General features: G+C 65.1%; 49 protein-coding genes and 1 tRNA gene (2 of these 50 cut by a window edge). 22 read left to right on the top strand and 28 right to left on the bottom strand.

The window, feature by feature from the left end:
* Nucleotides 1–488, top strand: partial view of a 4-hydroxy-3-methylbut-2-enyl diphosphate reductase gene (locus AC5RVV_RS05440; protein WP_494000363.1) — the 3' end only. 598 nt of this gene lie to the left of the window's left edge; only the last 488 of its 1,086 coding nucleotides appear in the window; its start codon lies off the left edge, out of view; its stop codon occupies nucleotides 486–488.
* Between the two features lie 113 nt (nucleotides 489–601).
* Here AC5RVV_RS05440 and AC5RVV_RS05435 read toward each other — a convergent pair whose 3' ends face one another.
* A complete protein-coding gene (locus tag AC5RVV_RS05435) occupies nucleotides 602–1,813 on the bottom strand; it encodes a DNA recombination protein RmuC (protein WP_494000362.1) in 1,212 nt (403 codons plus the stop codon).
* Between the two features lie 78 nt (nucleotides 1,814–1,891).
* On the opposite strand from AC5RVV_RS05435, the gene ychF reads away from it, so the two are divergent.
* Nucleotides 1,892–2,977: a redox-regulated ATPase YchF gene (gene ychF / locus AC5RVV_RS05430; RefSeq protein ID WP_494000361.1), complete on the top strand. Its 1,086-nt coding sequence runs from the start codon at nucleotides 1,892–1,894 to the stop codon at nucleotides 2,975–2,977.
* Nucleotides 2,970–3,326, top strand: a complete 357-nt coding sequence (locus AC5RVV_RS05425) for a zinc ribbon domain-containing protein YjdM (RefSeq protein WP_494000360.1) — start codon at nucleotides 2,970–2,972, stop codon at nucleotides 3,324–3,326. Before ychF ends, AC5RVV_RS05425 begins: the two co-directional genes overlap by 8 nt.
* A 172-nt stretch (nucleotides 3,327–3,498) precedes the next feature.
* Here AC5RVV_RS05425 and mftD read toward each other — a convergent pair whose 3' ends face one another.
* The gene (gene mftD, locus AC5RVV_RS05420; protein WP_494000359.1) at nucleotides 3,499–4,695 is read right to left on the bottom strand and encodes a pre-mycofactocin synthase MftD; all 1,197 of its coding nucleotides are present in this window, start codon (nucleotides 4,693–4,695) and stop codon (nucleotides 3,499–3,501) included.
* 164 nt (nucleotides 4,696–4,859) lie between these two features.
* On the opposite strand from mftD, the gene AC5RVV_RS05415 reads away from it, so the two are divergent.
* Nucleotides 4,860–5,534: an acyl-CoA-like ligand-binding transcription factor gene (locus AC5RVV_RS05415; RefSeq protein ID WP_494000358.1), complete on the top strand. Its 675-nt coding sequence runs from the start codon at nucleotides 4,860–4,862 to the stop codon at nucleotides 5,532–5,534.
* A 478-nt stretch (nucleotides 5,535–6,012) separates the two neighbouring features.
* On the opposite strand, the gene AC5RVV_RS05410 is transcribed toward AC5RVV_RS05415, so the two are convergent.
* Together AC5RVV_RS05410 and AC5RVV_RS05405 are read right to left on the bottom strand one after the other, a co-directional pair.
* A complete protein-coding gene (locus AC5RVV_RS05410) occupies nucleotides 6,013–6,552 on the bottom strand; it encodes an NUDIX hydrolase (protein ID WP_494000357.1) in 540 nt (179 codons plus the stop codon).
* A complete protein-coding gene (locus tag AC5RVV_RS05405; RefSeq protein ID WP_494000356.1) occupies nucleotides 6,549–8,147 on the bottom strand; it encodes a hypothetical protein in 1,599 nt (532 codons plus the stop codon). Before AC5RVV_RS05405 ends, AC5RVV_RS05410 begins: the two co-directional genes overlap by 4 nt.
* Before the next feature lie 1,648 nt (nucleotides 8,148–9,795).
* Between AC5RVV_RS05405 and AC5RVV_RS05400 the strand changes: the two genes are divergently transcribed.
* Nucleotides 9,796–11,037, top strand: coding sequence for an AI-2E family transporter (locus AC5RVV_RS05400; protein WP_494000355.1), 1,242 nt, complete (start codon nucleotides 9,796–9,798; stop codon nucleotides 11,035–11,037).
* A 600-nt stretch (nucleotides 11,038–11,637) separates the two neighbouring features.
* On the opposite strand, the gene AC5RVV_RS05395 is transcribed toward AC5RVV_RS05400, so the two are convergent.
* The 6 genes from AC5RVV_RS05395 to AC5RVV_RS05370 all read right to left on the bottom strand — a co-directional run bounded on the left by AC5RVV_RS05395 (nucleotide 11,638) and on the right by AC5RVV_RS05370 (nucleotide 17,061).
* Complete coding sequence (locus AC5RVV_RS05395; RefSeq protein WP_494000354.1) at nucleotides 11,638–12,588, bottom strand: 3-hydroxyacyl-CoA dehydrogenase NAD-binding domain-containing protein; 951 nt, start codon at nucleotides 12,586–12,588, stop codon at nucleotides 11,638–11,640.
* Between the two features lie 51 nt (nucleotides 12,589–12,639).
* Entirely contained in the window at nucleotides 12,640–13,881 is a 1,242-nt protein-coding gene (locus AC5RVV_RS05390) for an MFS transporter (protein ID WP_494000353.1), read from the bottom strand.
* Entirely contained in the window at nucleotides 13,881–14,642 is a 762-nt protein-coding gene (gene fabG / locus AC5RVV_RS05385) for a 3-oxoacyl-ACP reductase FabG (RefSeq protein WP_494000352.1), read from the bottom strand. Before fabG ends, AC5RVV_RS05390 begins: the two co-directional genes overlap by 1 nt.
* A gap of 383 nt (nucleotides 14,643–15,025) precedes the next feature.
* Nucleotides 15,026–15,793 (bottom strand): SCO1664 family protein, encoded by a 768-nt coding sequence (locus AC5RVV_RS05380; protein ID WP_494000351.1) that lies wholly within the window; start codon nucleotides 15,791–15,793, stop codon nucleotides 15,026–15,028.
* Nucleotides 15,793–16,344: a DUF3090 domain-containing protein gene (locus AC5RVV_RS05375; RefSeq protein WP_494000350.1), complete on the bottom strand. Its 552-nt coding sequence runs from the start codon at nucleotides 16,342–16,344 to the stop codon at nucleotides 15,793–15,795. Before AC5RVV_RS05375 ends, AC5RVV_RS05380 begins: the two co-directional genes overlap by 1 nt.
* 24 nt (nucleotides 16,345–16,368) lie before the next feature.
* A complete protein-coding gene (locus AC5RVV_RS05370) occupies nucleotides 16,369–17,061 on the bottom strand; it encodes an MSMEG_4193 family putative phosphomutase (RefSeq protein WP_494000349.1) in 693 nt (230 codons plus the stop codon).
* 261 nt (nucleotides 17,062–17,322) lie between these two features.
* Between AC5RVV_RS05370 and AC5RVV_RS05365 the strand changes: the two genes are divergently transcribed.
* A complete protein-coding gene (locus AC5RVV_RS05365) occupies nucleotides 17,323–17,982 on the top strand; it encodes a Type 1 glutamine amidotransferase-like domain-containing protein (RefSeq protein ID WP_494000348.1) in 660 nt (219 codons plus the stop codon).
* A gap of 84 nt (nucleotides 17,983–18,066) precedes the next feature.
* Here AC5RVV_RS05365 and AC5RVV_RS05360 read toward each other — a convergent pair whose 3' ends face one another.
* From AC5RVV_RS05360 to torT, 10 genes are all read right to left on the bottom strand, one after another.
* Nucleotides 18,067–19,392, bottom strand: a complete 1,326-nt coding sequence (locus AC5RVV_RS05360) for an aminotransferase family protein (RefSeq protein WP_494000347.1) — start codon at nucleotides 19,390–19,392, stop codon at nucleotides 18,067–18,069.
* A 178-nt stretch (nucleotides 19,393–19,570) separates the two neighbouring features.
* Nucleotides 19,571–19,783 carry a biotin/lipoyl-binding carrier protein gene (locus AC5RVV_RS05355; protein WP_494000346.1) on the bottom strand — a complete coding sequence of 71 codons (213 nt, stop codon included), beginning with the start codon at nucleotides 19,781–19,783 and terminating at the stop codon, nucleotides 19,571–19,573.
* 29 nt (nucleotides 19,784–19,812) lie between these two features.
* Entirely contained in the window at nucleotides 19,813–20,445 is a 633-nt protein-coding gene (locus AC5RVV_RS05350) for a GntR family transcriptional regulator (protein ID WP_494000345.1), read from the bottom strand.
* An 88-nt stretch (nucleotides 20,446–20,533) separates the two neighbouring features.
* Entirely contained in the window at nucleotides 20,534–21,316 is a 783-nt protein-coding gene (locus AC5RVV_RS05345) for a LamB/YcsF family protein (RefSeq protein WP_494000344.1), read from the bottom strand.
* Nucleotides 21,316–22,284, bottom strand: a complete 969-nt coding sequence (locus tag AC5RVV_RS05340) for a 5-oxoprolinase/urea amidolyase family protein (RefSeq protein WP_494000343.1) — start codon at nucleotides 22,282–22,284, stop codon at nucleotides 21,316–21,318. Before AC5RVV_RS05340 ends, AC5RVV_RS05345 begins: the two co-directional genes overlap by 1 nt.
* Before the next feature lie 10 nt (nucleotides 22,285–22,294).
* Nucleotides 22,295–23,311 (bottom strand): carboxyltransferase domain-containing protein, encoded by a 1,017-nt coding sequence (locus AC5RVV_RS05335; RefSeq protein WP_494000342.1) that lies wholly within the window; start codon nucleotides 23,309–23,311, stop codon nucleotides 22,295–22,297.
* Nucleotides 23,308–24,714, bottom strand: a complete 1,407-nt coding sequence (locus AC5RVV_RS05330; protein WP_494000341.1) for an acetyl-CoA carboxylase biotin carboxylase subunit — start codon at nucleotides 24,712–24,714, stop codon at nucleotides 23,308–23,310. Before AC5RVV_RS05330 ends, AC5RVV_RS05335 begins: the two co-directional genes overlap by 4 nt.
* Nucleotides 24,711–25,772, bottom strand: coding sequence for an ABC transporter permease (locus AC5RVV_RS05325; RefSeq protein WP_494000340.1), 1,062 nt, complete (start codon nucleotides 25,770–25,772; stop codon nucleotides 24,711–24,713). Before AC5RVV_RS05325 ends, AC5RVV_RS05330 begins: the two co-directional genes overlap by 4 nt.
* Before the next feature lie 8 nt (nucleotides 25,773–25,780).
* Nucleotides 25,781–27,295, bottom strand: a complete 1,515-nt coding sequence (locus tag AC5RVV_RS05320) for a sugar ABC transporter ATP-binding protein (RefSeq protein WP_494000339.1) — start codon at nucleotides 27,293–27,295, stop codon at nucleotides 25,781–25,783.
* Nucleotides 27,296–27,371: 76 nt separating this feature from the next.
* Complete coding sequence (torT, locus tag AC5RVV_RS05315) at nucleotides 27,372–28,517, bottom strand: TMAO reductase system periplasmic protein TorT (RefSeq protein ID WP_494000338.1); 1,146 nt, start codon at nucleotides 28,515–28,517, stop codon at nucleotides 27,372–27,374.
* A gap of 402 nt (nucleotides 28,518–28,919) precedes the next feature.
* Here torT and AC5RVV_RS05310 point away from each other — a divergent pair, with 402 nt between their 5' ends.
* Nucleotides 28,920–29,573 (top strand): GntR family transcriptional regulator, encoded by a 654-nt coding sequence (locus AC5RVV_RS05310; RefSeq protein WP_494001283.1) that lies wholly within the window; start codon nucleotides 28,920–28,922, stop codon nucleotides 29,571–29,573.
* Between the two features lie 102 nt (nucleotides 29,574–29,675).
* On the opposite strand, the gene AC5RVV_RS05305 is transcribed toward AC5RVV_RS05310, so the two are convergent.
* The 3 genes from AC5RVV_RS05305 to AC5RVV_RS05295 all read right to left on the bottom strand — a co-directional run bounded on the left by AC5RVV_RS05305 (nucleotide 29,676) and on the right by AC5RVV_RS05295 (nucleotide 35,523).
* Nucleotides 29,676–31,166: an NAD-dependent succinate-semialdehyde dehydrogenase gene (locus AC5RVV_RS05305; RefSeq protein ID WP_494000337.1), complete on the bottom strand. Its 1,491-nt coding sequence runs from the start codon at nucleotides 31,164–31,166 to the stop codon at nucleotides 29,676–29,678.
* 62 nt (nucleotides 31,167–31,228) lie between these two features.
* Complete coding sequence (locus AC5RVV_RS05300; protein WP_494000336.1) at nucleotides 31,229–34,135, bottom strand: FAD-binding and (Fe-S)-binding domain-containing protein; 2,907 nt, start codon at nucleotides 34,133–34,135, stop codon at nucleotides 31,229–31,231.
* Between the two features lie 116 nt (nucleotides 34,136–34,251).
* Nucleotides 34,252–35,523, bottom strand: coding sequence for an aspartate aminotransferase family protein (locus AC5RVV_RS05295; protein WP_494000335.1), 1,272 nt, complete (start codon nucleotides 35,521–35,523; stop codon nucleotides 34,252–34,254).
* A gap of 157 nt (nucleotides 35,524–35,680) precedes the next feature.
* Between AC5RVV_RS05295 and AC5RVV_RS05290 the strand changes: the two genes are divergently transcribed.
* Nucleotides 35,681–36,295 carry a biotin transporter BioY gene (locus AC5RVV_RS05290; RefSeq protein ID WP_494000334.1) on the top strand — a complete coding sequence of 205 codons (615 nt, stop codon included), beginning with the start codon at nucleotides 35,681–35,683 and terminating at the stop codon, nucleotides 36,293–36,295.
* Nucleotides 36,296–36,432: 137 nt separating this feature from the next.
* Here AC5RVV_RS05290 and AC5RVV_RS05285 read toward each other — a convergent pair whose 3' ends face one another.
* The gene (locus AC5RVV_RS05285; RefSeq protein WP_494000333.1) at nucleotides 36,433–37,230 is read right to left on the bottom strand and encodes a CPBP family intramembrane glutamic endopeptidase; all 798 of its coding nucleotides are present in this window, start codon (nucleotides 37,228–37,230) and stop codon (nucleotides 36,433–36,435) included.
* Between the two features lie 333 nt (nucleotides 37,231–37,563).
* Entirely contained in the window at nucleotides 37,564–38,004 is a 441-nt protein-coding gene (arfB, locus tag AC5RVV_RS05280) for an alternative ribosome rescue aminoacyl-tRNA hydrolase ArfB (RefSeq protein ID WP_494000332.1), read from the bottom strand.
* Nucleotides 38,005–38,088: 84 nt separating this feature from the next.
* On the opposite strand from arfB, the gene AC5RVV_RS05275 reads away from it, so the two are divergent.
* From AC5RVV_RS05275 to AC5RVV_RS05260, 4 genes are all read left to right on the top strand, one after another.
* The gene (locus AC5RVV_RS05275) at nucleotides 38,089–38,526 is read left to right on the top strand and encodes a VOC family protein (protein WP_494000331.1); all 438 of its coding nucleotides are present in this window, start codon (nucleotides 38,089–38,091) and stop codon (nucleotides 38,524–38,526) included.
* A gap of 76 nt (nucleotides 38,527–38,602) precedes the next feature.
* Entirely contained in the window at nucleotides 38,603–39,166 is a 564-nt protein-coding gene (locus AC5RVV_RS05270) for a dihydrofolate reductase family protein (RefSeq protein WP_494000330.1), read from the top strand.
* Nucleotides 39,167–39,168: 2 nt separating this feature from the next.
* Nucleotides 39,169–39,294 (top strand): hypothetical protein, encoded by a 126-nt coding sequence (locus AC5RVV_RS05265; protein ID WP_494000329.1) that lies wholly within the window; start codon nucleotides 39,169–39,171, stop codon nucleotides 39,292–39,294.
* Nucleotides 39,295–39,575: 281 nt separating this feature from the next.
* Nucleotides 39,576–39,863, top strand: coding sequence for a hypothetical protein (locus AC5RVV_RS05260; RefSeq protein ID WP_494000328.1), 288 nt, complete (start codon nucleotides 39,576–39,578; stop codon nucleotides 39,861–39,863).
* A gap of 26 nt (nucleotides 39,864–39,889) precedes the next feature.
* Here the strand turns inward: AC5RVV_RS05260 and AC5RVV_RS05255 are convergent, their stop codons facing one another.
* Nucleotides 39,890–41,347: an amino acid permease gene (locus tag AC5RVV_RS05255; RefSeq protein ID WP_494000327.1), complete on the bottom strand. Its 1,458-nt coding sequence runs from the start codon at nucleotides 41,345–41,347 to the stop codon at nucleotides 39,890–39,892.
* A gap of 341 nt (nucleotides 41,348–41,688) precedes the next feature.
* Here AC5RVV_RS05255 and fdh point away from each other — a divergent pair, with 341 nt between their 5' ends.
* The 3 genes from fdh to nrfD are packed head-to-tail and all read left to right on the top strand — an operon-like array spanning nucleotide 41,689 to nucleotide 47,065.
* Nucleotides 41,689–44,991 carry a formate dehydrogenase gene (gene fdh / locus AC5RVV_RS05250; protein ID WP_494000326.1) on the top strand — a complete coding sequence of 1,101 codons (3,303 nt, stop codon included), beginning with the start codon at nucleotides 41,689–41,691 and terminating at the stop codon, nucleotides 44,989–44,991.
* Entirely contained in the window at nucleotides 44,988–45,986 is a 999-nt protein-coding gene (locus AC5RVV_RS05245; protein ID WP_494000325.1) for a 4Fe-4S dicluster domain-containing protein, read from the top strand. Before fdh ends, AC5RVV_RS05245 begins: the two co-directional genes overlap by 4 nt.
* Nucleotides 45,983–47,065, top strand: a complete 1,083-nt coding sequence (gene nrfD, locus AC5RVV_RS05240; RefSeq protein ID WP_494000324.1) for an NrfD/PsrC family molybdoenzyme membrane anchor subunit — start codon at nucleotides 45,983–45,985, stop codon at nucleotides 47,063–47,065. Before AC5RVV_RS05245 ends, nrfD begins: the two co-directional genes overlap by 4 nt.
* A 17-nt stretch (nucleotides 47,066–47,082) precedes the next feature.
* On the opposite strand, the gene selD is transcribed toward nrfD, so the two are convergent.
* Nucleotides 47,083–48,096, bottom strand: a complete 1,014-nt coding sequence (gene selD / locus AC5RVV_RS05235) for a selenide, water dikinase SelD (RefSeq protein ID WP_494000323.1) — start codon at nucleotides 48,094–48,096, stop codon at nucleotides 47,083–47,085.
* A 42-nt stretch (nucleotides 48,097–48,138) separates the two neighbouring features.
* Between selD and AC5RVV_RS05230 the strand changes: the two genes are divergently transcribed.
* From AC5RVV_RS05230 to AC5RVV_RS05205, 6 genes are all read left to right on the top strand, one after another.
* Nucleotides 48,139–48,233 (top strand) — tRNA-Sec (locus AC5RVV_RS05230).
* Between the two features lie 34 nt (nucleotides 48,234–48,267).
* The gene (gene selA / locus AC5RVV_RS05225) at nucleotides 48,268–49,599 is read left to right on the top strand and encodes an L-seryl-tRNA(Sec) selenium transferase (RefSeq protein WP_494000322.1); all 1,332 of its coding nucleotides are present in this window, start codon (nucleotides 48,268–48,270) and stop codon (nucleotides 49,597–49,599) included.
* 1 nt (nucleotide 49,600) lies between these two features.
* Nucleotides 49,601–51,406 (top strand): selenocysteine-specific translation elongation factor, encoded by a 1,806-nt coding sequence (gene selB / locus AC5RVV_RS05220; RefSeq protein ID WP_494000321.1) that lies wholly within the window; start codon nucleotides 49,601–49,603, stop codon nucleotides 51,404–51,406.
* 381 nt (nucleotides 51,407–51,787) lie between these two features.
* Nucleotides 51,788–53,575, top strand: coding sequence for an ABC transporter family substrate-binding protein (locus AC5RVV_RS05215; RefSeq protein WP_494000320.1), 1,788 nt, complete (start codon nucleotides 51,788–51,790; stop codon nucleotides 53,573–53,575).
* Nucleotides 53,576–53,787: 212 nt separating this feature from the next.
* Complete coding sequence (locus tag AC5RVV_RS05210; RefSeq protein WP_494000319.1) at nucleotides 53,788–55,329, top strand: ABC transporter permease; 1,542 nt, start codon at nucleotides 53,788–53,790, stop codon at nucleotides 55,327–55,329.
* Nucleotides 55,326–56,354: an ABC transporter permease gene (locus AC5RVV_RS05205; RefSeq protein ID WP_494000318.1), complete on the top strand. Its 1,029-nt coding sequence runs from the start codon at nucleotides 55,326–55,328 to the stop codon at nucleotides 56,352–56,354. Before AC5RVV_RS05210 ends, AC5RVV_RS05205 begins: the two co-directional genes overlap by 4 nt.
* A gap of 40 nt (nucleotides 56,355–56,394) precedes the next feature.
* Here the strand turns inward: AC5RVV_RS05205 and AC5RVV_RS05200 are convergent, their stop codons facing one another.
* Complete coding sequence (locus tag AC5RVV_RS05200) at nucleotides 56,395–57,018, bottom strand: PH domain-containing protein (protein ID WP_494000317.1); 624 nt, start codon at nucleotides 57,016–57,018, stop codon at nucleotides 56,395–56,397.
* An 80-nt stretch (nucleotides 57,019–57,098) separates the two neighbouring features.
* Between AC5RVV_RS05200 and AC5RVV_RS05195 the strand changes: the two genes are divergently transcribed.
* Nucleotides 57,099–57,538, top strand: the 5' end (the start) of a protein-coding gene (locus tag AC5RVV_RS05195) for an ABC transporter ATP-binding protein (protein ID WP_494000316.1). Its footprint extends 1,381 nt past the window's final position; 440 of the gene's 1,821 nt are visible here — the first part of the coding sequence; its start codon is at nucleotides 57,099–57,101; the stop codon falls past the right edge of the window.

Raw genomic sequence — 57,538 nt, 5'->3', positions numbered from 1 at the left:
TCGACGAGACGATGGAAATCGTCTCGATCCTGCGGGACCGCTTCCCGGCTCTGCAGGATCCGCCGAGCGACGACATCTGCTACGCCACCTCCAACCGCCAGGCCGCGATCAAGAAGATCGCACCCCAAGCGGACCTGGTCATTGTGGTCGGCTCCGAAAACTCATCCAACTCCGTGCGGCTGGTCGAGGTCGCCCTCGAGTACGGCGCCAAGGCGGCCTACCGCGTGGACTTCGCCAACGAGGTAGACGAGTCCTGGTTCGAGGGCGTGGCCACCGTCGGCGTGACCTCCGGAGCCTCCGTGCCCGAGGTCCTGGTGCGCGAGGTGCTGCGCCTGTTGGGCGACTACGGCTACGGCGACGTGGAAGAAGTGGTTACCGCCGAAGAGGACATCCTTTTCTCGCTGCCGAAGGAACTGCGCGCCACGCTCAAGGAACGCGGCGACGAATCGCGCGGCCTCGGCGGCCGCGTCACCCGCCCGGGACGCTAGCGCCCCGGCCACCGGCGGCGCCCGGGAGCCGAGCCCGGGGCCCGGCATCCTGTGCCGGGTCAGTTGAACCGGCGCCGGCCGCAGCGTCCCTGGCCCTGGCGCTGCCCGCCCTGTTACGCGGCCGGGTCCCGGCCTTCGATCAATTCGGGGGCCGAGAGCAGCCGGGGCGTGTTCTCCAGGGCCGCCGGGGCGGCGGGCTCCTCCAGGGATGTGCCGTCGAAGGCGTAGATCTTCCGCGCGGTCGGCAACACCCTTGATTCCAAGGTCCCCACAAACGAGTTGTAGCGCTCGACCGAGCTCTTGAGCGACGAGCCCAGCTTGGTGACATGGTCGCCCAGCGTTCCGAGCCGCTCGTAGAGCTGCCGCGACAGGTCGAAGATCTCGCGTGCGTTGTCCTTGAGCACTTCCTGCCGCCAGGCAAAGGCCACCGACTTCAGCGTGGCCAGCAGCGAGACGGGGGAGACCAGCGCAACGCTGCGGGAGAAGGCGTGGTCGAGCAGGCCGGGATCGGCATGCAGGGCGGCGGAGAGCACTGCCTCCGAGGGCAGGAAACAGAGCACCAACTCCGGGGACGCCTGCAGGCTCTCCCAATACTTCCGCCCCGCCAGGGCATCCACGTGGGCGCGCACCGCCTTGGCATGGGCGTTCAGCAGATCCACCCGTTGCTGCTGTTCGGCAGCCGATGCGGCCGCCGGAATTTCCTGGGCCTGCAGGTAGGCGCGCAGCGGGACCTTGGCATCCGCGACGATGGACTTTCCACCCGGCAGCCGGATGATCATGTCCGGACGGCCGGTCCGGTCCGCCCCGGCGAGGTGCACCTGCTCGTCAAAGTCCACCCGGGCGAGCATTCCGGCAGCTTCCACCACCCGACGCAACTGCACCTCGCCCCACTGCCCGCGGGCGGAATTGGACTGCAGCGCGGAGGCGAGCGTCTGCGTGGAACGCATCAGCGCCTCGTCGCTGCGCTGGGCTGCACGCAATTGTTCGGCCAACTGGCCGAACTGCTCCACCCGGTCCCGTTCCAGCAGGCTGACCTGCTGCTGGACGAGCTTGAGCTTCTCACCGACCGGGATCAGGGCGCGCAGCACGGTGTTCTCCTGCTCGTCCTGGGCGTAGAGCTGTGCGTTCTGCTCGGCGAGCATCCGGCGCTCCGCCTCCACCCCGGCGAGGCGGGCCGAGAGCTCTGCCAGCCGGTCGCCGTCGTCCTTCGCGGCGTCCTGCAGATCCGCCAGCCGGCGGCGGAGAAGGACGGCCACGGCCGCGGCGCCGGCGGCGGCGCCCACGAACAGGGCCAGAAGGGCGAGAAGTACATGCGATGCATCCATACCTTCACCATGCCAGCCGCCCCGGACAAAATACGGCACGCGGGTCGATGTGTCCGGGCCACGGTATCCTTGACTACCGTGGCTCTAACTATTGGCATCGTCGGACTGCCCAACGTCGGCAAATCAACCCTCTTCAACGCACTGACCCGCAACAGCGTGCTCGCGGCAAACTACCCGTTCGCCACCATCGAGCCGAACGTCGGTGTGGTTTCGCTGCCGGATCCGCGGCTGGAGAAGCTGGCGGAGATCTTCGGCTCGCAGCGGATCCTGCCCGCGACCGTGTCCTTCGTGGACATTGCCGGCATCGTCAAGGGCGCTTCCGAGGGTGAGGGGCTGGGCAACCAGTTCCTGGCGAACATCCGCGAAGCGCAGGCGATCGCCCAGGTCATCCGTGTGTTCGACGACCCCGACGTGGTCCACGTGGACGGCAAGGTCGACCCGCGTTCGGACATGGAAACCATCAACACCGAGCTGATCCTGGCCGACCTGCAGACCTTGGAGAAGGCCCTCCCGCGGGTGGAGAAGGAAGTCAAGATCAAGAAGCGCGACGCCGCGGAGCTGGCCGCCCTGCAGGCAGCGCAGAAAGTCCTGGAGCGCGGCGACACCGTCTTTTCCTCCGTCGAGAGCGACAAGCTGGACATGGAGAACCTCCGGGAACTGAGCCTGCTGACCGCCAAGCCGTTCATCTATGTGTTCAACGTGGACGACGCCGTGCTCGGCAGCCCCGAGCGGCAGGCCGAGCTGCGCGGGCTGGTGGCACCCGCCGACTGCGTGTTCCTGGATGCCAAGCTGGAAGCGGACCTCGTGGAGCTGGACGAGGAAGAGGCCCGCGAGATGCTGGAGATGAACGGCCAGGACGAGTCCGGGCTGGACCAGCTGGCGCGGGTGGGGTTCCACACGCTGGGCTTGCAGACCTATCTGACGGCCGGGCCGAAGGAAGCGCGCGCCTGGACCATCAACCGCGGCGACACCGCTCCGCAGGCTGCCGGCGTGATCCATTCGGACTTCCAGCGCGGCTTCATCAAGGCCGAGGTGGTTTCCTTCGCCGATCTGGTGGAGGCGGGGTCCATGGCCGAGGCTAAAGCCCGCGGCAAGGTGCGGATCGAAGGCAAAGACTACGTGATGGTCGACGGCGACGTGGTTGAATTCCGCTTCAATGTCTGACGGTCTGCCGGCTTGCCCGGAGTGCCACGAGGCGTTCACCTACGAGCAGGGCCCCTTGCTGGTGTGCCCGATGTGCGGCCATGAATGGCCGAAAGACTCGGCCGAGACCACGCCCGAGACCGCTTCGATCAAGGATGCCGTTGGCAATGTGCTCGCCGATGGTGACACAGTCACGATCGTCAAGGACCTCAAGGTCAAGGGCGCCGGTGGCGGTGTGGTGAAGGTCGGCACGAAGGTGCGCGGCATACGACTCATTGAGGACGGGGTGGGCGATCACGACATTGATGCGACTGTTCCCGGGTTTGGGCGGATGCAACTAAAGTCCAGTGTGGTGAAGAAAGTCCTCTGACCTGCGCCCATTCCCAATAGACATGGGTTTAGTCGGTTGTGTCTGCAACCGCTTAGGAGACGCTTCCCAGATTTCGGTCTGGGAAGCGTCTCCTTGGTTTAGTCCACCAGATCTCTCAACCTACTTACGCAGCAGCGCATTACTTCGACTCGTTCACACTAGTAGACGCACTCTAAACGAGAGTTGCAACTCGCTCGAATGCAGACTTCTCCAGGATGAATCCATCCGGGATTACCAAGTCATCCTTGCTGATTTGGTCGATGCTATCGTGTCCCAACCCAAGCATGAACTTCTCCATGCTGGTCCGTAAGGCGGTGATCACTTCGGTGACCCCCCGCTCTCCGTCGGCGGACAGCCCAAACAGCCAAGCTCGTCCGGCGAGGACCACGTCCGCGCCGAGCGCCAGCGCCTTGACGATGTCACCACCCCGTCGGATTCCACCGTCGTAAGACACTTGAGCCTGCCCGTTGACCGCTGAGACGATCGCGGGGAGTGCGCGCAGCGCCGACGGCGTCGTGTCGAGGTTGTTTCCGCCGTGGTTGGATACCCCGATTGCTGTCGCACCGGCGTCGATCGCGCGGAGAGCGTCGTCCGGGTGCCATATTCCCTTGATCATGAACGGTCCGCCCCAAGCCTCCTTCACCCACGCAACGTCATCCCAGCTCGGGAGCGGGGTATCAAGCCATTGCATAAATGCGTCCATCATTGTGGGGGCATCGCCGATCCCGTCGCCGAAGTTCGGCACGGTAAGGTCGGGGATTTGGCCACGCTGCAGGTAGCTGCTGAGCCACCTGGGCCGGGAGAGTGCTACCGGGGCGAATCTGATCATCTCGGGCAGGTTGAGATTCCCTGGCATGGCCGGGGATCCCCAGTCTCGGGCCTGAATGGGAAGAGCGTCCATCGTCAGGATCAGGGCCTTCGCGCCCGATGCCTTCGCCCGTCCGATCCGCACGGCAATGTCATCACGTGTGCCGGTCCAGTACAGCTGATAGATCGCGTTCGGGTTCTCGGCGATGACATCTTCGAATCGGCTCGAGGCGAAGTTACTGTGCCCGAGGGTGAGGCCGGCCTTTCTGGTCGCCCTGGCCACGGGGACCTCCCCGTCGACGTGCATCGCCTGCGCCCCCGCAGGACTCATGATCAGCGGGAGCGACATATCGATGCCCATGAAATTGGTGCTGTAGTCCCGACTCTTAACCTCAACCCCTACACGCGGGATCACGCCGATGCTGTCGAAGGCTTGGAGGTTCTGGTCCAAAGTGGCACCGCGCTCGTTGCCGGCGAGTAGTGCAGAGAATACTGCGCGCGGCAACCGTTTCTTGGCTCGCTGTCTCGCGTCTTCTACGGTCTCTATTGGCTTCCTAGCCATAATGTCTCCCCGATCCTTAGGTTTGGCCGCTATGCCTGAAGGGGCCGCTGTCACTGCCCGGCTCGCACCATGCCATGCTGTAAATGGAACGTTTGTAAGGTGTACGTGACGTCCGACACTACCCTAATGGTACTCAGTACCAAAAGGGGGGGCATTCCAGATGAGTGGGAGAAGTGGGCTTGGCGAGACAAGGCGGAAATCGGCGTGGCGGGCGGCCGTATGCCTCATCTGCAGCGGAAGTTGAGGAATTTGCTATAGGGCTGTTCCTCGAGAAGGGATTCGATCAGACTACAATGGCCGAGATTGCCGCGGCCTGCGGCGTGGGTCGTACGACTCTCTTTCGCTACTTCCCGTCAAAGGCCGACATCCTGTGGGTTGGCTTCGATGACCACCTCGTACGTCTAGGCGAACTCCTGCGCTGCCAATCCGAGAACCACCCGGTCCTTGCGGCGGTAGAGGCTGCGGTTCTGCAGGCGTTAGAGGAAGCTGCAGATGAACGGCAACTATGGCGGAGGCGTTTCAAGGTACTTGAGCAAACTCGGTCCCTTCGCCCTAGCGTGTCGATTCGATGGTTCGACTGGGGGCGAACTGTTGCCGAGTTCGTCGGAGAGCGCACAGGTACCCATCCAGAGAGTGTCATTCCCGCGAGCATCGGCGGCGCTATCCAAGGGGCTTTCTTGGCGACCTTGCGGTCATGGGGTCGAGATGAAGGGTTCAATGGGGACGTCGTCGCACGTATGGGAGAGGCTCTTGACCCTGTATGTGAAGCACTCAGTCCTCTCATTGGCGAAGGGCGAGCCGAGAGCTCCCAGTGTCAGAAACGCCCTGAAGTTATGTGATGTTCAGCGGAGAAATCCTCGAGAGCTCCCCAGCGCGTTCAAGCTGAAGGTTCAAGGCAGATAGAAGAGCTCCCTCTAACCCGGCTCCAAGAGCTTCCTGTTTTCGGCGAACATAGGCCCTTGCAAGGTATTGAGCAGGGACTTTACATTACGACGGAGGAGCGGAGACGAACTCCGTGGGGAGCGAGCAGAAACATTAGCCACATGAAGACTGCAGTGGCCAATGGCTATCTGTCTATCGAAGGCCTGAAGCTGCTTACGGCTGGCAGGGTCCGTGTCAGTCACATTGATCGTCTGCACGCCAAGACTTTTATCGTCGGCAACCGTGGTTTTCTAGGGTCGGCCAACCTCCGGAGCGGGTCTTGGTAGCTCAAAGGCGGCCAACCTTGAACTAGGTGTGGATCTGGAATGCGTCCAGGTCGAAGCTGTCAGGCACAGCATGAGCTCATGGGGTTACACGGGGGCGACGTACGGCTTCCTAGGCGGGAGCCGCAGTACTAAGCTCGCCTTTCGCCCAAGCGAGCGCGAGCGCGGCGATGCTGATGCCGTCACGGACCTGGTCGTTGGCTATCTCATGGCCGATTTGATCCAGTTCGATCCACCGCAGTGTCGAATACTCTGCGGCGGCCCGGTCGGCATGAGGATCGACACGGACGAGAACGACGTTCACCGCGTCACCGCTCAGGCCGCTTTCCGCCCAAATCTGACCGAGCAGACGGGACTCGAGCGCCACCAGACCGGTCTCTTCGAGAAGTTCTCGTTCAGCTGTCGCCTCCGGGGATCCGTCCACGGTGTCGGCCTGACCGCGTGGCAGTTCCCAGAGAGACCGCGCAATTGCGGGCCGCTCCACATCGATGAATAGAACCCGCGCTCCGTCAACTACAACTGCAACTGCCCCGTCGCCCTCGGAGTTCGACAGAATTCGGTGACGGGTCCAGCCCTCTTCGTCGCGCGCCTGCACGAAGAGCCGCGTCCCCGGCGTCGTCCAGACGTTGCGCCAGCGAGGGGTCGCTCTCATGCCTGGAACCGAAGAGTGGATTGCAGTTGTGATCCGGACATGCGGCGGAGGGTACCAAGATCTGACCAAGGCGCGGCGAGGAGTGCAGCGGCAACGAACGCGATGACCCCCCAGACTGGACCGGAAAGGGCGAGGAGCCCGTAGTCGTAAAGCACAACCGAGAGCCCACCGATGGTGACGACGGTGCAGCGCAGCATCGTTGACCGGATCCGCCGGGATCGTGACGTCGTGTCACCGGCGATCTCGTCGATGGCGATCACGAGATCGATGAGTGATCGCCGACCCGGTTTGCGCAACAACTCACTCGAGCCCACGGCCTCGAAGGCCTGAAGCCGTGAGTACTCGGAGGGGGTGAAGGCCGCCAGACGGCTGACAACGTCGCCGCCGATAGGCAAAGTGTTCGCGGCTGGGGCCGCTGCCCGCGACCTGCGTCGAAGGCGGGCGCGCATCCGGGCCCGCAGATTTTCCTTGGGTCGACGAAGTCCCCAGGCGAGCTCGGCAGCCGCAGCGCCGTCGCCATGGATGCCCGAGGGCGACGGCAGCGCGTTGTAGATGGTGAGCAGCCTTAGCTTGTCCCGATCGCAGATGGCCCGGTTGTAGGCGAGCGTCCACCAGCCGAGTGCTGAGCTGCGGTGGCCAGCTAACTCGGGATCCCGCAGCGGCTCCGGCAATTGCAGCGGCTTCAGCAACTCCACCCGCTCGCCGTCGAGCCACCGAGTCACAAGGGATCGGGTCGTCACGTGAGCCCGCTGGCAGGGTTCGGACTCGCCCGAATGTACAACTCCGCAGGCAGCGGCCTTGCGCCGGTCAGCATCGTTCGCGTACTCCAAACCCATCAGTGCGGCGACGAGCTCGTTCACCTCCGGGAGGTCACCGGAATTCGGGGGAAGCTCGGAATCGAGCTCAGGACCAAGCGGGTTCGGCCCCAAACCGGAGCTGCTGCGAACCTGGACGCGTCCATCCCGCATCGCCTCAACCCACGCCCGCCGACCGTTCTCACGCACTGCTTTCGCCACTTCAATATCCTGGGCGGCCCAGAGGGCCTGTGGCACAACGACCGGGTCCGAATCGTACCAGGCATCCGCGACCATACCGCCGGAGGAAGAATGCGACGGACGCTGGCTCACATCCAAAGCATGTTCGTACGCCCCGCCGGTCAGAGCTATGAGCGGCGTCGACACCCGGTGCGGGTCGTCACGGATCGCCGCATGATTCGCCTCGATTGCCGTGGCTAGTGCATCGTCAACACCCCAGCTCCTCCTTCCGTCAGCGAGCAGCCATGGGCCCGGCGCCGGCGTCGCGGTGGGTGTCGATGGCAGCAGCTGCACTTCGATCGGCAGGGGCGCTCCCGGCTCCAGTCCGAGGTGCCAGGCGAGCCGGTCTGGAGACATCGCGACGAAAAAGGTTCCTTCAAGGAGCTGGTTGCGATCGACGACGACGGTGCCGCCGAACAGCAGTGCGGTTCGCAGCACCCCGACAAGCACCCGCTTCGCCTCGGTCGGCCCGACCTGCAACCACAATTTTGTCTGCTCGACCGGGTCGAGGTTGAAGACGCTGATCCGGGTAGACACGCCAGTCTGCTCCGCCAAATTCAACACTGGTCCTCTCTCGCGTTGGGGGAAATCCCTACGGCTGCGTGAATAATATCGGCCGACGGGCACCCAATCGGGGAGGCTGGTGACATGGTGACTGCCGAGTCCTGTGGACGATTATCGACGACGTCTTGTGCTCGAATTTAGATTGAATGTCTAGAGCGGTGCGTTGGGGCGGTCAGTTCCTGCGTGTTGGTGGAAACACGGCATGAGACTTCGATATAGTCGGCGAGCTGCCATGCGTCAGGTGAGGTTTCACCCGGCCGGGAGCCTCGCCCAGGGACCAGTGGAATACTCTTCCCGAAGCCACCGAGAGAATACGTGCACTTTCTTTCGGACAAAACCGGCCGCTCTCGAACAACCAGGATGCTCGGAGTCGGCGTGTCCATGACCACGCGGACGTTCCTCGCCCATGTCGGGCCCGCGTTACCGGCGACCAGTTGAAGCAGCGAGCATTCGCCCTTGATCGTGCGCCAATGCGCGCCGCGAGCTTGCTCGACCGAACGGACACTCTCACTGCTCCGGAAACCCGTCCGGTGTTTACTGCTGCGGATGTCGAACCATCTGGCAAGGTTCGGGCGGCGGAGCAGATGGCGGGAGCAAAGCGAGGAGTGCAGAAGGCCTTACTGCGAACGTATCTTCGTTACCGGGTGGGTGATCGAGATCGAACTCAGTGAAGTATTACCCATCCTTCCAGTTCCGCGACGGGAAGGTCATTGACGCATTGCGGAGATCAACCAGGCTCTAGCAGAACCATGCGGTGCAGGTCGCTGGTGCACTGATGGACTGGTGGCAAGGTCGGCACCCGGACTTGCCTTCGGCAGTGGACGTACTGAACAGTCGCCGTTGAATCTGCTGGACTCGGTTTTCGAGGCGGAGTTCTCGGCCACGGTCGCGGCGTCCGAGGCTATGAGAAGTTTCGTTGCACCCGAGCCGCGGAACACCTATTGTCGATGAGCTGCAATGGGCATGTGAACCTCTGAGCGCTAGAAGTTATTCGGCTACGGAACGTGGTTGAATTTAGATTCAATGTGTAGTTCCTGATCTCCCTCGAACCTTTTGCGATAGCCGCTAAGAACACGTGTTCTTAGCGGCCAGGCGCAGCAGTCGAGGCGAAGGCTGCTCGGCATGCCGCAATTGTCCTCGGTGTCATCTTGGTTTCCTGTGCTGTAGGGCGTGCCCGCACGCTTTCGCGATGGCTATGCAGGCGGACGGGACCATAGCCGGCCGAAGGAGGTACCCCTCCCTCCTCCTCAGGTTTAGGCTCGGGGCATGGCGACATGGAAGCCGGACCCCCTGTGGTGGCCCTTTGCGATCTGTCTACTCGGGCTGACAGTGGCGAATCTGATTCTGATCCTCGTATCCGCCCCCGTCTGGGCGCGGCTAATCCCCGCATGGCTGTACATCCTTTTCTTTATTGTCGCCATGTCGGTGCTCCTGCGGCGGCGCGCGCTACCTACGAGGGACAGCACTACCCAGTCCCGGAGACGCACCCCGTAGGTTGTGGTCATGCCATTTCCCGGCAATCTTCAAGTACCGCGGAGCCATCCCATCGGAACGGTCCACGCACGATGCCTGCCAAGTTGAATCTGCGGCATGGCCTGTGGTGTGGGCGCGGGATCAGTTGCCCAAGTGGGGCAGGATAGGAGGCATGCGATTTATTCCGAAGCGTCAGGCATCGACCGCTCGCTCGGTGTCGAGCACTCTCAAGGCTGATCCCGAGGCGGTGGAATCCGCCACCGGACCCGGAGTGAAGCCGCAGGAACCGCGCGGGATTTTCGCCGCCGGCGTTGACCGCACGGCTCTGTGGACTGGACGGGCCGTTGTCATCGCTATCGGTTTAGTGCTGGCCTGGTGGCTGGTCCGTTCGCTGTGGTCGGTGGTTTTCCCGACGATCCTGGCCCTGCTGCTGGCCAGCATCCTGTGGCCGGTGAACCGCCTGGCCCGCCGCCTCATGCCCAAGGCGCTGGCGGCCTTTGTCACCGTGCTCGCTGCGCTGGCTGCCGTCGTCGGAGTGCTGCTACTGGTAATTCCGTCGCTGGCCTCGGGAACCGCGGGGCTGGCCGGGAAGGCACGCGAAAACCTCGGGCAGATCACCCAGTTCCTGGCCGGGCCACCGTTCAATCTTGAAAACGCGGACCTGAATTCCCTGGTGGACAGCGCGGTATCCCAGATCCGCGAGCACGCCGGAGACATCGCCTCCGGGATCACCACCGGACTGGGGGCCATCACTTCGGGCACCATCATCTTTGTGCTGGTCCTGGTCTTCACGTTCTTCTGCCTCAAAGACGGCGACCGCTTCCTCGCCTGGACCAGCCGATGGACGGACGCCAAGGTCTACGTACACGCCGCCGCCGTGACCTCCCGGGCCTGGCAGACTCTGTCCGGCTACATCGCGGCGCAGGCCGCCGTCGCCCTGGTCGATGCTGTCTTCATCGGCGCCGCCCTTTTCATCCTGGGCATTCCGCTCGCCTTGCCGCTGACCATCCTGATCTTTATCGCGGCCTTCATCCCGGTCGTCGGTGCGGTGGCAACAGGTTTGCTCGCCGCCCTGATCGCCCTGATCTCCCACGGCTGGGTCACGGCCCTGATCGTGCTCGGCGTGGTGATTGTGGTCCAGCAACTGGAGAGCAACCTGCTGCAGCCGTTCCTGGTGGGAACTAAGCTGAAGATCCACCCGGCCGTGGTGCTGGCCTCGGTAACAGTCGGCGGCACCCTGTTCGGCATCGTCGGAGCTTTCCTATCGGTACCAACAACAGCGGTGGGAATTGTGGTGCTGCGTTATCTGCGGGACGTGGTCTTCCCCGTCCAACCGGAAGGGGAAGCAGAGGTAGACGGTTCTAACAGCAGCCGGCCGGAAGCCGAGGCAACCGTGGCAGGCGCGCAGGGCTAACCGCAGACCTAACCCGCCGCACCCTCCAGCGGCCAGGTGTGCACCGCCTCTTTGGTATGCATGTTGTGCGAATTCTGCCGCGTCATCTCGGCCTGCGCTGCCGGACGGTCCAGCCCGCCTCCTACAAACAGCCGCAGGGTCTTGATCTGCCAGCTGGCGCCGTTCTGTTCCGTCTAGGCGCGGGCGCGCAGGATCTCCATGTACCTGTCGATCAGATCCGGGCCCACACGAAGATCGGCCAGTCCGTCGGCGGCCAGCGGCAGCAGGCGGCGGACAATCAGCTCCACCACCTCGAATATCTCCGACGCCCGGTTTCTGCAGCCTAACGTCGGTCCAGGAAACGCACGGCGTTCTTCTCCCGCCAAGGCAAGGACCTGACCTGCTACTTGCCTGGTGTGTGGGCGGTCGCCACTGATGCGGTGCCCTCCGGCTTCGTGGTCGATGGGGAGCTGGGGGAGCAGATTGCTGCGGGACGGAAGCTCATGGGCTTCCGTCCCGCAGCAATGTGCGGGCCGGATCAGCAGGCGGAATTTGAATCGCTGCTTAATCGGCAGCTGCCGGTGGGAGCCAACGCGTTGGCCAGCCGGGACCGCCCTTGGGTCAGGGGATCTGGGGCTTGGCGTTTTTGGCGACGATGAGGTCGATGAGGAGCTGGTCGCGCTGGTTCAGGGTCTGTGACCAGTCGTAACCGTCGAGCTCCTGCGCGACGCCGTCGGCCATGACAGGGATGTAGTCGTCGGTCTCCGGGTAGGTGCCCAGGGTCTTGGCCCACTCGCGCTGGGCCGGGCCGATGTGCTCGAGGACGTGGGTGATGCCGCCGTCGCCGCCGGAGGCGTGCAGGTTGAGGAAGGGGCCCAGCAGCGCCCACCGTAGGCCCGGGCCATAGGAGATGGCGGTGTCGATGTCCTCGACGCTGGTCACCCCGGTGGAGACCAGGTGGAACATCTCGGTCCACAGGGCCACCTGGAGGCGGTTGGCTACGTGGCCGGGCACTTCCTTGTTGATGCGGATGGGCTTCTTGCCGATCTCGGTGTAGAAGGTTAAGGCCCGGTCCACGGTCTCGGGCGAGGTTTGCCGACCGCCGAGGACTTCGACCAGCGGGATCAGGTGCGGCGGGTTGAACGGGTGCCCGAGGACCATGCGCTCGGGGTGCTGCATGCCCTGCTGGACGTCTGTGATCAGCAGCCCGGACGAGGAGCTCGCGATGATGGCCTCGTCGCTGGCGCCGGCTTCGATCTGGGCCAGCATGGCGTGCTTGACCTCCAGACGCTCCGGTCCATTCTCCTGGATGAACTCGGCGCCGCTCACGGCCTCGGTGATCGAGGCGGTGAACCGAAGATTGTCTTTGGTGGCACCCTCGGCCAGGCCGATGGTCTCCAAGGCTGGCCAGAAGTCCTCGACCCAGCGGCGCAGTCGGTCCTCGGCCCCGTCTGCGGGGTCAGAGGCGACGACCGTGAATCCTTGAGCCAGGTAGTACGCGGCCCAGCTGGCGCCGATGACGCCGGTTCCAACGACGGCGATCGTTCGGTTGGAGTTGCTTGTGATGCTCATGGTGATTGTCCTTTCAGGTACTGCTTGTTTGTGAGGCTGCTTGTCCGGGTGCTACCGGATGTCCTCGAAGATCCGCTTGCTCGTGAGCATCTTGGCAGCGACGATCATGACCACTGCGGCCGCGATGAAGACCAGGAGCGGGATCGTCCACCCTCCGGATAGGGACGAGAGCACTCCGCCGAGGAAGGGGCCGACGGTGCCGAAGGCGTAGCCGATGCCCAGGCTGAATCCGGTGACGGTGGAAGAGCCCTCGGGGGTCCGGGTGCGCTGGTTGAACATGACCATCGCGAACGGGAACGCGCCGCCGGAGATGCCGGCGATGACGGCCCATAGCCCGGCCGCGCCGGGAGCGACCATGATGCCGGTGTAACCGATGATGGAAGCGACGGGGAAGAGGATGCCCAGCCAGAACGGGTTCTTCATGCGGGTGGCGATGATCGGGGTGATCAGGGCCATCGGCAGGGTCAGGAACGTGTAGATGGAGTACATTCCGGCCGCACCGGCCTCACTAAGGCCCTGGGCCTGGAAGATGGTGGGCAGCCAGGCGAGCATGGCGTAGGTGTTCAGCGCGGCCATGCCGTAGAAGATAGCCCCGCCCAGGGAGATCGGGTTGGTGAACAGCTTGGCGATGCCGACCTTCTGCGCTGTGGGGTCCGTGCCGGTGCCTTGGGCCGCGGTGTCCTGGCGTCCGGAGCGGACGGCGGCCAGGATCCACGGGAGTGCGGCGAGCACCATGAGGATGGCATAGGAGGCGACCGAGGCCCGCCAGCCGGCGGTGTTGGACATCGGTACCGCGAGCATGGCGGGGACGGTGGCTCCGGCCTGGGTCATGAGGGTCAGCACGGTCATGGCGGTGCCCTGCCGGTCCGGGAAGTACCGCTTGACCAGCGGCGGGCCGACCACGTTGCCGATGCCCATGCCGAACAGGGCGATCGCTCCGAAGGCCAGGAACCCGATGGCTGAATCCCCGATCACCCGCAGCACGGTGCCGAGCACGCCGAGGGCCATGGCCACCACGGCCATCTTCGCCGGGCCGAGGCGGCGGATGAAGACCGGGGCCACGAAGCCGGCGACGCCGAAGGCGATCGTCGGCAGCATGCCGAGGATCGTGGCGCCGGTGGTACCGAGGGCAACGTCGTCCTGGATGCGGCCCAGGATCGGCGAGATGCCGGTCACCGCGTGGCGCAGGGAAAACGCCATGAGGATCAGACCGAGGAAGTAGAGAATCCGTCCCCGCCAGGGTTTCCGGATCGGGGCTGCCTGTGTGGATTGGGATTGGGTGGTGGTGCTCATCAGATGGCCGCCTTCGAGTCGCCATCAATGGGAAACATCTGGCCCGAGATGGTGCGGGCGTGCGGTCCGGCGAGGAAGAGGACCAGTTGGGCGATGTCGTCGGGGTTGATGAACTGCTTGACCGATTGGTTGGCCATCGCGCTGTCGATCTCCTCCTGCACGGTGCGGCCGGAGACTGCAGCGCGGCCTTCGAAGACACTCATGATGCGCGGGCCGTCGACGGCACCCGGGTGGATGGTGTTGGAGGTGATGCCGAATTGGCCGAGCTCCATGGCCAGGGTCTTGGCGAAGCCGACCAGGCCCCACTTGGTGGTGGAATAGGCAACTCGGTTCGGGTAGCCAAAGCGGCCGGCCAGCGACGACATGGTGACGATGGAGGCGGCCTCCGACCGCTTGAGCAGCGGAATGACCGCCTGCGTGACGTTGAACGTGCCCTGCAGGTTCACACCTACGACGGCGGCGAAGGCGTTCGCATCGTACTCCTCGACCGGAGCGGTGGGGCCGGCAATCCCGGCGTTGTTCACCAGCACGTCCAGCCCGCCGAGCCTCGTGTTGGCGTCTTGGGCGAGCACATGCCCGGCCTCAGGGGCGCTGACATCGACCACCGAACCGCTGATGTTGGCGTACTCCGCGGTAACCGCGGCGACGGCGTCGGCGTTGATGTCCGCGATGTGCACGCGTGCACCCGTGGCGGCGAAGGCCTTGGCGATAGCCAAGCCGATTCCGTTTGCTCCGGCAGTGACCAGAACGCGCTGCGACATTGTCTTCTCCTTGTGGTGATTTACCAGGCGGGGACAAAGGCGGGTGGGGTAGTGACCTCGTCAGTGTCCGAGACGCAACTTATATGCGTATGCATCTACCATGGGCCCGTAAAGGTTGATGTGTCAACTAATGTGAGCGAGTAGACAGATTAGGCGGAATCCTTATCCTTTTGCCCCGGAGGCAGCGTTGTCTCAACCAGGCTGGCGGCGAGTGGACGCAGCACACTTACGCTGTTACCGGCCGTAGCGGGTCATCCTCAAGACTGTGAGCTTCACCAAGGGCAAGGCCTCTAGCAAGGTCGAGCAGTCGGCCGAAGAAGTCCTACCGGGGTTAGAAGTCCGCGGAGCGAAATGATGCCGCCCGCGCTTTGCTGATTAACGAATTAGAACAGCGGCCAGGGCACCGCGGACATCTCACCGCTCGGAGCCGGAAACCGCCCTGCCAAGCGCAACTTGGCGCAGCGCGCGGCGAGCGATGCGATTTCTTCGGCGCTGAGCAGGTCCGCCAGGTTTCGGCCCAGCCCGCCGTGCAGTCCTTCGCTGACACGGTCTATGCCGTAGCGTTCCTCGGCGGTTAGAGCGTCTCCCAACCATCCCCACAACACCGTGCGCAACTTGTGGTCACGATGAAAGGTCAGCCCATGGTCCACGCCGTGCCGGTGTCCGTCCGTCATGGCAAGAATGTGGTCGCCTTTGCGGTCGGCGTTGTTGACGATGATGTCGAACACCGCCATGCGTCTCAGCGCCGGCGAGTCTTCGTGAACGAGGGCGACCATCCGTCCGTTCTCATCCCGGCCCTTGAGAACGTGTCTCCAGCCCGTCTCCGGCACCTGGTCCGCCGCGACCAGGTCCACGGCGCTTTGGGCGGGGTCTTGCTCCTGCCAAAGCTGTACCATTCCTTCGCCCAACGGACCATCGCGCAGCCAGGTGTGCGGCACGATGTCCCAGCCGAAGGCCTGCGAGACCAAGTAGGCGGCCACCTCCCGGTGAGCCAGGGTGCCGTGGGGAAAATCCCACAGCGGACTTTCCCCCGCTATCGGCTTATAGACCACGGCCACGTCGCCGATGCTGCCCAGAAATGTAGCGTTTGAAGCCGTCGTGATGCGTCCGGTGAGCGTCAGCTCGGCGGTCACCAGGTCCGGCGCCGGCATCAGGCCTCGGGAAGGGTACAGGTGTGCCCGTCGGCGTCTATGGGGTAGCCGCAGAGCGGGCACGTCGGACGTCCGGCGCCCACGATCTCACGGGTGCGCTTGGTGAATGCGCGGGCGGTGCCGACCGGCATGCGCACCAGCAGCATTTCGGCCGCCTGAGCCCCGCCCTCATCAAGCGATTCGTCGTCGTCGGCATCGACGTCGGTGATGGGGTAGGCCTCTATCACGACCTGCGCGGTCGTCGGGTCCCAACCTAAGCTCATGGAGCCGGTGCGAAACTGCTCCTGAACTGCCTCAAGCTGATCATTGTCAACGAGTTCAGTGGGAGTACTCGCGGGAACGCTGAAGGGGTTGCCGTCGAGAGCCATGAGCTGGTCGAGAATTTCGTCGATCTTCTCTGCGAGCAGGGCCGACTGCTGTTTCTCCAGGGTAATACTCACGATCTGCGTCCCCGCACGCACCTGCAGATAGAACGTACGCGCCCCCGGAAGGCCTATGGTGCCAACGACGACCCGATCGGGCCAGGCAAACTCGTGAACACGTGCAGGCATGTCAGTATTTTAGGCACATGAGGTTCATGGCTCCTGCTGCCCTGCACCGCCGCCCACCGGCGCATCGGCAGAGCGGATGCCGTTCGACAGCCACGACAGATCACCGGCGTCGGTGTTGGTCGCGTAGACGCTTGGCCGACTAACGCCGTAACGCACGATCGATACGGACCCCGGGCCCACGGTGATTCGCTGGAACAGGTCAAGGTGCATGCCGAGCGCGTCGGCGAGGATCGACTTGATGATGTCACCGTGACTCACCGCCACCCACACGGCCCCTGGCCCGTATTCCGTCTCGAAGGCTGCATCGTGGCGTCGAATCGCTGCCACCGACCGAGCCTGCATCGAGGCCAGGGATTCACCGCCGGGAAAGACGACGGCGGACGGTTGCGACTGCACGACCGGCCACAATTCCTCGGTCTCAAGATCACTGATCGCGCGGCCCTGCCACTCGCCGTAATCGCATTCGGTGAGGTCTAGGTCGACCGGCGCGTACGGCGAGCCAGCCTGGCGGTCGAGGATGAACTGCGCGGTCTGCCGACAACGCTCCAGAGGGCTCGACACCACCCCGACTACGGGCACCGCCGCGAGCCGGTCTCCGGTCAGGGCCGCCTGATCCCGCCCGACCTGGTCGAGGCAGACGCCGCCGGCCCGACCGGCCAGCAGGCCGGTGGCATTGGCTGTGGTGCGGCCGTGCCGCACGAGGATGACTGTCGCCATCCACCCAGCCTAACCACCCGTTCGACGGCGGTGTGAGCCGCAGAGGGTCGCGCGTCGAACAGACCAATAACGCTTTCATGAATGGACAGACCAACCTGAGGTCTGCGTCCACGTCGAACTGTGGACAAAGTTTGACTGGGTGTGTACCTATTGAAGGTCCGGGCAGCAGACGGGCGTTCTTACCGGATCTGTCGGTGAGTTCCAGCCGGTTCCCACGGCTCCGGGCACATTCACCATCCACGCGGGGACTCTGGAGGCACGTTGAAGCTCTTGCTGACTTCTGGCGGCGTGACGAACCCGAGCATTCACTCTGCGCTCGTGCAGCTTCTCGACAAGCCGGTGTCGCAGTGCCGCGCCCTGGTCATCCCGACAGCGCAGTGGGGTCACCCGCTGTGCGGACCGGCATCGGTGCGGAACCTCCTGGCCGCCGAGAATGACTTCCGTCATTTGTCCGGCCTGGGCTGGGCGTCGCTCGGGGTTCTCGAGCTTACCGCGCTGCCCACCATTGGCGCGGATCGGTGGGTCCCGTGGCTTCGGGAGGCCGACGTGCTCTTGGTCGACGGCGGCGAGGCGACGTACCTGTCCCATTGGGTGCGGGAGTCCGGGCTGGCCGAACTGCTCCCGTCACTTCCCGACATGGTGTGGGTGGGAGTGAGTGCCGGAAGCATGGTGATGACGCCCCGGATCGGGGAAGTCTTCGTTGAGTGGCCGTCCGCTCCGGATGACCGGACTCTGGGGGTGGTGGAATTTTCAATCTTTCCGCACCTGAACGCTTTCCCGAGCAACACCCTGGCCCACGCAGAGCGGTGGGCCGCCGACATAGGCGCCCCTGCCTACGCCATCGACGAACAGACAGCGATCAAGGTCGTCGACGGCTCCGTCGAGGTGGTTTCCGAAGGACAGTGGAAGAGGTTCGAGTGATAAGTGCCCAGCATTTGTGAGGTCGCGTGGTTTTTGCCCAGGGACGGGACGAACAGCAATCGGCGAAGGACTATCGGTCTAACATCATGTTCCCGACAGCTCTGGTGATGCCGGCCGGGTACTGGTGCGTGCGTCCAGAACCTGCCCGATGGTCTTCGCGATCAAGTGAACGTCCTCGTCGCTCACGACGAATGGCGGGCTGATTTGGAGGGTGTTGCCGCGCAGGGGCCGCACGACGACGCCGTTGTCGATGCATGAGTTGGCCACAGCCTCGGCGTCCGCCTGGTCTGCGAGCTGGACGCCGGCGAGAAATCCAACGCCGCTGCGGATTTCCTGCACGAGAGGATGCGAGGCAAGAGGTGCAAGGGCCTTATCGAGGACGGATTCCAATTCCAAGGCCCGCGCAACGAGATTTTCGTTCTCGAGGATGTCGAGGTTGGCGTGTGCAACTGCGCAAGCTGTGGCATGCCCCGAGTACGTCATGCCGTGCCTCGATACGGGGGCGTCCTGTCCCTGATAGAACCGTCCCCAGATCCGGTTGGATATGAGGACCCCGCCCAGCGGGGCGTAGCCGGATGTTATTCCTTTGGCCAGCAGAATCATGTCGGGCTCGAGATGGAACCTTTCGGAGGCGAACATTAAGCCTGCCCGGCCGAATCCGGTGATGACTTCATCGACGATTAGAAGAATGTCGTTCTTCCGGGCGATTTGCTGCAGGCCTTCAAGATAACCGGGGGCAGGGGGAATCACCCCACCGGTCCCTATGATTGGCTCGGTGAAGATGGCGGCAATATTCTCCGGCCCGATGTCGTCGACGACTGCCTGTACGCCTTCCAGATCGTTGGTCGGAACGAGGGCCGTCTCGGGGACGAGGGAATCCGTCCCGTAGCCGTCCCTATTAAAATCAAGCCCGGCGATACTGGTGCCAAAGGCGTGGAGCCCGTGGTACGAGTAAGTACGGCTGAGGATGGTTTTCTTGTCCGGCATGCCCTCAAGCTGCCAATGGCGCCGCGCAATCTTGCAGGCCAAGTCGACGGAGTCAGACCCGCCGCTGTTGAAAATTATCTTGGCGTCCGGGATCGGCCCCAGGGCCACGAGCCGGTCGGCGAGGGAGAGTGCCACATCGTTCGAGAACCGGCCAAAAACGTGGTATGTCTCCAGTTTGCACATCTGGTCATAGGCCGCTTTCGCCACTGATTCCCTGCCGTGGCCGATGTTTGCGTGCCACAGTCCGGCGGTGGCATCCAGCAGGCGCTGGCCGTCCGAGGTGGTCAGGTATGCGCCGTGGCCTTCGGTAATGACGATGCGGCGTTGCAGAACCGAGGGCATGTGCGCCTGGGCGCTCCACAGTGACTCGCCAACGAGCTTGGTAGGGTTTGCCGGATCAAGAACGGTTGCGTCGGTAGCCATTGTTTTTCTCCTAGGCAGGCCAATAGGGGGCGATTCCATGTAGAAGACACCGCCGGACTGCCCTGTACCTCGTCGGCAGCCCCCGATTTTGCATCGGTTGCGGGAGTCAGGCGCGGAGCCAGCTTTCGTTCAGGTGAAATTGCACTTGAACATCCGGTTGCGGCATGTGCCGCGCCGGTTAATCGAGGACGGCGAGCAGCTGCCCTTCCGTGACCGCGTCTCCTTCGGACACGGAGATGTCCGCAACAACACCCGATTCGGGCGCTTCAACCGGAATTTCCATTTTCATGGATTCGAGGATCATGATGGTTTCGTCTTCCTCAACAGACGCTCCCGGCGCCACGAGGATTTTCCAAACGTTGGCAGCCAGATCCGACCGTACTTCGCTCAATTTTTGTTCCTCCTCGAATAGCCCGGCCTTTAAGGTGTTGTGTTCGTCGTGGACCGGCGGCGCTGGCCCGTGTGGTCCATGTGTTTCTTGATCTGCTCGTCCAGGTCCTCAATGTTTCCACCTTCCACGTTTGCCAGGAGCTCCTGGTGTTCGGCCGCTATCTCTTCCGGATGGGGATACAGGTTCTCCAGCATCATGAGCGACAGGCGCGTTTCAGTGAGGAGGGTCTGATAGAAAACCGTGAGGCGTTTGTTACCGAGACTCCCGACCAAGACCGTGTGGAACGCCAGGTCCAAGTCGACCAGATCCGACCACGGATGACCTCTTTCCGAGGCTTCCTTCATGTCGACGACGATGCTGCGAAGTTCATCGAAAATCTGTTTCCTTGGATTCTTCGCCAGCTCCTCGGCTGCTGCCTTTTCAACGGAATGGCGGGCGACGGATATGTCATCCATATCCGCCTCGGACAGTTCCAGGACAAAAACCCCGCGGTTGCGTACCCGGTGCAGGAGGCCTTCCTGTATGAGCCGCTGCATTGCTTCGCGCACCGGCGATCGGCTGACGTTCAGCTGCCGGGCAAGACTGGTTTCGCGCAGCTGTTGGCCGGGCCTGTAAGCGCCCTTTTCGATCGCGCCCCGCAGCCGGTTGACAATGGTGTCCACCGTCCCGTCGATGAGGATCGGCTCCAGTACAGGCTCACTCAACTCGTTGCTCCTACCCATCCGGCGGTCAGCTCGATGCACACCGGGATCAGTCCGGTGCCGGCGCCGCGTTTTCGGCTTCCGTCAACGGACGCACAGATATGCCGGCATCCTTCAAGGACTGCCAGACCGTGCGGATCACCTCCACTGAGTTCGGCGCGTCCCCGTGCAGGCATATGCTTTCCGGGGAGATTTCAAGATCCCGCCCGGAGACGGTAGCTACTTTCCCTTCCCGCACGAACCTGATCGCACGTGAGGACACGAGTGCCGGGTCCCAAGCGAGCTTTTCCCGCTCGATAAGGAGGTTGCCGGCGTCGTCATAGCCGAGGTCGACAAATCCTTCCTGGACCAACCGGACGCCGTAGCGGGCGGCGAGCTCCGTGTGGCGCTTGTCGAAGCAGTAGAGAGGCAGGGAACTGTCTATTTCGGCGACGGCCGCGATGACAGCTTCAGCCAGCTCTTCGTCCTCCAGCGACATCAGGTACATGACCCCGTGCGGTTTCACATGCGATAGTTTCGCCCCTTCAGCCTCCACGAAGCCCTTCAGGGCGCCAATCTGATAGAGCGTGTAGTCCTGAAGCTCTTCTGCCGAGACCGCTATTCGTCGTCGTCCGAAGCCCAGAAGGTCCGGCAGCGCGACGTGCGCTCCGATCTGGAGGCCCTGGTCGACCGCCGCCCGGACGGTGCGGCGCATGGTTCTTGGGTCCCCGGCATGGAAGCCGCAGGCGATGTTGGCGGCGCTGATATAGGGCATGAACTCCTCGTCCGGCGCGAAGCGCCAGCGGCCGTAACCTTCTCCCATGTCGCAGTTGATTTCGATGGCTGTGTTCATTATCCGGTTCCTCCTGCTGCAGACATGAGCATGGAACGTTCCTCGTCCAATGCATAGGCGTCGTCGATGGAAATGGGCTTGAACCGGATCGTGTCGGTCCCCGGCCGCATCTGGCCGGTTTTCCATAGGCTCGCCTTCGGCACGACTCCGAAGACGACGAAGCCGCCGGAAGTGGGCCCGTCAGGTCCGAGGATCACGGGAGTGTCACCATTGAGGTTGATTCCGCCGACAGGGTAGCCGGTGTCGAGGATGTTGGATGGATGTCCGCCGGCAATCCCGCCGTCGGGCCGGGCCCACTGCAACCTCACTGGGTCCAGCCTGATACCGGTACGGTTTGAATTTTGGTCAACCGTCCAAGAGCGAGCAAAGAAGTTTTGTACGTCCGTTTCCGTGAAGAACTCGGGTGAGGCAAATGGCCCTGGCACTACTTCCAGTTCCCAGTCGTGCCGATACTCGGGGATCCGTTCCTGCGGCAGTTCCGCTATGGATGAGGTATCCGAGCTTCCGATGTCCAGGACGTCTCCCTTGACGAGCGCCCGTCCTTCCACTCCTCCGAGTGAACCCATGGTGTAGGTGGACCGGGAACCGAGGATTTGGGGGACATCGATTCCGCCTCTTACCGCCAGATAAAACCTGAACCCAGATGACGCCAAACCGATTTTCAGTTCGGCACCCGCGGGAACGTCAACGGCAGCCCATTGTGGCACCGGGCTTCCGTCGACGGTCACTTCACCTGCGGCGCCGGTTACGGCCACCGTGGCGGGGGACCGGAACCGGAATTTGGTCTTGCCCAGTGTGATTTCCAGGCCCGCAGCGTCGGGGCTGTTGCCGACGGCGACATTGCCGAGCCGGAACGCGAAATCATCCATCGGACCGGCGGGGAAATAACCGCGTGACAGCATTCCGATTCGTCCAGGCCAGTCCTGGACGGTTGTCTGGATGCCGGGTTGCGCAACTTCAATGGACATACGTGGCTCCTCACGGGACGGCGGTTGCGGCGGCAGCGGTGTCCCGCTTGGCGGTGAAGTCTGCGGCCTCGGCCACGAGCGAAGCGCACCAGGCGTTATAGCCGGCGACGTCAAAGTCTTCGTCCTGTATGTCGTAGACGTATTCGCCCCGGTGCACGGCTTCGAAGGAATCGGTCAGTTCCTGCTCGGAAACGGCATGGAATCTGACCCGGTCGCAGGGGCGCAGCAGCAGAGGCGACTGGGCGAAAGCAGGGTTGCGCTGTTGGATGTCGTACACGGGCAGGGTTCTGCCGAGCAGTTGGTATCCGCCAGGCGATTCCACGGGGTAGATCGAGTAGCACGGTCCGCCCAGGCCGATAGCTCCTTCCGCTGTCCAGGTACGGGTCGGGTTGTATTTGGGCGCGAAGAGAACCTTCCGCGGATCCAAAGGAAACGTGAAGGGCAGCCCGGGGAAGAACCCGATGAATCCGACCCAGAGGTCGGTCCCGGTGACGACTTCGACCAGCTCGTCGACGTCCCGAAGCCCGTTGTAGGCGATCGTGTAATCGACGTTGTTATCGTTCATGCAGTTGGGGGCGTCGGAGCGGATGCTGCGCACATAGCGGGCAACGGCTTCCTTGGAGGTCGAATCGTGAAACGCGGCAGGAAGATTCACTCGTCGGCTGGGAAGGACCAGGTTTTCCGTACCGGCTGCGTTGTCATAGGCCTCGTCCAATGCCGAAACGAGGTTCGCCACGTTTGTTTCCGCCGGGTTGTAGGAGAGCAGTATGGAACGGAAACCGGGGGATGTTTCGACCAGTCCAGGTGGGCGGGACCGGTTCACCTCGGTGTTGATGTTGTGGACAAAGAAGTTCAGGTTCAGGTCAAAATGCATGTCACCGAACTCGGCGAGGAGGTAACTGTCGCCGGCGAGGCGGTACGTGAGCGCGGGTTTGCCATCGGTGGCCGCCCGGCGCTCGTAAAGTGCGGACGGGACTCCTGCCCAGCGTTCCGAGATGTACTGTTTGGAAACCTCGTGCGGCTTCATCGTGCGTGCTCCTCCTGACCTGTTTCGCCCCGTGCTTTTGATTCGGCGGCCCGGTGCTGGACTTCGGTCACGATGCCGGTGCTGTAGCGGCCCGACTTGAAGGCCGGATCGTTGAGAAGCATCCGGAAAAATGGAAGGTTGGTTTTTAGCCCGGCCACCTGGAAGGCTTCGACGGCGGATCCGGCACGTGCGAGTGCTTCTTCCCGGTCCTGCCCCCAAACGATGAGTTTTGCCAGGAGCGGATCGTAGGCCGTGGTCACGGTATTGCCGGCTGCATAGCCGCTGTCGACGCGGACACCTTCTCCTGCGGGTTCCGTCCACTCACTGATGAGCCCGGGCGACGGCAGAAAGCGTTGCGGATCTTCGGCATAGATCCGCATCTCGATGGCATGTCCTGTCGGTTGGAGGTTGCCGGCGTCGAAGCTGACGTCCTGGCCGGCGGCTACGCGGAGTTGTTCCTCGACAAGGTCGATGGAGAACACGGCTTCGGTGACAGGATGCTCCACTTGCAGCCGGGTGTTCATCTCCAGGAAAACAAAAGACTGCCGCACTGGATCGACCAGGCATTCGACCGTACCGGCATTGCGGTAACCGACAGCAGTCCCCGCTCTTACCGCGCCGTCCAGCATCCGGGATCTTAGTTCCGGTGTGATGCCCGGCGACGGCGACTCCTCGGCGACCTTCTGGTGACGGCGCTGGACCGAGCAGTCCCGCTCTCCGAGCGCTATCACCTTGCCGCTCGCGAGTCCGAGGATCTGGACCTCGACGTGGCGGGCGTGTTGAATGAACTGTTCAATGAGGATCCGCGAGTCCCCGAAAAAGCGCTCTGCACGCGACCGTGCAGTGTCGAAGGCTGCCCGCAGGTCTTCGTCATTGTCGGCGACTATCATCCCGATGCCGCCGCCGCCTCCGGATGGTTTAACGATGACCGGGTAGCCGACAGAATTGGCGATCTCTACTGCCTCAGCGGCGTCGCTTACCGGTTCGGCCGATCCTGTCGCCACCGGCACGCCTGCGGCCTGCATCAGGTTGCGGGCGTTGATCTTGTCCGCCACCATGTCCATGGAGTCCGGTGAAGGTCCCACCCACGTGATGCCGCTTTCGATAACCCGCCGGGCGAAGCCGGAATTTTCGGCGAGGAAACCGTAGCCAGGGTGGATGGCCGAAGCCCGGACGGTACGGGCTGCTTCCATCAGTTTGTCGACGTTCAGGTAGGATTCGGCAGGATTGGCCGGACCCAGGGAGAAAAATTCCGCGGCTTCCTTTACGAAGGGCAGCTCTGTGTCCACATCCGAGCAGACGGCGATGGTCCGGATGCCCAGGGCGTTCGCTGTGCGGATGATGCGCCGGGCGATCTCGCCGCGGTTGGTGACCAAGAGGGATTCAAACAACGGCGTGGTCATGACTTGACGACTCCTTTGGCGATGAGGCGCGCCTTGGCCGAGGCACGGAAGCGGTCTGCAAGGACCGCGAGAACGAGCGCCAACCCCAGGGCGATGCTCTGCATGTTGGTATCGAGCCGCATGAAGTTCATTCCGTTGCCCAGCAGCATGATGAAGATGACGCCCAGGACAGTGCCGCCGACGCCGCCGCGGCCGCCCTGGAGCGAGGCGCCGCCGATGACGGCCGCGGTGATGGATTGAAGCGCAAAAGCTCCCCCAAAGGTCGGTTGCCCTGAGCCGCTGCGGGCAGTCAGGAGGTAGGCCGCGATAGAGGACAGAACGGCGCAGATGATGTAGGTGGCAATCAGGTTCCGCCGAACCTGGATGCCCGCGGTTTTTGCCGCCAGGGCATTTCCGCCGATGGCATACAGGTGGCGGCCGAACGTTGTCCATTTCAGTGCGACGAAAACAATTGCCAGGATCGGCAGTGCTACGAGAACCAGGTTGGGTATGCCCAGGGTGAAGCCTGACCCGAGGCCGACTATGTAGTCCCTCGGCAGGCCGGACACGGTGGCGCCCCCGCTGTAGACCAGCGTGATGCCCGTGACGATGGTGGCAGTGGCAAGTGTCACGATGAACGGGTTGACCTTCAGGAAAGCCACGCCGAGGCCGTTGGCCATCCCGACGACCAGTCCGACTGCGATGCAGACGACGAAACCCATGATCATGGACTGGCCTGAGAATTCCGGTATGCCGCCATAGACTTTCTGCATCATCGTGGCAGACACGATGGAAGACAGCGCGACGGTTGCCCCTACGGACAGATCAAATCCGCCCGTTACCAGTACCAGCATCTGTCCCAGGGAAATCAGCAGGAGCGTGACGGATTGCTGGGAGACGGATAGCAGGTTGTCGGGCTGCAGGAAGCGGTCGTTTGCCACGGCAAAGACGACCACCATGACGATCAGCAGCGGCGGCAGCGGTCCGACGCTGCTGAAAAACCTGAGCCAGAACTGGCGGTTTGGTTTCTTGGTACCTCGGACGGCGGTCGCCGGGCCCTTGACTTCGGTTGTTGACATGGCAGTCCTTATGCTGATGCGCCTACTGCATGCCCAAAGGCACCAGCGACAACGGCTTCGTTTGTGATTTGGTTGCCAACGAGCTCGGCCTGAACGCGCCCGCCGTTCATCACATAGACCCGGTCGGCAAGTCCGACGACCTCCTCGAGGTCGGAGGAGACCATGAGGACGCCGGCACCGTCACTGCACAGTTTGCGGAGATTGGCATATATCTCCTGGCGGGCCCCGACATCCACCCCGGAAGTAGGCTCGGCCACCACGAAAACCTTCCGTTCCCGTGTCAGGGCGCGGGCCAGAACGACCTTCTGTTGATTGCCGCCCGACAGGGCCCGGGCCTCGGCAGTTACGGACCGCGGCCGGATATCGAGCCGCTCGGCCAGTGCCTGCGCGAGGGAACGGATCCGTGCTCCGTGGATCAGCCCCAGCGTGCTGTACTTCTTAATCCGGTTGACTTCAAGAGCAATGTTCTCCTGAACGCTGAGGTCAAGCGCCAGGGCTTCCCGCCTGCGGTCCTCCGGCATGAAGCCGATACCCGCCTGGATCATCTGGCGGGGGTTGGGGCGACTGAATTTCCTGCCGTTGACCGAGACGGAACCGCTGGACAGGGGGATGAGACCGAGGACGGCCTTTGCGAGTTCACTTTTCCCCGAACCCACGAGCCCGGCCACGGCGACAATCTCACCCCGACACACCCGCAGGGATGCATGGGCGACCTTGCCGTCGGCCGTGGATGCATCCTCGATCTCCAGCAGGGGTTCACCCTTGGTTTCGGCCTTTTCCGGATAGACGGCCGCGAGCTCCCGGCCGACCATGTCGGTGATCAACTGCTCTTCGGAAACCTGGTCGAGGGTATGGGTCGAAATGAAGGTGCCGTCCCGCATCACGGTGACCCGGTCGCCCAGGCGTCGGACCTCCTCCATCCGGTGGGTGATGTAGAGAAGCGCCCAGCCCTCGTCCCGGAGCCGGTCTATGATCCGGAAAAGCCGGTCCGCTTCCCGTTCGCTGATGGCAGCCGTGGGCTCATCGAGAAGGAGGATGCCCGGTGTCCCGAGCAGCCCTTTCGTGATCTCCACGAGCTGCTGTTCGGCCCTTGGCAGCGTCCCAACCTCAGCGTCCGGGTCGATGGCTGCCCCAAGCTGGCCGACCTTCTCCCGGGCAATGGCCCGCATCTTGGTGCGGTTCACAAACCCAAATGTTTTCACCTCACGGCCGAGGAACAGATTCTCGGTGACGGACAGCGTTGGAGCCAAACTGAAATCCTGCAGGACGACGTTGATGCCCAGTTTCCGGGCATTCGCCGGTGAGTGGTGGGCGACGTCCGAGCCGCGGACGGTAATGGTGCCGCTGTCCGGCTGGTAGTTACCGAGGAGGATGTTCACAAGCGTGGATTTTCCCGCGCCGTTCTCGCCCAGCAGGATGTGTACTTCGCCGGGGTAAAGGTCGAGGGACATCCCTTTGAGTGCCCTCACGGGCCCGAAGGTCTTGACGATATTGCCGAGTGCAACGATCGGATGCTGTTCCAATGCCAGCTTCACTCCCTTCAGATGCGAGTGCCCACGAACCGGGAACACACGCGGGGCCCGGCCCCGCGTGGATGGATCAGCTCTTCGGTGTCCAGCTCGTCACCGTCTTGAAGTCCCGCGGCGCGAACATCTCGTTGTAGGGCACGTCGGCGGCGTTCTCCTGGGTGATCATCTTGGGCACCGGTCCGGAGGTGGGCGCCTCCAGCTTCTCGCCTTCCAGCATGCGGACGGCTTGGTCAACGGCCATGCGTCCCTGGATGGTGGTGAAGTCCGTTGGCGAACCTACGGCGTCGCCGGCCACGATCGCGTCGTACACGGGCGGGATGATGTCGAAGGCGTAGACGTCAACTTTCCCCGTCATGTTGGCGTTCCGCACCGCATTCACGCCGGCTTCGGCAGCAATATCAACTCCCACGATGTGGGTGATGTCGGGATGGACCTTGAGGGTGTCCTCAATGAGGTTCTGCTGGATCTCCAGGCCCGGATCGGCGCGCCGCATCTCCGCCATCTTGACGTTGGTTCCTTTGATGGTGTCCTGGAAACCCTTGACTGCCGCATCGGACCATCCGGCGCCTTCCGGCCCGGGGAAGAAACCCACCAGGGCGGGTGACCCCTTGGTGTCATCGATGATGTACTCGGCCGTCGTCACTGCCAGATCATGGAAGCTCACGAGCGCGTGGGAGAAGAGGGGATTGTCCTTGGACTCGGGGCAGTCCGTACCGTTGATGAAGTCCACCACCGGTATTTTCTTTTCCAGCGCGGCAGCCACCTGGGGGCACACGCCCGTTGCGTTGATGGCGCCCAGAACGATCGCGTCGTAGCCGCCGTTGATGCAGTCCTGCATCTGACTTAGCTGCTTGTCGAGGTTGGTATAGCCTCCAGCCTCGAACATGCTGTACTCAACCTTGTCCCTCTGTGCCTCGATCAGCGTCCCGTAGTTCGTGGCGGCCCAGTAGGAATCCTTCATGTGAGGGAACAGGACACAGATCTTCCACTGCTTGGTAATTTTGTCGTTTGCAATGGGCTCATAGGTGGTTTCCGTCGTCTTGCCGTTCAGAGCCGTATTGAGGGCGGGCGTAGTCCAGTTCTCCGCGGAACCGGTGCCCGTGGCTTCCCCGGTCTGCCCGTCTCCGGAGCCTCCCATTGCCCCGCACCCGGTTGCCGCCAAGGTGGCGGCCAGTGCAAGCGCGCCGATGGTGTTGGCTTTCCTGTTCAGCTTCATGTGTTTCTCCCAGCGCCGATAGCCGAAGGCCCGCCCGGCGGAGGCCGATTAAGTCGATTGCCTTTTGTACACAATCTGCCAGCGGGTGTTGCCAGCATAGTCCGTGACGGGGGTCACATCAACACTTTTTGCGCTGTTTCTCGCATCGCTTGAAGTTCAGTGCTGAAGTACGGCCTGGACTCGCCGCACCTATCGCGCGTTTCAGGTCTCGCCGGGCCGGCCGGGCGGACCTCTGCCAACCGCGCTTTGTTCGCGCCGACCGGCAGGCTTTCCGGGCCAACTCCGGGCTACGGAGTAAACTATGCAATTGTCGACTAAAGACATCTGACTTGGACAGCGATGGCTACGGGTTCGACCAGAACGAGTTGGTGGGGCTCAATGGCAGCGAGGATGGAAATCAGGATGAAAAGGGGAGTGCTCGACCCGATAGTGCAGGAGTCTACGCCGGCCATTATTGCCCGCCGTATCCGCGATGCAATCGCCCGAGGTGATTTCGCTCCAGGCCTCCAACTCGGTGAAGCCGAGCTTGCCAAAGAACTGGGGGTCAGCCGGGGGCCCCTGCGGGAGGCCATGCAGCGGCTCACCCAGGAAGGGCTGCTCGTCAGTTACCGGAACAGGGGCCTCTTCGTCGTCAGCATGGACGAGGACGATTTTCGGGACATCTACCTGGCCCGAACCGCGGTGGAAGCAGCCGCCATCCGCCGCTTGGTCAGCACGAACCCGGAGGACAGCGCGGCCCAGCTAATGAAAGCCGTGCGTGCCATGGAGGATGCGGCGGAAAGCCCCCGCGGCGAAGCCATGACCGAAGCGGACATGAGCTTCCATGCCCTCCTGGTTGAGCTCGCCGGCAGCCCTCGCCTGAAGAAGATGCACGACACTCTCCTGACGGAAACACGGATGTGCCTCAATGCTCTGAAAAGCACGTACGCTACGGCCGACAAGCGCATCGCCGAGCACAAACGCATCGCGGAAGCCATCTCCAAGGGAGATTCAGACCTCGCCGAGAAGCTGATGGCCGAACACATGGAGGACGCACTGATGCGGCTGATTCCCTAGCCGTCCCCTCGGTTGCGCCAGTGCTCCCTCACTTCCACATTTCCAGCCGGTGAGTGGGGGAGCCATTCGCGAGGCGGCGTCGTGGGACGAGGTTGCCAATCCCTAGACCCGCGGGATGGCCATGTACTTGATCTCCAAAAATTCATCCAAGCCCACGCGCCCGCCCTCGCGGCCCAGACCGGAGGCCTTGATGCCGCCGAACGGCGCCGCCGGATTCGAAACGATGCCCGTGTTAAGGCCGACCATGCCCGACTCCAGACTTTCGCCGACGCGGAGGGCGCGGTCCAGGTCCTGGGTGAACACAAAGCTGGCAAGGCCCCAAGGGGTGTCGTTCGCCCACCGCACCACCTCGTCTTCGGTGTCGAAGGGGATGACGGGCGCCACCGGCCCGAAAATCTCCTCGTTCATCAACGCGGCGTCGGGGCCGACGTCCGCAAGCACTGTTGGGGAGTAGAAGTAGCCGCTGCCCTCGGGGCGGGAGCCGCCGCAGACCACCTTGGCGCCCTTGGAAACGGCGTCGTCCACAAGTTCCTGGACCTTGTTGAGAGCCTTTTCCTCCACGAGCGGGCCGACGTCCGTGCCGCTTACTGCGCCGTCACCGACCTTTAAGGCGCTCAGCCGCTGGGCGAGGCGGACGGCGAAGTCAGCGGCCACGGAGCGCTGCACGAAGATCCGGTTGGCGGCGGTGCAGGCTTCACCCATGTTGCGCATTTTCGCGGCGAAAGCTCCCTCAACGGCGCGGTCCAAGTCCGCGTCATCAAACACAATGAGAGGGGCGTTCCCGCCCAGTTCCATGGAAGAACGCATGACGTTTTTGGCAGCCTGCTTCAATAAGCGGATGCCCACGCCGGTGGACCCGGTGAAGCTAACCTTTCGGGCAATGCCGCTTTCCATCCATGGGGTGACCACCTCGGAGGCTTTGGAGGTCGTGACCAGGTTCAGCACACCCTTGGGCAGGCCAGCCTCTGCCAGGACGTCCGCCAGTGCCAGCGAAGACAGTGGAGTAAGGTTGGCAGGCTTGAAGACCATGGTGCAGCCGGCCGCAATGGCAGGGCCGATCTTCCGGGTGCCCATCGCCAGTGGAAAGTTCCAGGGCGTGACCAAGACGCAGGGTCCAACGGGTTCCTTCGAGACGAGGATGCGGTTCTTGCCGTCGCCGCTGGTGGTCAGATCTCCGCTAATGCGGACGGCTTCCTCCGAGAACCAACGGAAGAACTCGGCGGCGTACGCCACCTCGCCTCTTGACTCGGCAAAGGGTTTTCCCATCTCCGTGGTCATAATCAATGCCAGTTCGTCTTGGCGGGCCATGATCAGGTCGAACGCGCGGCGCAGGATTTCGCTGCGCTCCCGGGGCGGGGTCTTGGCCCACTGTTTCTGGACCCGGCCGGCGGTTTCGATCGCCCGGCGCGCGTCTTCGGGGCCCCCGTCGGCGACGCTGGCGATGACTTCCTCGGTGGCAGGATTGACGACATCGAACCGGGCACCGGACGATGCTTCGGTCCACTCCCCGTCAATGTAGAGGTTCGTGCTGACCTTTGCGACGGCGTTGAGCGCCTTTTGTGACGTTCGGGAGCCGGCTGACTGAATGCTCATGAGCGATCCTTTTCTTGGTTGGAGGTGTTGTGGCCGGCGTTGCGTTGGGAAATCAATGCTGCTCATTCGCCGGGGTCCAATAGTTGGGCCAGGTGACGACCCGGCCTGGAGCCATCGATCTGTTTCACCTGCATGGCGCAGGAGAATCCGTCAGTAAGGATCACCGAAGAGGAATCGGTCTGACGCAGGGCCGGGGCCAGCGCTTGCTCGGCAACCAGCATGCTGATGCCGTAGTGGTCCTTCTCGAAGCCGAAGTTTCCGGCCACGCCGCAGCAGCCGGGCGCATCCACCACACTCTTGACGCCTGCGGACCTGAGAGCGGAGCGCTGGACACTGGCTCCGAAGACCGAGTATTCGTGGCAGTGCGTCTGCAGCACCACTTGTTCTGGAAGGGGGCGGGCCGGCGCTGGTTTCCATCCGGCGGTGGACAGCTCGTCGACGTACGTCGCAAAGCTTCGCACGCGGGCGGCAACCCGGCGGGCCCGTTCGGTGTGGACCAGTTCGGGCAGGTCCTTGCGCAGCGCCGCCGCACAACTGGGTTCCACCACCACGATGGGCCGATCGGTCCCGTCATCCAAAGCTTCCGCTGCCGAGGCCATGTGCTTTTTCGCGGTGTCCAGCTGGCCGGTGGAAATCCAGGTCAGGCCGCAGCAGGACTCGGCTGAGCATTCCACGGAGCCCGAGCCGGCCAGAACGCGGGCAGCGGAACCGGCCACCTCCGGCCGGAAGCCGCGGGTGAAGCTGTCCACGAAAAGCACCACGCCGTGTTCATCTGGAGCAAGGCCGCCGCTGTGGTCGGTTGCCGGACCGATGCCGGCGGCTGCTACTTCGCGACGCCACTCGCCGGCTCCGGCGAAACGTGGCATCGCACGCCGGGTGGTCAGCCCGCCCAGGGCGGAGGCGACCTTCGCCAGCGGGGTGGACATCACGGCGTTGACCAGAGGCGCGGAGCGGCCCGTGAGCTTAAGCCAGCGGGGCAGCCAGCCCAGGGAGAAGTGGGACATCGGGCGGAGTCTGCCCTTGTAGTAGTGCGAGAAGAATTCGGATTTGTAGGTGGCCATGTCGACGCCCGTGGGGCAGTCGGTGGAGCAGGCCTTGCAGGACAGACAGAGGTCAAGCGCCTCGCGGACCTCCTCGGACTTCCAGCCTTCCTCCACGGTGCGGGCGCCGCGGACCATGTCCTGGAGTACCCGGGACCGGCCCCGGGTGGAGTCCTTCTCGTCCTTCGTGGCGCGGTAGCTGGGGCACATCACGCCGCCCGCGTCCGTGCGGCATCGTCCCACGCCTATGCAGCTTTGAAGCGCGTGGACCCATGGGTCTGTACCGCTGCCGGTGGAGGTCTCGGGGGTGTCGGTTTCGGCCGTCGCTCCGCCTCCGGTGCTGACCGGGCGCAGGTCGAAGCTCGTGCGCCAATGCCGCTCGGGAATGCCTTGGAGCGCCAGATTGACGTCCAGGGGGTCAGGATCGGTGAGGGATCCGGGATTGAGGATTCTTGCCGGGTCCCAGATGCGCCGGTACGTGGCGAAGGCCGCCAGCAGGCGCGGGGAGTACATCAGGGGCAGCAGTTCCGATCGTGCCCTGCCGTCGCCGTGTTCGCCGGAGAGCGAACCGCCGTGGCGGACCACCAGCCGGGCAGCTTCCTGTGTGAAGTCGCGGAAGACGCGGCGGCCGGCTGGGGTGCGCAGGTCATAGGTGATCCGGATGTGCATGCAGCCGGCACCGAAGTGTCCGTACATTACGCCCGTCAGGTCGTAGCGGCCCAGAAGGTCGCGGAAGTCTGAGAGGTAATCCGCAAGGTTCTCGGGTGCGACTGCAGAGTCTTCCCATCCTGGCCAGGATTCTCCACCGGTGGAGAGGCGTGCTGAGAGCCCGGCGCCGTCCTCGCGGACACGCCAAAGAGCGGCTCGCTCCTGCAGGTCCGGCACGGCGTGCCCATCCACCAAGCGGCCGTTTTCCCTGAGTCGGGCGAGCAGCCGGTCAGCTTCCGCCCTGACCTGGTGCGGATTCCCGCCGTCGAGGTCCACGTACAGCCAGGCTTTGCCTGTGGGCAAACCCGTCACCGAGCCCTTGCCGCGGCGGAAGCGCATGGTGTCCACGATCGCCTCATCGATACCTTCGACGGCAGCCGGGGAGAACTCCAGGATGGTCATGACGTCCCGAGCCGCGTCGACTATGTCCGCATAACCCAGGCACACCAGCAGGGCGCTGGCCGGCTTAGGCACAAGCTTCATCCGGGCGCCGACAATGATGGCGCAGGTCCCCTCGGACCCCGCGAGGGCTCGGGCGATATTGAACCCGTTTTCCGGAAGAAGGTGGGCCAGATGGTAGCCGGAGACTTGACGCCGGATCCGTTCGAGTTCCAGGCGGAACTCGGACAGGTGACTGCGGGCCAAGTCTTTGAAGGAGGCGGTCAGTGCACCCGCACGCGCTGCGGAGTCGCTGTCGCCAGGATCTGTGGCACGCAGCCCGCCGGCCGTGGCCGTCAGGCGCGCGCCGTCCGAAGTGACGACGTCAATCTCCACGACGTGGTCGGAGATCCGGCCGTAGCGAACGGAGTGGTTGCCGCACGCATCATTGCCCAGCGAGCCGCCCACGGTGGCACGGTTCTTGGAGGACGGGTCCGGGGCGAAGGTGAACCGATCACCGGTGGCCTTCTCCACCTCGTGGGAGAGGACGGCGAGCACGACGCCGGGCTCGACGCTCACGGTGCCCTCCACCTCGTCGATCTCGTGGATCGCGTTCATGTGGCGGGAAAAGTCAAGTATCACGCCTGGGCCCATGGCGTTGCCCGCCATGGACGTCCCGCCGCCGCGCCCGATCAGCGGGGTTGCCGTTTCCCGGCATGCAGCAACGACCGCGAGCACGTCCTCGACCGTCCGGGGGAACACCACGGCAAGCGGGGTTACCCGGTAGTTGGAAGCGTCATAGGAGTATTCCGCTACGCGGCGTGGCGAGCTGTCGGCAGCCATGCCCGCGGATGTCAGGCGTGCAAGCACCGCGGGGAGACCTGCATCCGGTGCGCCTGTTCGGCGCGTGCCCGTTGCCGGGCCTGCGGGGGAGCGAACAGCATCCGTCATGGTTAGGCTCAATATTTCGAGGGAACGGCCGCGGTAACGGTGGCGACGGCGTTTTCGAAGCGTTCGAGGCCGGTGGCGATTTCTTCGGCGGTGACGATAAGGGCGGGGATCAGGCGGACGACATTGCCTGCGGGCCCGCACGTAAGGGTGAGCAGGCCGTGGCGGGTCGTCGCCTGTTGGACGGCTGCCGCGGTGGCGGCGTCGGGGCCGCCGGCTTCGGTGGTGAATTCTATGCCTTGCATCAGGCCCTTGCCGCGGACGTCGCCAATGGCGGGGAAACGGGCCTGGATTTCCTTTAGTCCGGCCTGGAGTTGCTCGCCGCGGATCCGTGAGTTTTCCACCAACCCTTCGTCACGAATGACATCGAGGGTGGCGACGCCGGCGGCGGCAGAGACCGCATTCCCGCCGTAGGTCCCGCCCTGGGACCCGGGCCAGCCCCTGGACATCAGTTCGGTGGAAGCGGCGATTGCGGAGATCGGAAATCCGGAGGCGATGCCCTTCGCAGTGATGAGGATGTCCGGGGTGGCGGCGGAGTACTGGTGCCCCCAGAACTTGCCCATGCGGCCCACGCCTGTCTGGACTTCGTCGAAGATCAGCCGGATGCCGTGCCGGTCGGCACGTTCGCGCAGTCCCTCCAGGAACGCCGCCGGGGTGGGCAGGTACCCACCCTCGCCCAGGGCCGGTTCGATCAGGAATGCTGCGGTGTCGTTGGGCGCGGTGCGGGTTTGCAGCAGGTAGTCCAGTTCCTTCAATGCGAATTCCACGGCGGCCGCCTCATCCCAGCCGTACCGGTAGGCGTAGGGGAAGGCGGACATGTGCACCCCCGGCATCAGCGGGGAGAACCCTGCGGAGAACTTCGTTCCGGCGGTGGTCAGTGAAGCCGCCGCAACCGTCCGACCATGGAAACCGCCCTGGAACACTACGAGGTTTGGCCGGCCCGTGGCCATTCTGGCCAAACGGATCGCAGCCTCCACCGCCTCCGATCCGGAATTGGCATAAAACACCGAGTCCAGGCCTGCCGGCAGCACCTCGCCAAGCTTCTCGGTCAACGCCAGCAACGGCTTGTGCATCACCGTGGTGTACTGGGCGTGAATGATCTTTCCCACCTGACCGCGGGCCGCCTCCACTACCCGCGGGTGGCAATGACCCGTGCTCGTCACCCCAATGCCGGTAGTGAAATCAAGGTACGTTTTTCCATCGGTCGCGTAGATCCAACTGCCCAAGGCGTGATCGACTGTCAGTGGGGTCGCCTGCTTCAAGAGAGGGCTAAGGGAGGCCATGCGTCCCATGATGCGCGTCACATTATTTTATTGTCAACAATCGTCGATCAAGTTAGTGTCAGAGGTGGGATACCGCGGATTTGAGCGGAGGCACCGCTCAAATCCGCCGGGGTGCCCGCGGTTCTTGATGATTTTCCGCAAAACACTAGGAGCAACCATGAGCACAGCATCAGCCGCCGTTGCGCGACAGGGTGTCCTGGCCGACGCCCTGGTCCCCAGCACCGCCTTGGCCAACACCGCGCTGGTTGTCGGCGGGGCAGGCCTGACCGCCGTCATGGCGCAGGTGGCCGTGCCGCTGTGGCCGGTCCCGATCACCGGCCAGACCCTGGCCGTCCTGCTGGTCGGCAGCACGCTGGGCCCGGTCCGCGGCATGCTGTCGATGGCACTGTACTGGGTAGCCGGCGTGGCTGGCATGCCGGTGTTCAGCGACGCATCCTCCGGCCTGGCCGCCGCCGTTGGCCCGACCGGCGGCTACCTGGTGGGCTTCATCGCCGCCGCGGGGCTGACCGGCTGGCTGGCCAAGCGCAACTGGGACAAGAAGTTCCTGGGCGCCACCGTTTCATTCTTGGCGGGTACCGTGATCACCTTTGTCTTCGGCATGGCCTGGCTGGCCATTTCCCTGGGCGCCGACCTGCAGCAGACGCTCGAGTGGGGCCTGTACCCGTTCATCATCGGCGGCATCGTGAAGTCGCTGATCGCGGCAGCCGCCATGCCGGCAGCGTGGAAGCTGGCGGCCCGACTGCCCGAGAACTTCGGTGACTCTCGCGCCTAAGGGACTCGACCCGCCCGTTTGGGGTGCCCCTGCTCTAGGACGTGATGCCACCCGAGGATACTCGTATCGTGTCCACTTGAATTCCGGGCTCCCTCAATGCTTGGTCCGACAAGACGCACCGCTGCACCCAGTCCAGTTCAGGTGTCGTCCGGGAATGCTGAGTAGCGATCCGGTCGGGATCCTGTTCGACGTCCCTTGGCGCGTGCCACGCTTTGTTGGTAGAGCGCCAGGACGACGGCGAGCATGGCTGCGGCGGCGATCTGCTGCCACTCTCCCTCGAACGCCTTGAGCTTTTCCGAGCCGGAGGCGTTGAAGGACCCGTGAAGGAGGCCGACGATGAGGATGCTTCCGCCCGCGCCCAGATACACCATGCCTGCCAGGAGCCTGAAAATCGGGGCGAAGAGAAACAGGACCGCCCAGTAGAAAAGCACCTCCTGGACGGGCGTCCCCGTGAAGCCTTTGTCCGCGAAGGCGAGGGGGAGGTGGATGAGGGCAAAGGGTAAGGCTGTCAGCAGCGAGCCGGCGATCAGGCCCCACCGCTCCATCAGCCGGTGCTGTACAACGGCGGTCCAGGCCAGTTCCTCCCAGATATTCGCCAGAACAGCCCCGACGAGGATGGCATTGAGGAAATAGTTGCCGGTTTCAGCCGCCCAGCCGGCTTCGGGTTGCCGAAAAGACCCGGTCGCCGCGGCGATCAGCAGGGTCAACACGGGTATGGCGAGCAGGGCGGCGATGTACCAGCCGACCCCTACCCGCCAGCGGACAGCCTGCCGAAAAAGGCCCCGGACGGCCTTCCCGCCGCCTGAGGCTGCGGTCACGAGGACCGCAGTACCCAGCAGGATCAGCAGCTCTGCCAGGAGCCCGGGCACAACGTTGCCCAGCAGAGCGATCGATATCGCCTGCGCCGCCCACGTCAGCCCGATCGCAATGACCACAAAGGCAGTTACCGGATGCCGGGCGATCAGGCGTCCCGCAGGGCCTCCGCGGGGAGATGGCGCCGGTTCGGCTCTCGAGGCACCGTTATCCATGCTCACCCATTCCATGATCAGGCGGCCAAGCCCGGCTCCCGGGACTGCAACGGGTGGCGGCGGCAGGGGGAGCGGGCGGTATGGCCGACACTTTTCTCCGCTGCCGGATTTGTGTCAAGCGCTGAAGTCCGACCGGCCGCGGTCACCGGAAGCATCCCCGGGGATGCCGGAAAAGGGGAGCGCAGTCGGGCCGGTCAATCGTCGGAGAGAGGGCCCCAGCGATCGACGCAAACAGACGGGTTACTCGGAGTTGGGGCGCCTGCGGTTGCGCTTGGTCTCCGAGCGCAACCGTTTCGATTCGAGCCGGCGGCGCCGCGAGCCAGCCGTGGGCCGGGTTGCCCGCCGGACGACCGGCGGAGTCACCGCGTCCCGCAGGAGTACGACGAGGCGTTGCCGCGCCGCAGCCCTGTTTTGCCGCTGGGAGCGGTGTTCGGAGGCGCTGATGGTGAGCACCGTGCCCGAGATCCTCTCGGAGAGCCTGGCGACGGCGCGTTCGCGTTGGATCTCGCTGAGCGCCGTCGTGGTGCCCAGATCGAGACTGAGCTGCACACGTGAGTCGGCGGTGTTGACGCTCTGGCCGCCGGGGCCCGAGGCTCGGGAGAACTGCTCGACCAGCTCTCCCGCCGGCACCCGGAGGCCGCGGGGCGCGCCGGGTCCCGGGGGCACATGCAGGTCGTCCACACGATTTATTGTGCCGCAACTCCGACGCGGCGCAGCTGGCGGAGGGCTTCTTTTTTGTCCTCCCGGCTCGCTAGCATGTCGCGCATGGCCATCAAACTGGAGAACGTCGGTATCGCCGTTCGCGACCTCGAAGCGGCGATCGCCTTCTTCACCGACCTCGGCCTGACGGTCCTCGGCCGTGACACGGTCAGCGGTGACTGGACCGACACCGCCGTCGGGCTCGACGGCAACCACGCCAACATCGCGATGCTCCAGACCCCGGACGGCCACGGCCGGCTCGAACTCTTCGAGTACCTCCACCCCGAAGCGATCGAGTCTTCGCCCACCCGTCCCAACGAGATCGGCATGCACCGGGTCGCTTTCTCGGTAGACGATCTGGACAAGGCCCTCGAAATAGCCGCGAAACACGGCTGCCGGCCGCTTCGCGGGGTGGCGACTTATGAGGACGCCTATAGGCTCACGTACGTCCGCGGTCCCAGCGGCATCATCGTGATGCTAGCCGAGGAACTGAAGAAGAACTGACCGGTGCCGGTGTCGCCGTGGGAACCCGGCACACCCAGCGTGAAGGGGCGGAACGATCATGGGAACCCTCGCCTTCGTGGCAACAACGTCCATCGACGGCTACGTCGCCGATGCCGACGGCGACTTCCAGTGGACGGGCCCGAGCGATGCCGTGTTTGCCGTTCACCTCGAGCGCATGGCGGAGGTGTCCACCGAGGTGCTCGGGCGGAGAACCTATGCGTTGATGGGGTACTGGGACACCTATCCGGATGGCGAGGACCGTCCTGTGGCTGAGCGGGAGTTCGCCCGGCGCTGGCGGGGCCTGGACAAGGTCGTGGTGTCGTCGACCATGACAGTCGAAGAGCTCACCTCGGACCGGGCACGCATCGTGCCGCGCCTGAGCCTGGTCGAGCTGCAGCGGGTCGTGGAGCGTGCGAAGGGTGTGGTCGAGATCTTCGGGCCCACGGTCGCGGCAGACGCGATCCGTGCGGGCCTGGTTGACGACTTCCGGTTCTTCGTGGTGCCAAAGATGGTGGGCGGAGGCCTGCGCGCCCTGCCTGACGACGTGCACCTCGACCTGCGCCTTACCGAACACAGAATCTTCGACAACGGCATCGCGTACCTGAGATACGTGCCTCGACAACCCGCCAAGGCACGGTAAGGATGCTGGACCCGCTGGGTGGCGCGGACGTGAAAATCGCCGAGGACGGCACCTGCACCCTGCCCCTCGAGGGGTTCGGCTGCAAGTGGTTGCGCCTGCAGCATCCCGAGGACCGGCGGCTCCCATAGGCCTTCGCGAAGGACGACGGCGACGCGCTTTAGGGCCCGAACACCATCCGTTGTACTGCGCCGCGTGGGCAGGCCGCGGCTGCAAGTAGACCTGCCGCTGACGAAGGGCAAGCATTATTGTCGAGTCCCGGTATTGTCTACAGGCGCTGAGGGGTGCCTACTGGTGGGAGGAGCCCGAACCAGCGGTATGGCTTGCCGAGAGGTTGTGCACGGCCTCGAAATTGCGCCTCTAGTATGCAGCGGCAGGCGGGGCTCCGGCTGATAAACCATTGGAGGTAGCCATGTTCGCACGAGTCAGCACTTACCGAGGCAGCCAGGACACTTCCGGCGGGCCCCCGGAGGATCTCGTCACCCGGGTGCTGGAACTCCCCGGTTGCCGGGGCTTCTATTTCCTGAATGGGAAGGGGAACGGCAAATCTTTATCCATCGCGCTGTACGACACGGAAGAAAACCTGGCTGGAAGTAAGGAAAGGGCGAAGAGTCTCCGCTCTGAGGCAAGCAACTCCTTATCGTTGGAGATCCTCGAAGTCGAAGAGTACGAAGTCGCCACCGCCGAGCTCAACGACTAGCGAGCTCAACGGCTAAGCGGCTGCCTTCAGGCGTCGGATGACCCGGGTACGGCCCGGTGGCGCGGGCTGTTTGGGTTCATGAGAGAGTGCTTGCGGCTGTAGAACAGGTAGATGGCCAGGCCGATGATCAGCCAAACCACGAAGCGCAACCAGGTTTCCCAGTGCAGCTGGAGCATGAGGAACCCGGAGGCCAAGACGCCGAAGGCCGGGACCACAGGCATCCACGGCAGCCGGAAAGTCCGCGGCACCTCAGGACGGGTGCGCCTCAGCACGATGACGGCCACACAAACCACCACGAAGGCGGCCAGGATGCCGATGTTGGTGAGGTCCGCCACGGCCCGGATGGGGAACACTCCGGCCAGCAGCGCCGACGCGGTGCCGGCGATCCAGGTCACCCGCTGCGGGGTGCCGTGCCGGTCCGTCGCCGCAAACCAGGACGGCAGCAGCCCGTCGCGGCTCATGGAGAACCACACCCGGGTCACGCCCAGCAGGAAGGTGAGCATCACGGTCAGGATCGAAACAACGGCGAAGGCGGCAATGATCGTGGCCACGACCGGCAGCCCGACCGACTCGAAGGCGGACGCGAACCCCGCCGTGGGGCTGATGTCCCTGTAGTTCTGCATGCCGGTCAGCACCAGCGTGGCCAGCACATAGAGCGTCATCGCGATGGCCAGCGACAGCAGGATCGCCTTCGGCATGTGCTTCTTGCCGTCGACGGATTCCTCTGCCGCGGTGCTCATCGCGTCATAGCCGAACACCGCGAAGAACACGGTGGCGGCTCCGGCCAGCACCGGACCGAATCCGGAGGGCATGAACGGGTTGTAATTGCCCGGGTTCACGAAGAAGAACCCCAGCCCGATGATGAAGAGGATCAGCAGGATCTTCAGCCCCACCGCTATCAGTTCGAACCGGCCGAAGGTGCGGGTCCCGCGGCTGAGGATCCAGGTGATCAGCAGGCAGACCACGATGGCCGGCAGGTTGACCACGCCGCCCTCGACCGTGTCCGCGGTGCCCTCCATCCACGCCGGGACCTGGACGCCGATGCCTTCCATAAAGGCGCTGAAATAGCCCGAGATGCCGATGGCGACGACGGCGACGATGGCCGTGTATTCCAGCAGCAGGTCCCAGCCGATGAACCAGCCGATGACCTCCCCCAGGGCCACATAGCCATAGGTGTAGGCCGAGCCGGCAAACGGGATCATGCCCGCGAATTCCGCGTACGACAGGGCCGCCGCCGCGCTGGCCAGGCCTGCAATGAGGAAGGAAATGAGCACAGCCGGGCCGACCGGAGCAGCCTCGGGGCCGCCGTTGGCCACCAGCCCGGCCAACGTGAAAATGCCGATGCCGATGATCCCGCCGACGCCGATCGCGGTCAGCTGCCAGACGCCCAGGCTTTTGGACAGATGGCTTTCCCCGCTCTCCTCCACCAGCTCCGTGATCGGCTTGCGCCTGAGGAGGGACTGGGAACCGCTCCAAGTAGCCATGCCAGACTCCGATGTTCGCGCCTGCATCTGCGGCCGGAGCCTGCGCCAGGGGCGGCTCCGTCCCGCCGATGCCCCGTACGTGTCCGAGTATGGACCGCGCGCTGCCCGCAGGGAATACCTTGCCGGCCCTCACGCGCAAATCAGGCAAACACCGGCCCCGGTCTGGCCCGCGGCGGGTAGCTTCGAGACAGGGACAAGCCGAAGACCGTGGACGAGTACCTGGCGGCGTTCCCCGCAGGCGCCCGCTCGCTACTGGGGGAGCAGCCTGTGCCCCGGAGCTGCTCCTCCGCCGTCGTCGTTTTCCCCTGTTGTAGAGAAATTGGATGGGTTAGGGTGGGCCCATGTCGCGGTTCAGCTTCCTGGAGTGGCCGGTGGTACGGCAGTTCCGCACGAGTGATTCACTCGGGCGGGGCGAGGCCGTGACCTCGCGGCGGACCCGTGAAATCGCTCCCCGGACGTCCACCGCGGACCGCGTGGTGCAGAGCGTGTGTCCATACTGCGCGGTGGGCTGCGGCCAGCGTGTCTTCGTCAAGGACGAAAAGGTTGTCCAGATCGAGGGCGACCCGGATTCGCCGATCTCCCGCGGCCGGCTCTGCCCCAAGGGATCCGCAAGCGAGCAGCTGGTCAACGCGCCCGGCCGGCAGACGAGGGTGCTCTACCGGGCGCCCCACGCCAAGGACTGGCAGCACCTTGACTTGGACACCGCCGTCGACATGATTGCCGACAGGTTCCTCGAAGCCCGCCGGAACACGTGGCAGCAAAGCGATGAGCACGGCCGGCCGCTCCGGCGGACCATGGGCATCGCCGGGCTGGGCGGGGCGACCCTCGACAACGAAGAGAACTATCTGATCAAGAAACTCTTCACCGCTGCGGGCGCCATCCAACTTGAGAACCAGGCCCGCATTTGACACTCCGCAACGGTTCCCAGTTTGGGAACCTCGTTTGGACGCGGCGGCGCGACGCAGTCGCTGCAGGACATGGCCAACGCCGACTGCATCGTCATCCAGGGCTCCAACATGGCCGAGTGCCATCCCGTGGGCTACCAGTGGGTGACGGAAGCCAGGGCCCGCGGCGCGAAGGTCATCCATGTTGATCCGCGGTTTACCCGCACCAGCGCGGTGGCAGACAGGCACGTGCCCATCCGGGCCGGTTCGGACATCGTGCTGCTGGGCGCCCTGATCAATTACGTGATCAGCAACGATCTGTGGTTCAAGGATTACGTGCGGGCCTATACCAATGCGGCGACCCTGGTGAACCAAGAGTTCCGTGACACCGAGGACCTGGACGGGCTGTTCTCCGGATTCGATCCGGAAACGGGCCAGTACGACCTCGCGTCGTGGGCCTATGAACGGAAGGCGGAGGCCGGAGAAGCCGGCGGCCACGAACACGGCGCCGACACCGCGGACCGGGCAACCGGGCACCAGTACGGCAGCGGAGGGCCGACCCTGGCCCACCCCGATTTCGAGCAGGACCCCACGCTGGAGCACCCGCGGACGGTGTTCCAGATCCTGAAACGGCACTATGCCCGGTACACCCCGGAGATGGTCCGGGACGCCTGCGGCATTTCCCTGGCGGATTTCGACTACCTGGCGCGGGCGGTCACGGAGAACTCCGGCCGCGACCGGACCACCTGCTTTGCGTATTCCGTCGGCTGGACCCAGCACACCGTGGGCGCGCAGTACATCCGGACCGCGGCGATCCTGCAGCTCCTGCTGGGCAACATGGGGCGGCCGGGCGGGGGAATCATGGCGCTGCGTGGCCATGCCAGCATCCAGGGCTCCACCGACATCCCGACCCTGTTCAACCTGTTGCCCGGCTACCTCCCCATGCCGAAGGCCGAGATGGAGACGTTGCAGGACTACCTCGGCGGCATCGCGTCGCCGGACCAAAAGGGCTACTGGGCCGACGCCGATGCCTACACCATCAGCCTGCTCAAGGCCTGGTGGGGCGACGCGGCCCGTGAGGACTCGGACTGGGGCTACGGCTACCTTCCGCGCATCAACGGCCCGCACGGGACCTACCAGACAGTCATGGGCATGCTGGCCGATGAGGTCGAGGGCTACTTCCTGTTCGGCCAGAACCCCGCGGTCGGATCCGCCAACGGGCGCATGCAGCGCCTTGGCATGTCCCATCTGAAATGGCTGGTGGTGCGCGACCTGAACCTCATCGAGTCGGCGACGTGGTGGAAGGACGGCCCCGAGATCGCCACGGGCGAGCTGCGGACCGAGGACATCGGCACCGAAATATTTTTCCTGCCGGCGGCGACGCACGTGGAAAAGGCCGGAACCTTCACGCAGACCCAGCGGCTCCTGCAATGGCGGCACCAGGCCATCCAGCCGCCGGGGGACTGCCGCAGCGAACTGCAGTTCTTCTACGAGCTGGGCCAACGCCTCCGGGCAAAGCTGGCGGATTCGACCGATGAACGGGACCGGCCGCTGCTGGACCTCACGTGGGACTATCCCACCGACGAACACGGCGACCCCGACGGCGAGGCGGTGCTTGCGGAAATCAACGGCCGGCATCTCACCGGTCCCCGCGCCGGCATGCCCCTCTCGTCGTACACCGAGATGCGCCCCGACGGCTCGACCTCGGGAGGATGCTGGATCTATACGGGCGTGTATGCCGACGGCATCAACCACGCAGCCGACCGCAAGCCCGGCCAGGAACAAGGGCCGGTCGCCTCCGAGTGGGGCTGGGCCTGGCCGGCGAACCGGCGGATCCTCTACAACCGCGCGTCGGCGGACCCCGACGGCAAGCCCTGGAGCGAACGCAAGAAGTACGTCTGGTGGGACCCGGAGCAGAACCGGTGGACCGGGGAGGACGTCCCCGATTTCCCGCTGGACCGCGCTCCCGGGAGCAGGCCGGATCCGACGGCCGGCGGCGCCGCCGCGCTGGCCGGAGACGACCCCTTCATCATGCAGGCCGACGGCAAGGGGTGGCTGTTCGCGCCCAAGGGCATGGTGGACGGGCCGCTGCCGACCCATTACGAGCCGCAGGAATCTCCGGTCGCCAACCCGCTCTACGGGCAGCAGCAGAATCCCGCCCGGCTCACTTTCCCGCGCGCAGACAATCTCAGCGCGCCGAGTGCCAACGTGCCCGGTGCGGACATCTACCCCTTTGTGTTCACCACGTACCGCTTGACCGAACACCACACGGCCGGCGGGATGAGCCGGTGGCTGCCGTACCTCTCGGAGCTGCAGCCGGAGATGTTCTGCGAAGTGTCGCCGGAACTGGCGGCGGAACGCGGACTGGAACCGTACGGCTGGGCGACGATCGTCTCGCCGCGGGCAGCCATCGAGGCCAAGGTGCTCGTGACCGAACGGATGAAGCCGCTGGTCGTCGGCGGGCGCACGGTGCACCAGATCGGGGTGCCCTACCACTGGGGCGTCGGACAGGAAGCGGTCATCAGCGGGGACGCAGCCAACGATCTGCTGGGCGTGACCCTCGACCCCAACGTGCAGATCCAGGAATCCAAGGCCGGATCGTGCGACATCCTCCCGGGCCGCCGTCCCCGGGGCCCGGAACTGCTCGCCCTGGTCGCCGAATACCAGGCCCGCGCCGGGGTGACGCCCGAGACCGGCAGCGACAAGATCACCCACCCCGGCCCCGTGCCGGGCGATGACACCACGAGGGAAGGCTCATGAACCGGCTGACCGAAGCGCCCGGGGACATTCCGCACACCGGACACCCGCGCAAGGGCTTCTTCACGGACACCTCGATCTGCATTGGATGCAAGGCGTGCGAGGTGGCCTGCAAGGAATGGAACCGCAATCCCGCCGACCCGCAGCACGAGTTGCTGCAGTCCTCCTACGACAACACCGGCTCGCTGGGAGCCGACACGTGGCGCCACGTCGCCTTCGTCGAGCAGGACCGCGGGCGGATCGAAAAGGCGCGCGACTCCGGGCGCGCACTCGTCAGCCTCGGCATGCCCGGCATCGGCCCGCCGGGAAGCGCGGCTGCAGCAGGGAAGCCTCCGGGCCTGGATACCACGCCCCCCGATACGCCCGATTTCCGCTGGCTGATGTCCTCGGATGTGTGCAAGCACTGCACCAACGCCGGGTGCCTGGACGTGTGCCCCACTGGTGCGCTGTTCCGCACCGAGCACGGCACCGTGGTGGTGCAGGACGACGTCTGCAACGGGTGCGGCACCTGCGTCGCGGGATGCCCGTTCGGCGTGATCGAACGGCGCAGCGACGGCACGGCAGGACCGAAGACACAGCGCGACTTCACCCCGGGGGAACAGGCCCCGACCCGCAACGTCGGTGTCGCCCAGAAGTGCACGCTGTGCTACGACCGGATCACCGACGGCCAGACGCCGGCCTGCGCCCAGGCGTGCCCCACGACGTCGATCAAGTACGGCGAGCGCGAGGAAATGGTGGCCACCGCGAAGCAGCGGGTAGCAGAACTCCACTCGCAGGGGCTGACCGAGGCACGCCTCTACGGGGCCAACGATGCCGACGGCGTGGGCGGCACCGGTTCCCTGTTCCTGCTGCTCGACGAACCGGAGGTGTACGGGCTGCCGCCGGACCCGCGGGTGCCCACGGCGGACCTGCCGCGCATGTTCAAACGGGCCGGCATCGCCGCGGCCGGCATGTTGGCCGCGGCCACGGCCGCCTTCCTGACGGGAGGCCGCGGGTGACCGTCTCCGACTTCGACAGCTACCGCCCGCCCGAGCCGCCGCGCCGGGACCGGCGCGGCGGCAAGCGGCGCCGCGCCGGGACCGGAGACGGCTCGGGCGAAATGCCGGTGGTGCCGGAGGCAGGGTTCGCCTCCTACTACGGCCGGCCGGTGGTCAAGCCGCCGCCGTGGGGAGACCCGATAGCCCTCTACCTCTTCCTGGGCGGCGTGGCCGGCGGCTCGGCGCTGCTCGGACTCGGCGGGCAATTGACGGGCCGGCGTGTGCTGTGCCGCAACAGCCGCCTGTCCGCCCTCACGGCAGTCGGGTTCGGTGCCGTGGCGCTGATCGAAGACCTGGGCCGGCCCGAGCGGTTCCTCAACATGCTGCGCACCATCAAGCCCACCTCGCCCATGAGCCTGGGCTCCTGGATCCTCGCCGCGTTCAGTGCCGGTGCCGGGATTTCGGCGGCGTCCGAAATCGACCGCCTGACCGGCTCCCGGCTGCCGCTGGGGCCGCTGCGCCCGGTGCTGCGCCTGCTCGAGGGCCCGGCGGGGGTAGGGGCCGCGGTGTTCGCGGCACCGCTCTCCGCCTACACCGCGGTTCTCTTGTCGGACACCGCGAACCCGACCTGGAATGCCGGGCGTGACAACCTGCCCTTCGTTTTCGTCAGTTCTGCCAGCCTCGCCGCGGCCGGTCTTGCCATGATCACGACCCCGGTCCGCGAAGCCGGGCCCGCCCGGGCGCTCGCGGTCCTGGGCGTCGCCGGTGAGGTCATCGCCACCCGGGCACTGGAACGCGGCATGGACCCGGTGGCCGCAGAACCCCTCCACGAGGGTGCTCCCGGGCAAATGCTCAAGTGGAGCGAACGGCTGGCCGTCGCCGCCGGCGTGGGGGCGCTCGCCGTCGGCAGGCACAGGCCGGCGGCCGCGGCCTGCGGCACGGCGCTGCTGGCCGCCTCGGCGCTGACGCGGTTCGGCATTCTGCGTGCCGGCATCCGCTCGGCGGAGGATCCCCGCTACACGATCGAGCCGCAGAAGAACCGGCTCGCGGCCCGGCGCCGCGCGGGCACCGTCCACGATTCGATCACGACCGCCGGCTAAGCCTGCCGGCCGCGGGTCTAGCGCACCTCGATCCCGGGTCCCGGAACGGTCTGCCCCACCACCGGGTGCCCGGGCAGTTCCCCGACCACGAGCAATCCGCCGGAAGTCTGCGCGTCGGCCAGCAGCAGCAGGTCATCCTCCGTGATGCCTGCCCCCGGCCGCAGGTGCGGGCGGACCCATTCGAGGTTGCGCCGGGTGCCGCCGGAGATGTAGCCGTCCCGCAGCGCCTCCCGCGCGCCGGCGACGAGCGGCACGGCCTTCCGGTCGATGACCGCACCCACGCCGGAGGCGCGGCACATCTTGTAGAGGTGCCCGAGGAGGCCGAACCCGGTGACGTCGGTCGCCGCGCGGACGCCGCCGCGCACCGCCGCGTCCGCGGCCTCCCGGTTCAGCTGCGTCATCACCGCGACCGCCTCATCGAAGACCTCCCCGGTCCTCTTGTGCCGGTTGTTGAGCAGACCGAGGCCGATCGGCTTGGTGAGCGTGAGGGGCAGCCCGGGCCGGGCCGCGTCATTGCGCATCAGCTTGCCGGGGTCGGCGACGCCGGTCACCGCCATCCCGTACTTCGGTTCCGGGTCGTCCACCGAGTGCCCGCCCGTCACCGGACAGCCCGCCCCGGACGCCACGGCGAGCCCGCCCCGCAGCACTTCGGTAAGCAGTTCCATCGGCAGGACGTCACGGGGCCAGCCGACCAGGTTGATCGCGCTGACCGGGCGGCCGCCCATGGCATAGATGTCCGAGAGGGCGTTCGCCGCCGCGATCCGGCCCCAGTCATACGCGTCGTCGACCACGGGAGGGAAGAAGTCCGCCGTCGAGAGCACCGCGAGGTCCCCGCCGACCCGGACGGCGGAGGCGTCGTCGCCGTCGTCGAGCCCCACCAGGACGTCGGGGTTGGTTTGGCCGGTCAGGCCGCGGACCACGTCCTCGAGCTCGCCGGGCGGAAGCTTGCAGGCGCACCCTCCGCCGTGTGCGTATCCCGTGAGCCGGACTGCTGCTGCGGACTCTTCTGCGACGCCGGTGATCCCGTTCATGGTCACAGCATAGGAGCGGCGGGCCGGTGTTACCATGCTCGTGGAGGCGTCCGGGTCCTGGTGGGCCCCCCGGTCTTCAAAACCGGTGAGGCCGAGTACCTCGGCCTGGCGGGTTCGATTCCCGTCCGCTTCCGCCAGCTGCACAGCTGAAGGTGACCCGGAAGGAGGGCCGTGGGCCAGAACGACCCGCGCCGGCACATTCCGCGCACCGACCAGCTGCTCGCCCACCCGGAACTTCTCCACGCACGCGTGCGCCTCGGCGACGACGTCATCCGTTCCACCGTCCGGGAGGTGCAGGACCAGGCGCGTCGCGGCGACCTTGCCCCGGAAGACGTCGAGGCGACGGTTTTGACCGCGGTGGCTTCCCGCGCGGCCAGCTCGTTGCGGCCGGTGCTGAACGCCACCGGCGTCATCGTCCACACGAATCTGGGACGCGCTCCGCTCTCCGGGTCCGCACGCCAGGCGGTGCTGTCGGCGGCCGGTTATGTCGACGTCGAGATGGATCTGCCCACCGGCGGACGGTCCCGGCGCGGGGCCGGTGCGCGGCAGGCTTTGCTGGACGCCTGCCCGGCCGCCGAGGAAGCGCTGGTGGTCAACAACGGCGCCGCGGCCCTGGTGCTGGCCACTACCGCCCTGGCCGGGTCCCGCGAAGTGGTCATCAGCCGCGGCGAGCTCGTCGAGATCGGGGCCGGCTTCAGGCTTCCCGAGCTGATTGAATCGACCGGTGCCCGGCTGCGCGAGGTGGGCACCACCAACCGGACGCACCTGGAGGACTACGCCTCGGCGATCACCACGCAGACCGGCTGCCTGCTCAAGGTGCACCCGAGCAATTTCCGGGTCAGCGGGTTCGCCGCTGACGTCGGCATCGGCCGGCTCCGGTCCCTGGCCGAGGAACACCGGATCCCGCTGGTCGTGGATCTGGGCAGCGGCCTGCTCCGACCAGACCCGGTGCTGCCCCGGGAACCGGACATCTCCGGTGCGCTCGCCGCCGGCGCCGACGTCGTCATCGCCAGCGGTGACAAGCTTTTCGGCGGCCCCCAGGCGGGACTGCTTTTGGGCCGGGCCGCGGTCATCACCCGGCTGGCGCGCCATCCGCTCGCGCGGGCGATGCGGGCAGACAAACTGACGCTGGCCGCGGTGGAGGCGACGCTCACCGGAGAACAGACGCCGGTGGCGGCGGCCCTGCACGCCGATCCCGCCCGGCTGCGGCAGCGCACCGAGCGCCTGGCCGCCAGCGCCGGCGGCCGTGTGGTGGAGCACGACGGCAGGGTCGGCGGCGGGGGAGCGCCCGGGGTGCCGCTGCCCGGGTGGGCCCTAAAGTTGCCCGAAGCGGCCGCCCGACGGCTGCGGACGGGCGACCCCGTGGTGTTGCCCCGGGTCCACCGCGGTGCCTGCCTGGTGGACCTGCGCTGCGTGCCCGAGGCCGACGACGAGCGGCTCGCCGCCGCCGTGCGCTCGGCGCTGGCGCATATCGACGACCAGCAGCGAACCACGGGCTCCTGACATGTTCGTGGTGGCCACCGCGGGACACGTCGATCACGGCAAAAGCACCCTCGTGCGCGCGCTCACCGGAATGGAGCCCGACCGCTGGGCCGAGGAACGGCGCCGCGGCCTGACCATCGACCTGGGTTTTGCCTGGACCGTGCTCCCGTCGGGCAGGGACGTGGCGCTCGTGGACGTGCCCGGGCACGAGAAGTTCCTGGGCAATATGCTGGCCGGGCTCGGTCCCGTTCCCGCCGTGTGTTTCGTCGTCGCCGCGGACGAAGGCTGGCAGGCCCAGTCCAGCGATCATCGGGACGCCGTCGCGGCGTTGGGCATCAACCACGGGCTGGTGGTGCTGACCCGCAGCGACCGCGCCCCGGGCCGGGCCGACGAGGTCCTCGCGCGGGTGCGTGCGGAGCTGGCGGGCACCGGGCTGCGCGACGCGCCGGCAGTCGCCGTGTCCGCGGTCACGGGATGCGGCCTCGACGAGCTGCGCAAGGTACTGGATACGACCCTGTCCTCCCTCCCCGCTCCCGACCCCTCGGGCCGCGTGCGGTTGTGGATTGACCGATCCTTCACAATCAGCGGCGCGGGAACGGTGGTGACCGGAACGCTGACAGCCGGCTCCCTGGCCGTGGGCGACCGCTTGCAGCTCGCGGGCCACGGCAGCCTCCGGCCGGTGTCGGTCCGGGGCCTGCACAGCCGCAACGAAGCCTTTCCGACCATTGGTCCGAGCAACCGGGTCGGCGTCAATGTCCGCGGCATGGCCGCCGGCGGCATCCGTCGCGGCGACGTCCTCCTGTCCGAAGACGCCTGGCTCCTCGTGGACAGCATCGACGTCCGCCGCACGATGGGCGCGGCGTTCCCCGACGGGCCGCGGCACCTGCTCGCCCACATCGGCACCGCGGCCGTGCCGTGTCGGGTGCGCCCGTTCAACGAGGACCACGCCCGGCTGACCCTCGACTGGCGGCTCCCGCTCGCGGTCGGCGACCGCCTGGTGCTGCGGGCCGACGGCAGCCGGTCGGTGCTGGCCGGAGTCCAAGTCCTCGACGTCGACCCGCCCGCGCTCGACCGCCGCGGGGACAGCGCCAGGCGCGCCGAAAGCCTGACGGCGATGCCTCCCGCCGGCGACGCGCTCATCGAGGTGGCCCGCCGTGGTGCCGTCCGCAGTGAACACCTCCGCCGGATGGGCGTCTCGGCGCCCAACAAGGTCCCCGACGACGTCCGGGCGTTCGGCGAGTGGTGGGTGCACGCAACCGTCTTCGACGACTGGCGGCGGCGGCTTCGGGCCGCAGTGCTGGACCTGGGGGAGCGGGACCCGCTGGCGGCCGGCCTCTCCCGCGGAGCCGCCGTTGACCTGCTCGGACCGGCAGGAAACGCGGTTCTCGACGCGGCCGTCCGGGAGGCCGGGCTGGAACAGGTCGGCGGATACGTCCGGCTGCCGGGCCGGCACGGCGGCCTCGGTGCCGCCGAGGACGCGGTCAGCACGCTGGAGCACCGCCTCAGATCCGACCCCTTCGCCGCCCCCGAAGCCCACGACCTGAGGGCCCTGGGTCTCGGCAACCGTGAACTCGCCGCCGCCGAACGCAGCGGGCGCCTGCTCCGGTTTGCCGGCGGGGTGGTGCTGCTTCCGCAGGCGCCCGCCCTGGCAATGCGGGAACTGGCCCGCCTGCCCGAGCCCTTCACGGCCAGCGAGGCACGCCGGGCTCTGGGCACCACCAGGCGGGTGGTCATCCCGCTGCTCGAACACCTCGACGCACGCGGTTGGACACGACGGCTCGACTCCGGCCAGCGGACCCTCGTGCGTCGGGCCCAATCGACGGGCTAAGGGGCCGCGGCGGTCGGCGACCCGGACACGAATCGGTTAGCCGCCGATAACTGAAACTTGTCTGAGGCAACCGTTTCCGGCGGTGCCCCCAGCCCTCCAACAGGCCGGGATCGCCGTGTTTCCGGGCATCCGGCCCCGACTCCCGCCCGGGGTCGAAGTTTTCGCCCCGTGGCGGCCCGTGGCTTTAAGGTTGCATCTCGGTAACAACCGGATATGAAGCGAAGTTTTTATACCCAAGCCGAGGGGTTCCGGTTTACGCTCTATTGCGTGTGAGACATGCCACGTTCGGCGGGAAGCTCGTTGAACTTCAGGCGACGCGGTCTATGTCCGTCCCCTGCAGCACTGCAGGGGACCTTCCAAAGACAGAAACAAGGAGGCGGAATGCGTTTCGGACGTACTTCCAAAGCTATCGGGGTCGCGGCTGTTGCAGCCCTGGCCCTGAGCGCCTGCGCGACTTCGGGTGGCGGAAATTCCCCCGAGGGCACAGGCGATTCCACCGCGGCTGGAGCCGGTGGTTCCATCAGCGTCGCTGAAGTGAACGCCTTCAGCTCCTTCAACTCGGACACGGCCGTCGGCAACGTCGATATCAACTCGAAGATCTCGTACCTGACCCATGCGGACTTCAACTACATCGACAACGAACTCAACGTGGTCAAGAACGAAGAATTCGGCACCTACGAGAAGGTCAGCGAAGACCCGCTGACCATCAAGTACACGGTCAACGAGGGCGTCGCCTGGTCGGACGGCAACCCGGTCGACGCCGGCGACCTGCTGCTCGCCTGGGCCGTCTACTCCGGCCATTTCGACGATGCCACCTACAACGACGAGGGTGAAGTCGACAAGGGCACTGCCTACTTCTCCTACGCCGGCGACACCTCCGGCCTGGGCCTGACCGACAAGCCCGAGATCAGCGACGACGGCCGCTCCATCACGCTGAAGTACTCCAAGCCGTTCGCCGACTGGGAGATCTCCTACGGGGTCCTGGACAGCCCGGCCCACGTGGTGGCCGAGAAGGCCGGACTGGCAGACGAGCAGGCACTGGTCGACCTGATCAGCGAGAGCCCCAAGGGTAACCCGGACAAGCCGGCCGAGAACAAAGAGCTCAAGGCCGTCGCCGATTTCTGGAACACCGGTTTCGACAGCAAGACCCTCCCGTCGGACGCCAGCCTCTACCTCTCCACCGGCCCGTTCATCGTGGACAGCATCACTCCTGATCAGTCCATGACCCTGGTCCGCAACGAGGCCTACGAATTCGGGCCGATGCCGAACGTGGAGGAAATCACCATCCGCTACATCGGCGCCGCTCCGGATCAGGTCCAGGCGCTGAAGAACGGCGAAGTGGACATCATCGCCCCGCAGGCGTCCGCCGACACCGTGGAACTGCTCGAAGGGCTGGAGGGCGTGACCGTCAACCGCGGCGAGCAGCTCTCCTATGACCACATCGACCTGAACTTCTCGGGCGTCTTCAAGGAAGCCAACGTCCGCGAAGCGTTCATGAAGGCCGTGCCGCGCAAGGCCATCGTCGACCGCCTGATGGCTCCGCTGGATCCGGAGGCCAAGCCGCTGGATTCCCAGTTCTTCGTGCCGGCGCAGGCCGGGTACGAGGACTCCGCCGCCAACAACGGCTCCGAGAACTACCAGGAAGCCGACATCGAGGGCGCCAAGGAGCTGCTGGCCGGCGCCACGCCCGAGGTCCGGATCATGTACAACAAGGACAACCCCAACCGCGTGGACGCCTTCACGCTGATCGAGGAATCCGCCTCCAAGGCCGGCTTCAAGATCGTCGACGGCGGCCTGGGCGGCTCCGACTGGGGCTCGGCCCTGGGCGGCGGCACCTACGATGCCACCATCTTCGGCTGGATCTCCCCGGGCGTGGGCGTCAGCGGCGTGCCGCAGATCTTCCGCACCAAGGCCGACTCCAACTACAACGGTTTCTCGAGCAAGGAAGCCGACGCCCTGATGGACGAGCTGATCGTCACCACGGAGCCGGAGAAGCAGGACGAACTCATCAAGCAGATCGACAAGATCGTCTGGGATTCGTTCTACGGCCTGCCGCTGTTCCAGCCGGTCGGCATCGATGCCTACAACAGCGACCGGATCGACGGTGTGAAGTACATGCCGAACCAGACCGGCGTCTGGTGGAACTTCTGGGAGTGGAAGGTTAAGTAACCGCCCCGCCTGTTCCTCGGCAGATAGCATGCAAGGCGTCGGGACCTTGAGTACCACGGTCCCGGCGCCTTGCGCCATTTACCACCGGATTTTGCCCGCATAAGTGATTGGGATTTCCCAAATTCCGCTCGTGTGTAACCTGCATTACACTCACTGTGAAAATGCCGGATCCACAAGATCCGCAGACACATACCAACGAGGTTAAAAACGCTATGGTGACCTACATTGTGCGGCGGTTATTCACCGCCGTGCTCATTCTCCTAGGTGCCTCTTTCCTGGTCTATCAGTTGACGGCGCTGTCGGGTGATCCCCTGCACGACCTCCGGGAAAGCAATGCCGCGAACAAGGAGCAGCTCATGCAGCAGCGCATCGCGCTGCTCGACCTGGGCACACCGGCACCCATCCGGTACTTCGGCTGGCTGGCGGGCGCCGCCAAGTGCGTCGTCCCGTTCGTGGCGCAGTGCGACCTGGGCTATGCCGTCAACGGCCAGCCGGTCACCGTCGAACTGGGCCGGGCCATGGGCATGACCATTCTGCTGGTCACGGCGGCAACAGTCCTCGCCATCATCATTGGAGTTTCCCTGGGCATTGTTTCGGCACTGCGCCAGTACAGCGCCCTGGATTACGGCATCACCTTCATGGCGTTCCTATTCTTTTCACTTCCCGTTTTCTGGGTAGCCGTCCTGCTGAAAGAATTCGGTGCCATTGGATTCAATAACTTTTTGAAAAACCCCGACATACCGCTGCAATCCATCCTCATCATCGGGTTGGTCAGCGCGGCCGTGTGGTTCGTCTGCGCCAACGGCAGCTACAAACGGAAACTGAGCGCCGCCGGAATCGGTTTCCTGCTGGCTGCCGCAGTGTTCTGGGGTCTGTCGGTCACCCAGTGGTTCAAGACTCCCGGGCTCGGCCTGGTGGTTATCGCCATCAGCGGCGTCGGCATCGCCTTCGGCATCACCCTGTTGGCCGCGGGCCTGAAGAACCGCAAGGCGCTCTACTCTGCGCTCATCAGCGTCGGCATCGGCGTGATCATCTACTTCCCGATCCAGCCGCTCCTGGCCCAGGCCACCGGGCTGATGATCTTCCTGCTGGCCCTTGCCGCCGTCCTGGTCGGGCTCGCGGTCGGCTGGTTGATGGGCGGCTATGACCGCCGCCAGAGCATGAATGCCGCGGCGATAACCTCCTTCCTGGTCGGATGCCTCATCGCGCTCGACCGCTTCATGCAGGCATGGCCCACCTACTTCACCAACGGGCGTGTCAACCAGCGGCCCATCGCCACCATCGGCTCGGAAACGCCGAACCTGAAGGGCGACTACTGGGTCCACGGCCTCGACACGTTCACCCACCTGCTGCTGCCCACCGTCGCGCTGCTGCTGATTTCCCTGGCGTCGTACAGCCGCTACTCGCGGTCGTCGATGTTGGAGATCATGAACATGGACTACATCCGCACCGCCCGGGCCAAGGGCCTGGGCGAGCGCACCGTGGTCATGCGCCACGCGTTCCGCAACGCGCTGATTCCGATCGCCACGATCGTCGCCTTCGATATCGGCGGGCTGATCGGCGGCGCGGTGATCACCGAGCAGGTGTTCGCGTTCGCCGGCATGGGGCAGCTGTTTATCCAGGCGCTGCAAAGGGTCGACCCGAATCCGGTGATGGGTGTCTTCCTCATCACCGGCATCCTGGCACTGGTCTTCAACCTTGTCGCGGACCTGGTCTACTCCGCGCTTGATCCGCGAGTGAGGGTAAAGGCATGAGCGCCACAGCAACGAAACCCGTCGCAGCCACCAACGAGAACAAGGCCGGCCTCAGCCAGGGCCAGATCGTCCGCAGGCGCTTCATCGGCAACACGGCAGCCGTCGTCAGCCTGGTGGTCTTTGGCCTGATCCTGCTGATCGCCTATTCGTCCAGCGGGATGTTCGGCCTGCCCGGCTGGTGGAAGTACACGCACAACGGCGTCAACGACATGGTGAACTCGGGAGCGCCCACCCTGCAGCTTTTCCCCTTCAGCCTGGGCGAACATCCGTTCGGACAGGACCGGCTGGGCCGCGATACTTTCGCCCAGACCATGCGCGGCATCCAGATCTCCGTGGCGGTAATGTTCATCATCGGCCTGGTCGGCGGCGCCATCGGGGTGGTCATCGGCGCACTCGCCGGCTACTTCCGCGGCTGGGTCGAAGCGGTGCTGATGCGGCTGACCGACGTCGTCATCGTCATCCCGCTGATCATCATCGCGGCGGTGCTCGGCCAGGTCGCCGGGCGGGCCGTCGGGCCCGGCATCCAGCCGTATTTCCTGGGCCTGTTCGTCGGCTGCGTGATCTGGACCGGCCTGGCCCGACTGGTCAGGGCGGAATTCCTGTCCCTGCGCGAGCGCGAATTCGTCGACGCCGCACGGATCGCCGGCGCCTCCAGCGCCCGGATCATCTTCAAGCACATCCTGCCGAATGCCGTGGGCGTCATCATCGTCTCGGTGACCCTGAGCATGTCGGCGGCGATCCTGCTGGAGACCAGCCTGTCCTACCTGGGCCTGGGCGTGAAGGCACCGGACGTCTCGCTGGGCCTGCTGATCAGCCAGAACCAGGAAGCGTTCCAGACCCGCCCGTGGCTGTTCTGGTGGCCGGGCATGTTCATCGTGGCCATCTGCCTGTGCATCAACTTCATCGGCGACGGACTGCGCGACGCGTTCGACCCGCGGCAGAAGAAGTTCAATGCCAAGCGGGCGAAGGCGGCAGCGGTTTCCGCGCACCCCGAGACCGGAACCACCGCGACGACGGGTGTCTAGGATGGGCACCCGTCGCCTGCCCGGCCCCGTGAGGCCCGGCTCAGCGGGCCAGGGTTACGACGCTGAGTACCGCGAGCGCCGTCCCGACGGCGAGGACCGCCCAGTTCGGTGTCCGTCCCACCGGGACGTTGTCGGCATCTCCGATGCTGATGCTGCCAGCAGCCAGCAGCTCCGCCCAGCGCTTGCGGACGTAGTACGCGGCTGCCCCGGAATCGGTGTTCGCGAGATCGCCGGGGCGGACCGACTGCGCCGGCCCGTAGGTGGTCTCCGGAAGCCCCTGGACGTGATCGGCGCGGGCGCGGTGGACGCCGAACATGCCGGGAGCCGGTGCCGCCCACGAGGTGTACTTGCGGTGCGGGGTAACCAACGTCAGCGCATACTTGGTGTCCACCGTCGCCAGGGCTCCCCAGGGCACGGAGACGGTCCGCACCGGGTTGCGCAACACCACGCCGTCGTCGCCGATAACGACGGCGGGATACCAGGCCAGCCACCAGGTCAGATAGGCAATAGCGAGCAGCGGCCAGGAGACGAGCAGGCTGCCCGGGCCGTGGGTCAGTACCGAGGACGCCAGGCTGACCGCCACGATCGCCCAGACGCTTCCCGTGAACCAGGTCGCGGAGCGCGGACGGAAGACCGTGGTGCCGGCGGCAGCAGACGTTGTCATGCCCCCATAGTTTCAGGACCGGGTACCGGTTCTCCAGTAGCCACAACCAACTGCGACAGGTTGGAAGGGAAAGACCAGCTATGACTGAAATCATCGATCCGACGCTGCCGGCAGGAAAACTGGAGACGGCCGGCGGAACACCACCCGTCCTGGAGGTCACCAACCTCAGCGTGGATTTCGGCGTGGACAAGGAGTGGGTGCCGGCCGCGATTGGCCTCACCTACGATGTCAAGGCCGGCGAGGTCCTGGCGATCGTGGGCGAATCCGGTTCCGGCAAGAGCGCCAGCTCGATGGCGTTGCTGGGCCTGCTCCCGGCCAACAGCCGTGCCACCGGAAGCGTCAAGCTCAACGGCCGGGAGATCCTGGGCCTCAGCAGCGCCAAGCTCCGGCAGGTGCGCGGCAAGGACGTCGCCGTGATCTTCCAGGAACCCATGACGGCGATGAACCCGGTGTACACCATCGGGTTCCAGATCGTGGAAACGCTGCGGCTGCACTATGCCATCTCGCCCAGCGAGGCGAA

It is taken from the genome of Arthrobacter sp. MDT2-34-1 (assembly GCF_059091365.1).
This window is presented reverse-complemented; position numbering and strand designations above follow the sequence as displayed.

Coding starts and splice junctions, on each gene's coding strand:
- AC5RVV_RS05305 (WP_494000337.1), bottom strand. CDS start 31,166: ATGAGCATTCAGTCAGCCGGCTCCCGAACGTCACAAAAGGCGCTCAAC.
- AC5RVV_RS05390 (WP_494000353.1), bottom strand. CDS start 13,881: ATGAGCACCACCACCCAATCCCAATCCACACAGGCAGCCCCGATCCGG.
- AC5RVV_RS05265 (WP_494000329.1), top strand. CDS start 39,169: ATGCTGGACCCGCTGGGTGGCGCGGACGTGAAAATCGCCGAGGACGGC.
- AC5RVV_RS05360 (WP_494000347.1), bottom strand. CDS start 19,392: ATGGCTACCGACGCAACCGTTCTTGATCCGGCAAACCCTACCAAGCTC.
- AC5RVV_RS05290 (WP_494000334.1), top strand. CDS start 35,681: ATGAGCACAGCATCAGCCGCCGTTGCGCGACAGGGTGTCCTGGCCGAC.
- AC5RVV_RS05410 (WP_494000357.1), bottom strand. CDS start 6,552: ATGAGAGCGACCCCTCGCTGGCGCAACGTCTGGACGACGCCGGGGACG.
- AC5RVV_RS05395 (WP_494000354.1), bottom strand. CDS start 12,588: ATGAGCATCACAAGCAACTCCAACCGAACGATCGCCGTCGTTGGAACC.
- AC5RVV_RS05345 (WP_494000344.1), bottom strand. CDS start 21,316: ATGAACACAGCCATCGAAATCAACTGCGACATGGGAGAAGGTTACGGC.
- AC5RVV_RS05435 (WP_494000362.1), bottom strand. CDS start 1,813: ATGGATGCATCGCATGTACTTCTCGCCCTTCTGGCCCTGTTCGTGGGC.
- AC5RVV_RS05380 (WP_494000351.1), bottom strand. CDS start 15,793: ATGCCGGCGCCGGACCTGGTGACCGCCGAGCTGACGCTCACCGGACGC.
- AC5RVV_RS05425 (WP_494000360.1), top strand. CDS start 2,970: ATGTCTGACGGTCTGCCGGCTTGCCCGGAGTGCCACGAGGCGTTCACC.
- AC5RVV_RS05275 (WP_494000331.1), top strand. CDS start 38,089: ATGGCCATCAAACTGGAGAACGTCGGTATCGCCGTTCGCGACCTCGAA.
- fabG (WP_494000352.1), bottom strand. CDS start 14,642: ATGTCGCAGCGCGTTCTGGTCACTGCCGGAGCAAACGGAATCGGCTTG.
- selB (WP_494000321.1), top strand. CDS start 49,601: ATGTTCGTGGTGGCCACCGCGGGACACGTCGATCACGGCAAAAGCACC.
- AC5RVV_RS05295 (WP_494000335.1), bottom strand. CDS start 35,523: ATGGCCTCCCTTAGCCCTCTCTTGAAGCAGGCGACCCCACTGACAGTC.
- AC5RVV_RS05255 (WP_494000327.1), bottom strand. CDS start 41,347: ATGGCTACTTGGAGCGGTTCCCAGTCCCTCCTCAGGCGCAAGCCGATC.
- AC5RVV_RS05310 (WP_494001283.1), top strand. CDS start 28,920: ATGAAAAGGGGAGTGCTCGACCCGATAGTGCAGGAGTCTACGCCGGCC.
- AC5RVV_RS05210 (WP_494000319.1), top strand. CDS start 53,788: ATGGTGACCTACATTGTGCGGCGGTTATTCACCGCCGTGCTCATTCTC.
- AC5RVV_RS05245 (WP_494000325.1), top strand. CDS start 44,988: ATGAACCGGCTGACCGAAGCGCCCGGGGACATTCCGCACACCGGACAC.
- torT (WP_494000338.1), bottom strand. CDS start 28,517: ATGAAGCTGAACAGGAAAGCCAACACCATCGGCGCGCTTGCACTGGCC.
- AC5RVV_RS05215 (WP_494000320.1), top strand. CDS start 51,788: ATGCGTTTCGGACGTACTTCCAAAGCTATCGGGGTCGCGGCTGTTGCA.
- AC5RVV_RS05400 (WP_494000355.1), top strand. CDS start 9,796: ATGCGATTTATTCCGAAGCGTCAGGCATCGACCGCTCGCTCGGTGTCG.
- AC5RVV_RS05330 (WP_494000341.1), bottom strand. CDS start 24,714: ATGACCACGCCGTTGTTTGAATCCCTCTTGGTCACCAACCGCGGCGAG.
- AC5RVV_RS05340 (WP_494000343.1), bottom strand. CDS start 22,284: ATGTCCATTGAAGTTGCGCAACCCGGCATCCAGACAACCGTCCAGGAC.
- mftD (WP_494000359.1), bottom strand. CDS start 4,695: ATGGCTAGGAAGCCAATAGAGACCGTAGAAGACGCGAGACAGCGAGCC.
- AC5RVV_RS05370 (WP_494000349.1), bottom strand. CDS start 17,061: ATGGCGACAGTCATCCTCGTGCGGCACGGCCGCACCACAGCCAATGCC.
- AC5RVV_RS05205 (WP_494000318.1), top strand. CDS start 55,326: ATGAGCGCCACAGCAACGAAACCCGTCGCAGCCACCAACGAGAACAAG.
- AC5RVV_RS05335 (WP_494000342.1), bottom strand. CDS start 23,311: ATGAAGCCGCACGAGGTTTCCAAACAGTACATCTCGGAACGCTGGGCA.
- selD (WP_494000323.1), bottom strand. CDS start 48,096: ATGAACGGGATCACCGGCGTCGCAGAAGAGTCCGCAGCAGCAGTCCGG.
- AC5RVV_RS05200 (WP_494000317.1), bottom strand. CDS start 57,018: ATGACAACGTCTGCTGCCGCCGGCACCACGGTCTTCCGTCCGCGCTCC.
- AC5RVV_RS05260 (WP_494000328.1), top strand. CDS start 39,576: ATGTTCGCACGAGTCAGCACTTACCGAGGCAGCCAGGACACTTCCGGC.
- AC5RVV_RS05300 (WP_494000336.1), bottom strand. CDS start 34,135: ATGGCTGCCGACAGCTCGCCACGCCGCGTAGCGGAATACTCCTATGAC.
- AC5RVV_RS05375 (WP_494000350.1), bottom strand. CDS start 16,344: ATGCCTGCACGTGTTCACGAGTTTGCCTGGCCCGATCGGGTCGTCGTT.
- AC5RVV_RS05325 (WP_494000340.1), bottom strand. CDS start 25,772: ATGTCAACAACCGAAGTCAAGGGCCCGGCGACCGCCGTCCGAGGTACC.